This is a genomic window from Cytobacillus sp. EB106-05-05-XG126 (genome assembly GCF_058791715.1).
Window position 1 is genome coordinate 173,015 of record NZ_JBYTDU010000002.1, and the last position, 56,804, is coordinate 229,818.

The 56,804-nt window shown below is 42.3% G+C and carries 48 protein-coding genes, 1 tRNA gene, 1 riboswitch and 1 other annotated feature (1 of these 51 cut by a window edge); of the genes, 46 read left to right on the plus strand and 3 right to left on the minus strand.

Features of this window, described 5'->3' with window-relative positions:
- Positions 1-496, plus strand: the final stretch of a protein-coding gene (gene pheS, locus AC3WTL_RS11305; protein ID WP_222497621.1) for a phenylalanine--tRNA ligase subunit alpha. Its footprint begins 542 nt before the window's first position; the window shows 496 of its 1,038 coding nt (coding positions 543-1,038); its start codon lies off the left edge, out of view; it ends in the stop codon at positions 494-496.
- 42 nt (positions 497-538) lie between these two features.
- On the plus strand, positions 539-2,953 hold the full coding sequence (gene pheT / locus AC3WTL_RS11310; RefSeq protein ID WP_252219553.1) for a phenylalanine--tRNA ligase subunit beta: 2,415 nt from the start codon (positions 539-541) through the stop codon (positions 2,951-2,953).
- 140 nt (positions 2,954-3,093) lie between these two features.
- Here pheT and rnhC read toward each other — a convergent pair whose 3' ends face one another.
- Positions 3,094-4,032, minus strand: a complete 939-nt coding sequence (rnhC, locus tag AC3WTL_RS11315) for a ribonuclease HIII (RefSeq protein ID WP_492369433.1) — start codon at positions 4,030-4,032, stop codon at positions 3,094-3,096.
- A 156-nt stretch (positions 4,033-4,188) separates the two neighbouring features.
- Here rnhC and zapA point away from each other — a divergent pair, with 156 nt between their 5' ends.
- The 13 genes from zapA to AC3WTL_RS11380 all read left to right on the plus strand — a co-directional run bounded on the left by zapA (position 4,189) and on the right by AC3WTL_RS11380 (position 20,371).
- Complete coding sequence (gene zapA, locus AC3WTL_RS11320; RefSeq protein WP_009333202.1) at positions 4,189-4,455, plus strand: cell division protein ZapA; 267 nt, start codon at positions 4,189-4,191, stop codon at positions 4,453-4,455.
- 2 nt (positions 4,456-4,457) lie between these two features.
- Complete coding sequence (locus AC3WTL_RS11325; RefSeq protein ID WP_048011925.1) at positions 4,458-5,000, plus strand: CvpA family protein; 543 nt, start codon at positions 4,458-4,460, stop codon at positions 4,998-5,000.
- Positions 5,001-5,341: 341 nt separating this feature from the next.
- The gene (gene polX / locus AC3WTL_RS11330) at positions 5,342-7,060 is read left to right on the plus strand and encodes a DNA polymerase/3'-5' exonuclease PolX (protein WP_048011926.1); all 1,719 of its coding nucleotides are present in this window, start codon (positions 5,342-5,344) and stop codon (positions 7,058-7,060) included.
- 30 nt (positions 7,061-7,090) lie between these two features.
- Positions 7,091-9,448, plus strand: a complete 2,358-nt coding sequence (locus AC3WTL_RS11335; RefSeq protein WP_197248326.1) for an endonuclease MutS2 — start codon at positions 7,091-7,093, stop codon at positions 9,446-9,448.
- A gap of 65 nt (positions 9,449-9,513) precedes the next feature.
- Positions 9,514-9,921 carry a DUF350 domain-containing protein gene (locus AC3WTL_RS11340; protein ID WP_048011928.1) on the plus strand — a complete coding sequence of 136 codons (408 nt, stop codon included), beginning with the start codon at positions 9,514-9,516 and terminating at the stop codon, positions 9,919-9,921.
- A 349-nt stretch (positions 9,922-10,270) separates the two neighbouring features.
- Positions 10,271-11,974, plus strand: coding sequence for a long-chain-fatty-acid--CoA ligase (locus AC3WTL_RS11345; RefSeq protein ID WP_492369434.1), 1,704 nt, complete (start codon positions 10,271-10,273; stop codon positions 11,972-11,974).
- Between the two features lie 432 nt (positions 11,975-12,406).
- Complete coding sequence (gene fadR, locus AC3WTL_RS11350) at positions 12,407-12,991, plus strand: fatty acid metabolism transcriptional regulator FadR (RefSeq protein WP_048011930.1); 585 nt, start codon at positions 12,407-12,409, stop codon at positions 12,989-12,991.
- Positions 12,992-13,030: 39 nt separating this feature from the next.
- Positions 13,031-13,804, plus strand: a complete 774-nt coding sequence (locus AC3WTL_RS11355; protein ID WP_048011931.1) for an enoyl-CoA hydratase — start codon at positions 13,031-13,033, stop codon at positions 13,802-13,804.
- 265 nt (positions 13,805-14,069) lie between these two features.
- Entirely contained in the window at positions 14,070-14,843 is a 774-nt protein-coding gene (locus tag AC3WTL_RS11360) for an electron transfer flavoprotein subunit beta/FixA family protein (RefSeq protein WP_252219542.1), read from the plus strand.
- A gap of 40 nt (positions 14,844-14,883) precedes the next feature.
- Positions 14,884-15,861, plus strand: a complete 978-nt coding sequence (locus AC3WTL_RS11365; RefSeq protein WP_095244937.1) for an electron transfer flavoprotein subunit alpha/FixB family protein — start codon at positions 14,884-14,886, stop codon at positions 15,859-15,861.
- Positions 15,862-16,032: 171 nt separating this feature from the next.
- Positions 16,033-16,347, plus strand: coding sequence for a thioredoxin (gene trxA / locus AC3WTL_RS11370; protein ID WP_035330252.1), 315 nt, complete (start codon positions 16,033-16,035; stop codon positions 16,345-16,347).
- A 508-nt stretch (positions 16,348-16,855) separates the two neighbouring features.
- On the plus strand, positions 16,856-18,649 hold the full coding sequence (gene uvrC / locus AC3WTL_RS11375; RefSeq protein WP_227888143.1) for an excinuclease ABC subunit UvrC: 1,794 nt from the start codon (positions 16,856-16,858) through the stop codon (positions 18,647-18,649).
- A 120-nt stretch (positions 18,650-18,769) separates the two neighbouring features.
- Positions 18,770-18,949, plus strand: a riboswitch (Lysine riboswitch).
- A 192-nt stretch (positions 18,950-19,141) separates the two neighbouring features.
- Complete coding sequence (locus tag AC3WTL_RS11380; RefSeq protein ID WP_197213190.1) at positions 19,142-20,371, plus strand: aspartate kinase; 1,230 nt, start codon at positions 19,142-19,144, stop codon at positions 20,369-20,371.
- Between the two features lie 63 nt (positions 20,372-20,434).
- Here AC3WTL_RS11380 and AC3WTL_RS11385 read toward each other — a convergent pair whose 3' ends face one another.
- On the minus strand, positions 20,435-20,884 hold the full coding sequence (locus AC3WTL_RS11385) for a YslB family protein (RefSeq protein ID WP_048011041.1): 450 nt from the start codon (positions 20,882-20,884) through the stop codon (positions 20,435-20,437).
- Positions 20,885-21,233: 349 nt separating this feature from the next.
- Between AC3WTL_RS11385 and AC3WTL_RS11390 the strand changes: the two genes are divergently transcribed.
- From AC3WTL_RS11390 to AC3WTL_RS11530, 29 genes are all read left to right on the plus strand, one after another.
- Positions 21,234-21,842, plus strand: coding sequence for a succinate dehydrogenase cytochrome b558 subunit (locus AC3WTL_RS11390; RefSeq protein ID WP_035330248.1), 609 nt, complete (start codon positions 21,234-21,236; stop codon positions 21,840-21,842).
- 187 nt (positions 21,843-22,029) lie between these two features.
- A complete protein-coding gene (sdhA, locus tag AC3WTL_RS11395) occupies positions 22,030-23,790 on the plus strand; it encodes a succinate dehydrogenase flavoprotein subunit (protein WP_226618260.1) in 1,761 nt (586 codons plus the stop codon).
- Between the two features lie 3 nt (positions 23,791-23,793).
- Positions 23,794-24,561, plus strand: coding sequence for a succinate dehydrogenase iron-sulfur subunit (gene sdhB, locus AC3WTL_RS11400; RefSeq protein ID WP_035330246.1), 768 nt, complete (start codon positions 23,794-23,796; stop codon positions 24,559-24,561).
- 158 nt (positions 24,562-24,719) lie between these two features.
- A complete protein-coding gene (locus AC3WTL_RS11405; RefSeq protein WP_048011039.1) occupies positions 24,720-25,184 on the plus strand; it encodes an acyl-CoA thioesterase in 465 nt (154 codons plus the stop codon).
- A 147-nt stretch (positions 25,185-25,331) separates the two neighbouring features.
- Complete coding sequence (locus AC3WTL_RS11410; RefSeq protein ID WP_009333184.1) at positions 25,332-25,556, plus strand: helix-turn-helix domain-containing protein; 225 nt, start codon at positions 25,332-25,334, stop codon at positions 25,554-25,556.
- Between the two features lie 159 nt (positions 25,557-25,715).
- Complete coding sequence (locus tag AC3WTL_RS11415) at positions 25,716-26,174, plus strand: MarR family winged helix-turn-helix transcriptional regulator (RefSeq protein ID WP_061791493.1); 459 nt, start codon at positions 25,716-25,718, stop codon at positions 26,172-26,174.
- A gap of 10 nt (positions 26,175-26,184) precedes the next feature.
- Entirely contained in the window at positions 26,185-26,979 is a 795-nt protein-coding gene (gene racE, locus AC3WTL_RS11420; protein WP_163143715.1) for a glutamate racemase, read from the plus strand.
- A 137-nt stretch (positions 26,980-27,116) separates the two neighbouring features.
- On the plus strand, positions 27,117-29,258 hold the full coding sequence (gene recQ, locus AC3WTL_RS11425) for a DNA helicase RecQ (RefSeq protein ID WP_252222487.1): 2,142 nt from the start codon (positions 27,117-27,119) through the stop codon (positions 29,256-29,258).
- A 161-nt stretch (positions 29,259-29,419) separates the two neighbouring features.
- Complete coding sequence (locus AC3WTL_RS11430; protein ID WP_222497630.1) at positions 29,420-30,487, plus strand: GerMN domain-containing protein; 1,068 nt, start codon at positions 29,420-29,422, stop codon at positions 30,485-30,487.
- A gap of 146 nt (positions 30,488-30,633) precedes the next feature.
- A complete protein-coding gene (gene rph, locus AC3WTL_RS11435) occupies positions 30,634-31,404 on the plus strand; it encodes a ribonuclease PH (protein WP_048011034.1) in 771 nt (256 codons plus the stop codon).
- Position 31,405: 1 nt separating this feature from the next.
- Positions 31,406-32,017 carry an XTP/dITP diphosphatase gene (locus tag AC3WTL_RS11440; RefSeq protein WP_226618262.1) on the plus strand — a complete coding sequence of 204 codons (612 nt, stop codon included), beginning with the start codon at positions 31,406-31,408 and terminating at the stop codon, positions 32,015-32,017.
- Positions 32,014-32,532, plus strand: a complete 519-nt coding sequence (locus tag AC3WTL_RS11445; protein ID WP_197213198.1) for a metallophosphoesterase — start codon at positions 32,014-32,016, stop codon at positions 32,530-32,532. The genes AC3WTL_RS11440 and AC3WTL_RS11445 overlap by 4 nt, the downstream gene beginning before the upstream one ends.
- A gap of 145 nt (positions 32,533-32,677) precedes the next feature.
- A tRNA-Arg gene (locus tag AC3WTL_RS11450) sits at positions 32,678-32,754 on the plus strand.
- A gap of 432 nt (positions 32,755-33,186) precedes the next feature.
- Positions 33,187-33,442 (plus strand) — a binding site (T-box leader).
- A 79-nt stretch (positions 33,443-33,521) separates the two neighbouring features.
- Entirely contained in the window at positions 33,522-35,243 is a 1,722-nt protein-coding gene (ilvB, locus tag AC3WTL_RS11455; protein WP_248348291.1) for an acetolactate synthase large subunit, read from the plus strand.
- Positions 35,240-35,758: an acetolactate synthase small subunit gene (gene ilvN / locus AC3WTL_RS11460; RefSeq protein ID WP_035330237.1), complete on the plus strand. Its 519-nt coding sequence runs from the start codon at positions 35,240-35,242 to the stop codon at positions 35,756-35,758. Before ilvB ends, ilvN begins: the two co-directional genes overlap by 4 nt.
- Positions 35,759-35,806: 48 nt before the next feature.
- Positions 35,807-36,829, plus strand: a complete 1,023-nt coding sequence (ilvC, locus tag AC3WTL_RS11465; protein WP_163143703.1) for a ketol-acid reductoisomerase — start codon at positions 35,807-35,809, stop codon at positions 36,827-36,829.
- Complete coding sequence (locus AC3WTL_RS11470; RefSeq protein WP_248348292.1) at positions 36,816-38,354, plus strand: 2-isopropylmalate synthase; 1,539 nt, start codon at positions 36,816-36,818, stop codon at positions 38,352-38,354. Before ilvC ends, AC3WTL_RS11470 begins: the two co-directional genes overlap by 14 nt.
- A 128-nt stretch (positions 38,355-38,482) precedes the next feature.
- Complete coding sequence (gene leuB, locus AC3WTL_RS11475) at positions 38,483-39,595, plus strand: 3-isopropylmalate dehydrogenase (protein ID WP_163143700.1); 1,113 nt, start codon at positions 38,483-38,485, stop codon at positions 39,593-39,595.
- Between the two features lie 97 nt (positions 39,596-39,692).
- Positions 39,693-41,108: a 3-isopropylmalate dehydratase large subunit gene (leuC, locus tag AC3WTL_RS11480; RefSeq protein WP_222497635.1), complete on the plus strand. Its 1,416-nt coding sequence runs from the start codon at positions 39,693-39,695 to the stop codon at positions 41,106-41,108.
- Positions 41,109-41,124: 16 nt separating this feature from the next.
- Entirely contained in the window at positions 41,125-41,718 is a 594-nt protein-coding gene (gene leuD / locus AC3WTL_RS11485) for a 3-isopropylmalate dehydratase small subunit (protein ID WP_248348293.1), read from the plus strand.
- Between the two features lie 101 nt (positions 41,719-41,819).
- The gene (locus AC3WTL_RS11490; RefSeq protein ID WP_248348294.1) at positions 41,820-42,848 is read left to right on the plus strand and encodes a tetratricopeptide repeat protein; all 1,029 of its coding nucleotides are present in this window, start codon (positions 41,820-41,822) and stop codon (positions 42,846-42,848) included.
- A 162-nt stretch (positions 42,849-43,010) separates the two neighbouring features.
- Positions 43,011-44,297, plus strand: coding sequence for a trigger factor (tig, locus tag AC3WTL_RS11495; protein WP_222497637.1), 1,287 nt, complete (start codon positions 43,011-43,013; stop codon positions 44,295-44,297).
- A 518-nt stretch (positions 44,298-44,815) separates the two neighbouring features.
- On the plus strand, positions 44,816-46,081 hold the full coding sequence (clpX, locus tag AC3WTL_RS11500) for an ATP-dependent protease ATP-binding subunit ClpX (protein ID WP_076257323.1): 1,266 nt from the start codon (positions 44,816-44,818) through the stop codon (positions 46,079-46,081).
- Between the two features lie 157 nt (positions 46,082-46,238).
- Entirely contained in the window at positions 46,239-47,906 is a 1,668-nt protein-coding gene (gene lonB, locus AC3WTL_RS11505; protein WP_492369435.1) for an ATP-dependent protease LonB, read from the plus strand.
- A 267-nt stretch (positions 47,907-48,173) separates the two neighbouring features.
- Positions 48,174-50,501: an endopeptidase La gene (gene lon / locus AC3WTL_RS11510; RefSeq protein WP_222497638.1), complete on the plus strand. Its 2,328-nt coding sequence runs from the start codon at positions 48,174-48,176 to the stop codon at positions 50,499-50,501.
- Positions 50,498-51,079, plus strand: coding sequence for a ribosome biogenesis GTP-binding protein YihA/YsxC (gene yihA, locus AC3WTL_RS11515; protein WP_222497639.1), 582 nt, complete (start codon positions 50,498-50,500; stop codon positions 51,077-51,079). The genes lon and yihA overlap by 4 nt, the downstream gene beginning before the upstream one ends.
- Before the next feature lie 326 nt (positions 51,080-51,405).
- Positions 51,406-52,188, plus strand: a complete 783-nt coding sequence (locus tag AC3WTL_RS11520) for a transporter substrate-binding domain-containing protein (RefSeq protein ID WP_048011019.1) — start codon at positions 51,406-51,408, stop codon at positions 52,186-52,188.
- An 82-nt stretch (positions 52,189-52,270) separates the two neighbouring features.
- The gene (locus AC3WTL_RS11525) at positions 52,271-52,918 is read left to right on the plus strand and encodes an amino acid ABC transporter permease (protein ID WP_035332627.1); all 648 of its coding nucleotides are present in this window, start codon (positions 52,271-52,273) and stop codon (positions 52,916-52,918) included.
- A 13-nt stretch (positions 52,919-52,931) separates the two neighbouring features.
- Entirely contained in the window at positions 52,932-53,669 is a 738-nt protein-coding gene (locus AC3WTL_RS11530) for an amino acid ABC transporter ATP-binding protein (RefSeq protein WP_048011017.1), read from the plus strand.
- A 47-nt stretch (positions 53,670-53,716) separates the two neighbouring features.
- Here AC3WTL_RS11530 and AC3WTL_RS11535 read toward each other — a convergent pair whose 3' ends face one another.
- Entirely contained in the window at positions 53,717-54,202 is a 486-nt protein-coding gene (locus AC3WTL_RS11535) for a LiaI-LiaF-like domain-containing protein (RefSeq protein ID WP_222497640.1), read from the minus strand.
- A gap of 228 nt (positions 54,203-54,430) precedes the next feature.
- Here AC3WTL_RS11535 and hemA point away from each other — a divergent pair, with 228 nt between their 5' ends.
- Together hemA and AC3WTL_RS11545 are read left to right on the plus strand one after the other, a co-directional pair.
- Positions 54,431-55,780, plus strand: coding sequence for a glutamyl-tRNA reductase (hemA, locus tag AC3WTL_RS11540; RefSeq protein ID WP_163143688.1), 1,350 nt, complete (start codon positions 54,431-54,433; stop codon positions 55,778-55,780).
- A gap of 14 nt (positions 55,781-55,794) precedes the next feature.
- Entirely contained in the window at positions 55,795-56,628 is an 834-nt protein-coding gene (locus tag AC3WTL_RS11545) for a cytochrome c biogenesis protein (protein ID WP_035332624.1), read from the plus strand.
- Positions 56,629-56,804: the final 176 nt, after the last annotated feature.

Below are 56,804 nucleotides of genomic sequence, written 5' to 3' on the forward strand. Positions count from 1 at the left end.
GCATGAAGGCAAGGGACCAGTTAAAATCATTTGCCCGGGTAAAGTATATCGCCGTGATAATGACGACGCTACTCACTCCCACCAGTTCATGCAAATAGAGGGCCTTGTTGTAGATGAAAACATCCGAATGACTGATTTAAAAGGAACATTGCAGGTCTTTGCAAAGAAAATGTTCGGTGATGACAGGGAAATCCGTCTTCGTCCAAGTTTCTTCCCGTTTACAGAGCCATCTGTGGAAATGGATATTTCCTGTAAGATCTGCGGCGGAAAAGGCTGCAGCGTATGTAAAGGCACTGGCTGGATTGAAATTCTTGGTGCCGGAATGGTTCATCCAAATGTCCTGGAGATGGCAGGCTTCGACTCTAAGAAATACACAGGCTTTGCATTCGGAATGGGTCCTGAGCGAATTGCCATGCTGAAGTATGGAGTAGATGATATTCGTCACTTCTACACAAATGATGTGCGTTTCTTGAAGCAATTTTCAATTCATGAATAATTAGAAAGCCCGGAGCTGGACAATAACTAAGGAGGATCACAAATGTTCGTTTCATATAAATGGCTGCAGGAATATGTTGATTTATCAGGCGTTACACCTGCAGAGCTTGCAGAAAAGATTACTAAAAGCGGTATTGAAGTTGAAGGCGTAGAGGTTTTGAATGAAGGCATCAAAGGTGTGGTTGTAGGGCATGTCCTTGAAAGGGAACAACACCCAAATGCTGATAAACTGAATAAATGTTTAGTCGATACAGGGGCTGGTGAGCCTGTACAGATCATATGCGGTGCCCCGAATGTGGATAAGGGACAGAAAGTGGCTGTGGCTACAGTAGGAGCTGTGCTTCCAGGCAATTTTAAAATAAAGCGTGCCAAGCTTCGCGGTGAAGAATCGAATGGTATGATCTGTTCGCTTCAAGAGCTTGGCATTGAAAGCAAGCTGATTGCAAAGGAATACTCTGAAGGCATTTATGTTTTCCCTAATGATACAGAGGTTGGCCAGGATGCTCTTGAACAGCTTAATCGTGACGACCAGATTCTAGAGCTTGGATTGACTCCGAACCGCTCTGACTGCTTAAGCATGCTGGGTGTTGCATATGAAGTGGCAGCTATTTTAGGAAGGGACGTAAAGCTTCCTGCACCTCAAGCTGAGACTTCTTCCGAGAAGGCATCTGATTACATTGATGTTCAGGTGGACACAAAAGAAGATAATCCTCTTTACGTTGCGAAAGTAGTAAAAAATGTAAAGATTGGCCCGTCTCCTGTATGGATGCAGGCGCGTTTAATGGCAGCAGGCATTCGTCCTCACAATAACGTGGTGGATATCACAAACTACATTTTGCTTGAATACGGGCAGCCGCTTCATGCATTCGATTATGACCGGCTGGGATCTAAGCAAATCCTTGTCCGCAGAGCAAATGATAGCGAAGTGATTGTTACTCTTGATGATGCAGAGCGTGAGTTAACATCAGATCATCTTTTAATAACAAATGGGACAGAGCCAATTGCACTTGCGGGTGTCATGGGCGGCGCAAATTCTGAAGTGCAGCCTGACACTAAAAATGTGATTATCGAATCAGCTTATTTTAAAGGTGCAACAGTAAGAAAAGCATCAAAAGACCATGGCTTAAGAAGTGAAGCAAGTGCCCGCTTTGAAAAAGGTGTGGATCCAAACAGGGTTAGAGCTGCTGCAGAAAGAGCTGTTCAACTGCTTGCACAATATGCGGGCGGAGAAGTACTTGAAGGTTCTGTAGAAGCTGATGCACTGCAAGTGAAACCTGCCGTGGTGTCTGTAACGCTTGAAAAAATCAATCGTGTCCTTGGCACGGAATTATCCATGAAAGAAGTAGAGGATATTTTTGCCCGTCTTCAATTTGCGACGAATACTGATAACGATACAATTACGGTTACAGTTCCCACTCGCAGAGGCGACATCACGATTGAAGAAGACCTAATTGAAGAAGTTGGCCGTTTATTTGGCTACGATAATCTGGTATCGACTTTGCCGATTGGATCGTCTACACCAGGGCATCTTACCCAATACCAGAATAAACGCAGATTGGTCCGCCGCTTTCTTGAAGGTGCGGGGCTTTATCAGGCAGTAACTTATTCATTAACAAATGAAGCAAAAGCGGCTCAATATGCACTGGAAGAACGCAAGCCTGTGCAGCTGGCAATGCCTATGAGTGAGGACCGCAGCCTGCTTCGGTTAAGTATTGTTCCTCAGCTTCTGGAGGTATTAAAATATAATTCTGCACGCCAGAACGACAGCCTGGCTGTTTATGAAACTGGAGCAGTGTTCCTCTCCAATGGAGAAGAGGAATTGCCTGAAGAGCGTGAGCATCTTGCCGGTGCGGTTACTGGCCTATGGCACAGCCATCCATGGCAGGGAGAAAAGAAGCCGGTTGATTTTTACGTTGTAAAAGGTATCCTTGAAGGGTTATTTGAAAAGCTGGGACTTTCTGATAAAATTGAATTCCGTCAAGCGCAAAAGGATGGAATGCATCCTGGCAGAACAGCAGAAATATTGCTTTCCGGGGAATCAGTGGGATTTGTCGGCCAAATCCATCCAACTGTCGAAAAAGAACTTGATTTGAAAGAAACCTATGCATTTGAGCTTTCATTAAAAGCGATTTTGGAAGAAGAGGTTTCACCTTTACAGTATGAAGCTATTCCGCGTTTCCCTTCAATCACAAGGGATATTGCACTTGTGGCAGATCAGGGAACAGCAGCAGGCGAGCTTAAAGGGATCATTAAAGAAGCTGGCGGCAAATTATTAAAAGACGTCCATGTTTTTGACTTGTACGAAGGCGAACGGATGGAGCCAGGCAAAAAATCGCTTGCTTTCTCCCTTAAGTACTTCGACCCTGAACGTACTCTGACGGATGATGATGTAACAAAAGCGCATGACAAAGTATTAGAAGCTGTGAAGGAAAAAGCCGGAGCAGTATTGAGAGGATAAATTGAGGAAGGCAGCCTAGGGGCTGCCTTTTCTTTGTTTGGCCGATAAACTCTGATTATTAGCCGAAAAGTACTCAATGGGATGAAGGTCTCTTAAACTGTAAAAAAGCATCCAATCTCCTTAGATTGGATGCTTCATTATCAGTTATATTTCCTGTTATACAGCTTCATTGCCTTTTCAGTATTCGCAAAGTGCAGTTTTACAAAAGAAGGCAATACCTCTCGTCCTTTTTCCTTGATAAGCCGGGCAGCCGCCTCATCAACCTTCGGACCTGCACCTTTAGTGAGCCGAAAACCGGCCTTTGTGCTCAGGTTTTCAAAGTGGAGCACAAACGCATACCGTGCCAGGATGGATGCTGCTGCAACTGCCAGATGAATTCCTTCAGCTTTTGTACTGAAAAAGACCCGCTCCCTCTGTATGGTCTGCTGGTTTTTCAAATAGTTGAAGTAAATCTCTTCCTTGGCAAATTGGTCAATCAGAATGGCTTCAGGCTTTTCAGGAGAGATTTTCCCTAATACATGCCCGATTGCCTGATTGTGAAGCAATGCTTTGATTTTCCCCTGCGACATCCCTGATTGCTGAAGTTTATTATATTTTTCATTATGCAGTGTTAACAGGCTGTGGGGAACGATATCTTTGATCTGCTTTGCGATTTCAATGATTTTTTCATCTCCCAGATTTTTTGAATCCTTAACTCCAAGCTCCTTCAGCAAAGGAATTTGATCTTTCTTTACGTAAGCTGCAACCACCGTAATGGGGCCAAAATAATCCCCGGTACCCACTTCATCTGAACCAATAACAGAAAGGGAACTGATATTTTCAGGCAGGCTGGCTGCGGCAGGGCTGGTTTTTTTGCTGGGCTGTGCACTGCGGGCGGTATCTCCCCACTTTTTAGCCTCTGCTTCACATCCGCTCCCTTGGAAGAGAACCTTTCCTGATTTATAGGCAGTGATCGAACATCCTGGCACTTTTGCAGCAAATACGCTTCCTGGTGGCTGCTTGTCATTTAGGCTGCCTGAATAATGGGCCTTCATTTTTGAGATTTCACTTGTTTTTTTTAAAAGTACTACCTGGCTCATATTAATTCTCCTCATCTTAGTGTACTGTTGAATTTATTCCCTTTATTTGGAAAAATATTGCATTAACTGAGCTCATCTGACATGCTTTGACTTCCCACCAATATGCGTTCGTGTTATGATATTGATTAGGATTCTTTAAAGAAGGGGGCATGGACGTTGTCAGAGATACAAAGAAACCGAACAAGTGTAGATATTTATGGACAGCAATATGTAATAGTTGGCTCAGAAAGCTCCAGCCATGTTCGCCTTGTCGCTTCGCTGGTTGACGATAAAATGCGTGAGATCAGTTCGAAGAATCCTTCACTCGACATTAGTAAGCTGGCCGTGCTGACCGCAGTCAATGCAGTTAATGATTATATAAAGCTAACAGACCGTCTGGAACGGCTGGAAAACGAATTAAATAGAGTAAAGGACGGAAAGTAGTCATGCTGGATCTTGCAATTATCATTATTTTGGTTTTTGGTTTTTTAATAGGCTTGAAAAGAGGGTTTATCCTCCAATTAATTCATTTGACCGGATTCATTATTGCTTTCATTGTTGCCCGTATGTATTACGGTGAGCTTGCGCCTAAGCTGACCTTATGGGTGCCATATCCAAGCTTTAGCAGTGACTCGGCGATTAAGACGTTATTTGAGAATGGGGATCTTGAAGATGCTTACTATCGCGCCATTGCATTTGTCGTGATTTTTTTTGCGGTAAAAATATTACTGCAGATTATTGGAAGCATGCTCGATTTTGTTGCCCATCTTCCGGTCCTGAAACAGCTGAATGTTTGGGCTGGCGGAATTCTCGGATTTATCGAAGTCTATCTTATCATGTTTATTCTATTATACATAGCAGCACTCGTTCCAATCGAAGTCCTGCAGGGGCCGATCAATAATTCATTTATGGCAGAATTAATGGTTAAGAATACGCCTGTTCTCTCTAACCAGCTCAAAGAAATGTGGGTTGAATATATGGCTGCGTAACTTCTCTATTTCTAGAGAAGTTTTCTTTTTGAAAGACTGTTTATAAGTTTTGTGGATTTAAATCTACAAACCAGCTAATTCAACTGAGTTGGTTGGAGCGGAGGATGCTTGATCCTCGAAAATGCATGCGGTGTTGCTCAGGGAAGGTTATTCAATGTCCTGCGGGAGGCTCCCGTTCCTCCCCGCGGAAAGCAAGTATCCGCAACGGAAAACAACGGGCAATGTTAAAAGGGAAAATAACTTATTTAAGTAAGAGGCTTTAGAGATAGCCATGATTTGAAGTTGCACTGCAAAATAAGAGATAATACGGATACGAATACAGTTACGGGCAGGTGGTTTTCATGAGTATAAATAAAAAAGATGTTGTCAGACTTTTAGAAACAATCGCTGTTTATATGGAGTTAAAAGGAGAAAATCCGTTCAAAACTGCCGCCTTCCGAAAAGCGGCACTCGCACTTGAATCAAATGATGAAAGCTTGACTGAAATTGATGATTTTACAAAGCTATCCGGCATCGGAAAAGGAACCGCTGCTGTTATAGAGGAGTACATCAAAGAAGGTAAGTCTTCAGTTCTGGATGAACTGAAAGAAGAAGTCCCTGCCGGATTAATTCCTCTGCTTCAGCTCCCGGGACTTGGCGGCAAGAAAATAGCCAAGCTATATAAAGAGCTGGGTGTCGAAAATGCTGCAGACCTTGAGGAAGCGTGCCGCAATAAGAAGGTCCGGGGACTGGCAGGCTTCGGGGAAAAATCTGAAGATAAGATACTCGCTGCCCTTGAAAATGCAGGAACCAGACCGGAACGGCTCCCGCTTGCATTCATGCTGCCGATAGCAGAAGGCATAGAAGCAGCCCTGGCTGAAATGAAGGATATAGAAAAGTATTCAAGGGCAGGAAGCTTAAGGAGAATGAGGGAAACAATCAAAGACCTCGACTTTATCATAGCTACTGACAATCCTGCTTCTGTCAAAGAACAGCTATTAAGTCTAGCCGGCATCAAAGAAGTAATTGCTGCAGGAGATACAAAGGTTTCCGTTGTCTTTCAGCACTCCTATGATATATCGGCCGATTTCCGATTAGTTGAGCCGCATGAATTTGCCACAACACTCCATCATTTTACTGGATCAAAAGACCATAATGTCAGAATGCGCCAGCTCGCAAAAGAGCGCGGGGAAAAAATCAGTGAATATGGAGTCGAAAATACAGAAACAGGTGAAATTCTTACGTTTAATAATGAAGAGGAATTTTACGCGCATTTTGGGCTTCCGTTCTTCCCTCCTGAAATTAGGGAAGATGGGAAAGAAGTAGATGAATATACGCAAGACATGGAGCTCATTTCTCTTGAAGATATTAAGGGTGATCTTCATATGCACTCAACCTGGAGTGATGGCGCTTATTCCATAGAGGAAATGATCGAAGCGTGCCGTGCCCGCGGCTATAAATACATGGCTATAACAGACCATTCCCAGTACCTGAGAGTGGCGAACGGTTTGACAGCCGAAAGGCTTCGCAGTCAGAAAGAAGAAATAAAGCAGCTTAATGAGCAATTCGATGATTTCACCATATTATCAGGGGTAGAAATGGATATTCTGCCTGACGGATCGCTCGATTATGACGATGAACTTCTGGAGGAGCTGGACATTGTCATTGCTTCCATCCATTCTTCTTTTTCACAGCCGAAGGAAAAAATCATGGCCCGCTTGAAAACGGCGCTGCAGAATGCCCATGTTGACATTATTGCCCACCCTACGGGAAGATTGATCGGCCGCAGGGAAGGCTATGAAGTAGACATGGAAATGCTCATCGAGCTCGCCAGGGAAACAAATACAGCCCTTGAGCTGAATGCAAATCCGAACCGGCTTGATCTTGCTGCCGAACATATCAGACAAGCTCAGGAAGCCGGTGTGAAAATAGTTATTAATACAGATGCACATAAAATAGACACTTTAAATCATATGGAAATCGGTGTTTCTGCGGCAAAGAAAGGATGGATCAAGAAAGAATCCGTTCTAAATGCCTTAGAAACGGAAGATTTGCTCAAATTTCTGAGAGAACGCCAGTAAGAAAATTGAGCATGAAAGGGGACAGTCCTCATGCAAGAAAGAGTATTGAAGATACTTGAGTTCAATAAAGTGAAGGAACAGCTGCTGGAACATGTTTCTTCATCCTTGGGAAGAAAAAAGGCCTTAAATATTCTTCCTTCAACTGACTATGAAGAAGTAATCCGCAGGCAGGAAGAAACAGATGAAGCCGTAACAGTGCTTAGAATTAAAGGGAATGTACCGCTTGGCGGCATTTTTGATATCCGCCCTCATGTGAAGCGGGCGGTTATTGGCGGAATGCTTAGTCCCCAGGAACTTAACCAGATATCCAGCACGATTCATGCAAGCAGGCAGATGAAACGATTTATCGAGGAATTTGCCGAGGAAGAAAGCAGTCTGCCGATCCTGTTGGGATATACAGATAAAATTATTGTTCTGGCCGATTTGGAAACATCTATCCGCAATGCGGTCGATGACAATGGGGAAGTTCTTGACAGTGCGAGCGAGACTCTCCGTTCCCTTCGAAATCAGCTTCGTACAAAAGAATCGCGTGTAAGGGAGCGGCTGGAGAGCATGATTCGGTCTTCAAGCGCACAAAAAATGCTTTCCGATGCGATTATAACGATCCGAAATGACCGGTTTGTCATACCGGTTAAGCAGGAATACCGGGGCCATTATGGAGGCATAATCCATGACCAAAGTTCATCCGGCCAGACATTATTCATTGAGCCCGCGTCCATTGTTCAGCTGAACAATGAATTACAGGGCATCAGGGTAAAAGAACAGCAGGAGATTGAACGGATACTTATAGCGCTATCAGGACAGACAGCTGAGAATAGCAGTGAACTGGAAACCATTGTAGATGTGCTCGGAGAAGTCGATTTTACGTTTGCGAAAGCCAGATACAGTAAACGCATAAAAGCTTCCAAGCCAAAAATTAATAATCAAGGGAAAATTTCATTATTCAAAGCCCGGCATCCGCTAATTCCAATTGATGAAGTGGTGGCAAATGATATAAAGCTGGGAGATGATTATTCAACCATAGTCATAACGGGACCTAATACCGGCGGTAAGACAGTTACCTTAAAAACAGTAGGGCTTTGCACATTGATGGCTCAGGCCGGTCTGCAAATTCCGGCACTTGATGGTTCTGAAACGGCTGTCTTCGGAAATGTTTATGCTGATATCGGAGATGAGCAGTCAATTGAACAAAGCTTAAGTACCTTTTCTTCTCATATGGTTAATATCGTGGATATACTTAACCAGGTTGATTTCAATAGTCTGGTTTTATTCGATGAGCTTGGTGCAGGCACAGATCCGCAGGAAGGTGCAGCTCTCGCGATTTCCATTCTTGATGAAGTATACAAGCGGGGTGCAAGAGTTATTGCCACAACTCATTACCCTGAACTGAAAGCCTATGGCTACAACAGAGAAGGAGTTATCAATGCCAGTGTAGAATTTGATATTGAAACGCTAAGCCCAACCTATAAGCTGCTGATTGGGGTTCCGGGCCGAAGCAATGCTTTTGAAATATCCAAACGGCTTGGGCTCAATGATCAAGTGATTGAGACAGCACGATCCTATATCGGAACAGATACAAATCAGGTTGAGAATATGATTGCTTCACTGGAGGAAAGCCGCAGACAGGCAGAGGCTGATATGGAAGAAGCCAATGACTTTTTAAAAAGCGCTGAAAAACTCCATAAAGATCTGCAAAAGCAAATGGCTGAATTTTATGAGCAAAAAGATGCTATGCATGAGAAGGCTGCAGAGAAAGCTGGAGATATCGTTGAGAAAGCCAAGGCTGAAGCAGAAGAGATTATCCGTGACTTAAGAAAGATGCGGATGGAGAAACATGCTGAAGTGAAGGAACACGAGCTAATTGAAGCAAAGAAACGCCTCTCAGATGCTGCACCCCAGATGAGCACAGCCAAAAATAAATTAAAGCCCAAGAATACTAAGCACGTTTTTGAAGCAGGAGATGAAGTTAAAGTTCTGAGTTTTGGGCAAAAAGGACATTTGCTTGAAAAGGTGTCTGAGAACGAATGGCAGGTTCAGATTGGTATCCTGAAAATGAAAGTGGCCGAAAAGGATCTGGAGTACATTAAAAGCCCAAAACCTGTGGAAACAAAACCAGTGGCAACGGTGAAAGGAAGAGATTTTCACGTCAGCCTTGAGCTTGATTTACGGGGCGAGCGCTATGAAAACGCGCTCTTAAGAGTCGAGAAATATTTAGATGATGCCCTGCTGGCTGGATATCCCCGTGTCTCAATCATTCATGGTAAAGGGACCGGTGCATTGAGGCAGGGTGTTCAGGAATATCTGAGAAATCACAAATCTGTAAAGAAAATCCGGTTTGGCGAAGCTGGAGAGGGCGGTACAGGGGTTACAATCGTTGAATTCAAATAAGCTTCCCTTCCCCTTATGATTATTCAAAGGGGAAGGGGGATTTAATACCGGCGGGGAGAATATAAATGAAAGAATTTTGGGAAAATGAGTTTATCCAGACAGCTGCTTATTACAGTGTTGTCATTTTGTGTATGATTGTTTTTTTAGCCGTTTTTGAATTAGTCACCAAGTATCGCAATTGGGACGAAATAAAAAACGGGAATCTTGCTGTAGCGATGGCGACCGGCGGAAAAATTTTTGGGATCGCCAATATCTTCAGGCACTCCATTATGCATAATGATACCTTGCTGACAATGATTACCTGGGGAGTTTTTGGCTTTTTTCTTTTGTTAATAGGCTATTTCATATTTGAATTTTTAACACCAAAGTTTAGAATAGACGAAGAAATTGAGAATAATAACAAAGCTGTCGGCTTTATTTCCATGGTGCTGTCAATCGGTTTGTCTTATGTCATTGGTGCAGGTTTAGTATAAGGAGAGAATTAACATTGGAAAAGTTAGCAAAGGTTCTGCTGGTTCTTAGCGGATTATTTCTTCTTATTGGGGCCATTTATATATTTTTCATTGCATAATATTTTTGTGAAATAGGGAAATGAAGAAATCGCCAATTCATATGGCGATTTTTTTATTTTAATCATTAGAAGAATATTACAGATAGAGTGGACAGCCTATGCAAAAATTTCTTCCTAAGTGGAAGGTCTTATTCTAATTGTCATAGATCCAGCATTATATTATAATAAGAACGAACAGTTAGAATGTTCAAAAAGTTCAGAAGGAGTACATCGCTTTTCTGAAGTTTTAGCAAGAATGAAGGAGGGACAAAATGGCAGAAGCAAAACCATGGCTTAAGCAATATCCGGAAGAAATCCCCTCAACTTTGTCATATCCAAAACAGCCGGTACAGGATTATTTGAAAAATGCTGCAGAAGAATTTCCGGAAAAAATAGCAATCCACTTTATGGGGAAGGAATTCACATATAAATATATATACGAATCTTCCCTTAAGCTAGCTGCATATTTACAGAGTCTTGGAATTCAAAAGGGAGACCGGGTAGCGATCATGCTTCCGAATACTCCTCAGTCCGTTATCAGCTATTACGGAATTCTGATGGCTGGCGGGATTGTTGTCCAGACAAATCCGCTGTACATGGAACGGGAATTGGAATACCAAATGAAAGACTCAGAAGCAAAAGCGATCATTACAATGGATATCTTATTTCCCAGAGTGACCAAAGTGATGCCGCATACAGAAGTGAAGCATATAATTGTAACGGCAATCAAAGATGCACTTCCATTCCCTAAAAATTTAATATATCCTTTTATCCAGAAAAAACAATATGGAATCGTTGTTAATGTAAAGCATGAAGGTCATAATCATTTGCTGTCAGAAATATTAAAAAGGCCGGCTGAGCCTCTTAGAATCCATGACTTTGATTTTGAAGAAGACTTGGCATTATTGCAGTACACAGGCGGCACGACCGGGTTCCCTAAGGGTGTCATGCTATCTCACAGCAACCTGGTATCCAATACAGCGATGTGCAAGGCCTGGCTTTATAAGTGCATGCGCGGCGAGGAGACGGTGCTTGGCATACTTCCATTCTTTCACGTGTATGGAATGACAACAGTCATGATTTTATCTGTAATGGATGCGCATAAAATGGTCCTCCTCCCGAAGTTTGATCCCGAAACTACCCTGAAAACCATTCATAAACAAAGGCCGACCTTATTTCCTGGAGCGCCTACTATTTACATTGGGTTATTGAACCATCCGGATATAAAAAAATATGACCTATCTTCTATAGACTCCTGCATTAGCGGATCTGCTGCCCTGCCAGTTGAAGTCCAGCAGAAATTTGAAGAAATAACAGGAGGCAAGCTTGTAGAGGGCTACGGTCTGACTGAATCATCACCTGTTACACATGCAAACTTCTTATGGGACCGCCCCCGCGTCAAAGGCAGTATAGGTGTCCCATGGCCTGATACAGATGCAGCAATTTTCTCACTGGAGACAGGAGAAGCACTTCCGGCAGGAGAAGTTGGCGAAATTGCGGTTAAAGGGCCTCAGGTAATGAAAGGCTATTGGAAACGCCCCGAAGAAACGGACCAGACCTTAAGAGATGGCTGGCTGCTCACAGGTGACCTGGGCTATATGGATGAGAAGGGATATTTCTATGTAGTGGACAGGAAAAAGGATATGATTATTGCAGGAGGATTCAATATTTACCCGCGTGAAATAGAAGAAGTGCTATATGAGCATCCAGCAGTACAGGAAGTGGTTGCTGCCGGAATACCGGATCCTTATCGCGGAGAAACAGTAAAAGCTTATATTGTGCTGAAGGAGGGAAAAGAGGCAACGGAAGCTGAACTGGATCAGTTTGCAAGAAAGCATCTGGCAGCTTATAAGGTTCCACGGCTATATGAATTCCGCAGAGAGCTTCCTAAGACAGCAGTTGGAAAAATACTGAGAAGGGCGTTAGTGGATGAAGAAAAGAAGAAATTTAAAGAAGAAGAGGAAAAGCGGGCTTAGCTTCAGAGACCGATTTTCAATCGGCTCTTTATTTTTGAATCAATAAGCTTGTCCAGATATAAAGGAAATGTAATAATAAAATATATTTAAAGGGAAATTCTTGACACAAATGAATTGTCCTACTATTATAAAAATATGAATGATGATTCATTCATTTTAATTTAAAAATAATAAACCAAGTGGATTGGCTGATCCCGGCAGCAGGAAAGGAATTTACCCGCACTGCTGCCCGTTAGAAATCAATGCCCCGTTTATCGCAGTCTAACGGGCAGTAAGACCCCCACTTCAAGACTAGACTCAGAAGAATCAAAGGAGGATAAGTGGGGGGCAAACTGCCCGTAAAGGCCCGATTGGTTCAACTAACAATCAGTGGGGGATAAGGAAAACCCACACTGATTGAAGTTTCACTTTATTCTGAAAGGAGGGAGCCACATGAAAAAAACAAAGCCTAAGTACCGGCAAATTATTGATGCTGCTGTAGTTGTGATCGCTGAAAACGGCTATCACCAGGCTCAGGTATCAAAAATTGCCAAACAGGCTGGTGTCGCTGATGGCACGATCTATTTATATTTTAAAAACAAAGAAGATATATTAATATCCCTCTTTCAGGATAAAATGGGCTACTTTGTTGAGAAAATTGAGGAAAAAATTGCAGGAAAAGAGAAAGCTGCAGAGAAACTATTAATGATGGTAGAATCGCACTTTAAAATGCTCTCGGAAGACAAGCACCTGGCAATTGTAACCCAGCTCGAGTTGAGGCAGTCAAATAAGGACCTGCGCCATAAAATTAATGAGGTGCTCAAAGGTTATCTCACTTTAGTGGAAAGGATTCTTGATGACGGCAGGGAGAGCGGCGAATTCTCAGCTGATCTTGATATCAGGCTGGCGCGTCAGATGATTTTTGGCACTATGGACGAAACAGTGACCACATGGGTAATGAATGAGCAGAAATATGACCTTACAGCATTGGCAGGACCTGTTCATAAACTTTTAATCAGCGGGTGCGGAAAACCTTGAAAATGTTAAAGTGCTCAATAATATAGTAGGAGGGATACGATGGAATACCTTAAATGGTCCCATAACGACTTCGTAGCAACGATTACAATTGAACGTCCGCCTGCGAATGCTCTTTCATCAGGTGTATTAAAAGAGCTTTCAGCTGTTCTGGATGAAGTTGAAGATAATAGTGAAGTTAGAGTTATTCTAATTCACGGAGAAGGCAGGTTCTTTTCAGCAGGAGCTGATATAAAAGAATTTACAACTATTGAAAGCGGAGAGGATTTTTCAAGCTTAGCGACCTATGGACAGAATCTCTTTGAGCGAATGGAAAAGTTCCCTAAGCCAATTATTGCAGCCATTCATGGTGCAGCACTTGGCGGAGGCCTGGAGCTTGCGATGGGCTGTCACTTCCGTCTTGTAGCTGAAAACGCAAAGCTCGGTCTTCCGGAGCTTCAGCTTGGATTGATTCCCGGTTTTGCCGGAACTCAGCGGCTTCCCCGCTATGTAGGCACTGCTCGTGCAGCTGAAATGCTGTTCACAAGCGACCCGATCACCGGGCTTGAAGCAGTTCAATATGGTTTGGCTAACCATGCCTTTCCTGAGGAGCAGCTTTTGGAAAATGCCTATAAGATGGCAAAGAAAATAGCGAAGAAGAGCCCAGGCTCAATTAAGGCAGCTATTGAGCTATTAAACTTCGGAAAAACAGGACAATTCTACGAAGGTGTAAAGAAAGAAGCGGAATTGTTTGGAGAAGTATTTGTATCTGAAGATGGGAAGGAAGGCATATCTGCATTTATTAATAAGCGGGAGCCAAACTTCACCGGAAAATAGCAGTTAAAAGAATTGAGCTGAAAGATTACATTCAGTCTAATAATCTATTATAATAGACATGTAAGCGTTTGATTTAATCTTCAGAAGATTCATTGGTTAAATTATGGTCTGTGAGCGAGCGCCCGCTCAATTTTAAAATAAGCGGGCAGTTCCAAGCAGATGAACCTTTCTGTACGCATTAAATATTTTCAATCTTTCGAAGTGAAGAAATGTTTTAATTAATGGCTTTGTTATATGACAATGCTTAATTACTAGGAGGGAAATCATGAACATCTACGTATTAATGAAGAGAACATTTGATACTGAAGAAAAAATTACAATCTCCGGCGGCAAAATCAATGAAGATGGCGCTGAATTTATCATTAATCCCTATGATGAATATGCAATTGAAGAAGCAATCCAGGTTCGTGATGCGAATGGCGGAGAAGTAACAGTTGTTTCTGTGGAAACAGAAGAAGCTGAAAAGCAGCTCCGTACCGCTCTTGCGATGGGTGCCGATAAAGCTGTTTTAATAAATACAGAAGATGACGTTGAGAATGGGGATCAGTTCACGACGGCAAAAATCTTATCTGAATTCCTGAAAGACAAAGAGGCTGACTTAATCATTGCTGGGAATGTAGCAATTGATGGGGGCTCCGGACAGGTTGGACCGCGTGTAGCAGAGATTTTGGGAATTTCATATGTAACAACGATCACTAAGCTTGATATTAATGGCAGATCTGCCACAGTAGTGCGTGATGTTGAGGGGGATTCAGAAGTAATTGAGACATCTCTTCCATTATTGGTCACTGCCCAGCAGGGTCTGAATGAGCCTCGCTATCCATCCTTGCCAGGAATTATGAAGGCGAAAAAGAAGCCTCTTGATGAGCTTGAGCTTGACGATCTTGATCTTGATGAGGACGATGTTGAAGCTAAGACAAAAACAATTGAAATCTATATGCCGCCTAAAAAAGAAGCAGGAAAAGTTCTTGAAGGCGAATTGGAAGATCAAGTTAAGGAACTGGTGAAGCTTCTTCATACTGAAGCTAAAGTTGTCTGATCATCATAACTGATTAATAATAACGCAGGGGGTAAAACATATGGCTAGAAAAGTATTAGTGTTAGGTGAAGTCCGTGACGGTTCATTGCGTAATGTATCCTTCGAAGCTGTTGCAGCCGGTAAGACTGCATCAGAAGGCGGAGAAGTTGTAGGAGTTTTAATTGGTGATTCTGTAAGCGCTTTAGCGAGTGGAATGATTCACTATGGTGCTGACCGTGTTGTAACTGTTGAAGATGAGAAGCTGAAGCAGTATACGCCTGATGGTTTTTCACAGGCTCTAATGGCTGTGATTGATTCTGAAAGTCCGGATGGCCTTATTTTTGGGCATACAGCAATGGGGAAAGATCTTGCTCCTAAAATTGCTGCCAAGCTTGAGTCTGGTTTAATCTCTGACGTAACAAGCCTTGAAGAAGCAGGCGGAAATCTGGTCTTCACACGCCCGATTTATTCAGGAAAAGCTTTTGAAAAGAAGATTGTGACAGATGGCCTCCTTTTTGCCACAATCCGTCCAAATAACATAGCTCCTTTGGAAAAGGATGAATCAAGATCAGGAGATGTTGCTTCTGTTGCAGCAGAAATCAAGGATCTTCGCACAATCATTAAGGAAGTTGTCCGCAAAGCGAGTGAAGGCGTTGACTTATCCGAAGCTAAGGTTATTATTGCCGGCGGCCGCGGTGTTAAGAGCGAGGAAGGCTTTGAGCCATTAAAAGAACTTGCTTCTGTTTTAAACGGAGCTGTAGGTGCATCACGAGGAGCTTGTGATGCCGATTATTGCGACTATTCACTGCAAATTGGACAAACGGGTAAAGTGGTAACACCAGACCTGTATATTGCATGCGGTATCTCCGGAGCTATTCAGCACTTAGCGGGGATGTCCAACTCCAAAGTAATCGTAGCGATTAACAAAGATCCGGAAGCCAATATCTTTAAGGTAGCTGATTACGGTATTGTCGGAGACCTGTTTGAGGTTGTTCCACTGTTAACAGAAGAGTTCAAAAAGCTTAAAGTAAACGCATAAAGTACAAATGGGCGGCAGATGGCCGCCCATTATACATAAAGTCCATAATAAAGAAAGCGAATAATCTGCTTTACATAGGGTAAATTACGATCGAGCAGATTATTCGCAACATAGTATAAACGATGATATACTGTCGTTAGTATTTGAGTTAAATTTTAGGAGGCATATCAAATGGCTATTACACACGCAACTGACCAAAATTTCACTGCTGAAACTGGTTCGGGATTAGTATTGGCAGATTTCTGGGCTCCATGGTGCGGCCCTTGTAAAATGATCGCTCCTGTATTGGAAGAACTTGATTCTGAAATGGGCGATAAAGTCAAAATTGTAAAAATCGATGTTGACGAAAACCAGGAAACAGCCGGCAAGTTTGGCGTAATGAGCATCCCAACTTTGATCGTACTAAAAGACGGTGAAGTGGTGGATAAAGCGGTTGGCTTCCAGCCGAAAGAAGCTCTTGCTGAATTACTTTCAAAGCATGCTTAATCTATAAGAAATTTCCCGGTGTCCCATGCGGACATCGGGATTTTTTTATCGCAGTCTAACGGGCAGTAAGACCCCCGCTTTAAGAGTCAGAGGAAACAAAGGAGGATAAGCGGGGATCAAACTGCCCGTAAAGGCCCGATTGGTGAGATACAGTGAAACTTGCCGACGCGCAGGCAGAGGCTTAGTTGAACCAATCGGGTTCGTAGTGTCGATTGATCGAAGCGCTAGCGGAGATCTTAGCGACACTAGAACGCGACTAACAATCAGTGGGGGATAAGGAAAACCCCCACTGATTGAAGTTTCACTTTATCATGTGTGTTTAGCAGTTATGCTGCAGGATTACCAGCTGATATAATAAGATGGGGATGCAGTGCTTTTATTATGCGGACTAAGCTTCATGACCAGCTTGTATGCCAAGTGATTATGAAAATTTTAAATTAATGTTATATAAAATTTTTCCTAAGGAAGCCTTTCAATTAGAAAAATATAACCGGGGAGGTGGAGTGCCATGAATGAAACGATAAAAAATAAACTGATGCTGCTGCCTGCGCAGCCAGGCTGCTATTTAATGAAAGACAGGCAGGGGACCATCATCTATGTGGGGAAAGCCAAAATTCTCAGAAACCGGGTCAGGTCCTACTTTACAGGCTCACATGACGGGAAAACATTAAGACTTGTTCATGAGATCGTGGACTTTGAGTACATTGTCACATCTTCAGATATGGAAGCATTGATTCTTGAGATGAATCTGATCAAGAAATATGATCCCAAATATAATGTAATGCTGAAGGACGATAAAAGCTACCCTTTTATCAAATTGACGGCCGAACGCCATCCCCGTCTGATAACAACCAGAAAAGTAAAAAAAGACAGGGGAAAATACTTTGGACCTTATCCCAATGTGCAGGCTGCCAATGAAACAAAAAAGCTGCTCGACCGTATTTATCCTCTCCGCAAATGTTCAACTCTTCCGGACAGAGTTTGCCTTTATTATCACTTGGGCCAATGTCTTGCACCTTGCGTAAAGGAAGTAAGTGCAGATCAATATAAGCAAATGACAGATGAAATTGCGAAATTCTTAAATGGCGGATACAAAGAGATTAAAAAAGACCTTACTGCAAAAATGACAGCCGCTGCAGAAGAATTGGACTTTGAACGAGCAACAGAGCTCAGAGATAAAATTGCCCATATAGATGCAACGATGGAAAAGCAAAAAATGACGATGACAGATTTTACAGATCGGGATGTATTTGGCTATGCGGTTGATAAAGGGTGGATGTGTGTCCAGGTCTTCTTCATCAGGCAGGGCAAGCTGATCGAACGGGATGTATCAATGTTCCCGATTTATAATGAGCCGGAAGAAGAAATTTTAACGTTCCTCGGCCAGTTTTATACTAAAGCAAATCATTTTAAACCACGTGAAATATTGGCACCCGATTCCGTTGATGCAGTCATGGCAGAACAGCTTCTTGATGTGAAAGTGCTAAAACCGCAGCGCGGGCAAAAAAAGGACCTGGTGAAGCTTGCTTATAAAAATGCAAAAATTGCTCTCCAGGAGAAGTTCTCTTTAATAGAGCGTGATGAAGAACGGACTATTAAAGCTGTTGAAAATCTGGGTGATCAGCTTGGAATTTATACTCCTCACCGGATTGAAGCCTTTGATAATTCAAATATCCAGGGGTCGGATCCCGTTTCTGCCATGATCGTCTTCATTGATGGCAAACCTGAGAAAAGAGAGTACCGAAAATATAAAATAAAGTCCGTTAAAGGTCCTGATGATTATGAATCCATGAGAGAAGTCACGCGACGCAGATATACAAGAGTACTGAAAGAAGAACTGCCGCTTCCGGACTTAATCTTGATTGATGGAGGAAAAGGGCATGTTGAAGCTGTAAGGGATGTGCTGGAAAATGAACTCGGTCTGGATATTCCGATTTCAGGCCTGGTGAAGGATGAGAAGCACAGAACTTCACAGCTTTTATATGGTAATCCGCTTCAAATTATTCCACTTGCAAGGAACAGCCAGGAATTCTACCTGCTGCAGAGAATTCAGGATGAAGTTCATCGCTTTGCGATTACTTTTCACCGCCAGCTTCGCGGAAAAAGTGCCTTTCAGTCTATTCTGGATGAAATTCCAGGCATAGGCGAAAAGCGAAAAAAACAGCTGTTGAAGGCCTTTGGGTCTGTAAAGAAAATGAAAGAGGCATCAATTGAGGAGTTTAGAAAAATAGGCATTCCTGCGATTGTTGCAGAGGAGTTAAAGCAGAGGCTTGAGGAACAAAATGGAAACTCTGAGTCTTAAATGGATATAGACATAAAAAGTCAGACATGTTATACTAATTGAAACTTTATATCAATATCACTTTATAGCGATAAAGCGCATGTCCATATGTTTAAACTGAACTATTGGACATAATCGTTAAGTGAAGGTAGAGGTGCGAACTTCATCAGTAAAAGCTTGGAGAAGAATGAGCTTCCATGAAAAGCTTTGAAAGGGTATGTTCGCCGAAGTGGAGAAAATCTCATCATTTTTTCTGCTGGTTTTGCATTGAATAAATGCAGGATTGTCAGGACATTGCCGTCCTGGAGAGCTATCTCACTGTGTTTGCTCACATATACATTTTGGCTGCACAGCAATGGGATAGTTAAACTATTCCATTGCTTTTTTTATTGCCCAAAAGGGGTATTTTAGATTTAAGGCCATTGTCAAATACAGCCGAGTGGACTGTCTTGCTTCACTTACATAGGACGGCAATTCATAATATTACGAGATCTTTAGAAAGAAGGGAAAGCTGTGGGAATCATAGTGCAGAAATTCGGAGGCACCTCCGTGGGGACTGTAGACAGAATACAAAATGTCGCTAATCGGGTAATTGAGGAAAAAAACCGTGGAAACGATGTTGTTGTAGTTGTTTCGGCAATGGGCAAAACGACTGATCAGCTGGTTGGCATGGCAAGGGAGATTTCCCCATCACCAGATAAAAGGGAAATGGACATGCTGCTTACAACCGGCGAACAGGTGACCATCTCTTTATTAGCAATGGCATTAAATGCGAAAGGGCATCACGCTGTTTCTTTTACAGGGTGGCAGGCAGGTATTAAAACAGAAGCAGTCCATGGTAATGCGAGGATAGTAAATATTGATCCAGCCACCATTCAGGGGGAATTAAATCAGGGGAAAATTGTAATTGTAGCAGGCTTTCAGGGGATGACAGAAGATGGCTCAATTACCACGCTTGGCCGCGGAGGATCTGATACAACTGCTGTTGCACTGGCTGCAGCACTTAAAGCTGATAAATGTGATATTTATACGGATGTTACAGGTGTGTTTACAACCGACCCCCGCTTTATAAAGAATGCCAGAAAGTTACATTCTGTGTCCTATGATGAAATGCTTGAGCTGGCCAATTTGGGGGCTGGAGTGCTCCATCCAAGAGCGGTTGAATTCGCTAAAAACTATGGACTTCCGATTGAAGTGCGTTCAAGCCTTGAAAAGGAAGCAGGAACAATCATTGAGGAGGAAGTAAAAATGGAACAAAATTTAGTGGTGCGCGGTGTGGCTTTTGAAGATGACATAACAAGAGTAACAATCATTGGTCTTCCTAATTCACTGACTGGGCTGTCTACTATTTTCTCGGCGCTCGCCAAAAACCACATTAATGTCGATATCATTATTCAGAGCATGACAGAAGCCCAGACAACTAACCTGTCCTTCTCAATTAAGAATGAAGATCTGACGGATACAGTGAAAGTTTTAGAAAAGCATAGAGATCAATTAAATTATGACCGCATTGAGTGGGAATCAGGGCTTGCAAAGGTTTCAATTGTCGGCTCAGGCATGATTTCAAATCCGGGTGTGGCTGCAGAAATGTTCGAAGTGCTTTCAGCGAATGAAATTCAGGTGAAAATGGTAAGCACGTCAGAAATTAAAGTATCAGCGGTTGTGGAAAACAGTAAAATGATCGATGCTGTTGATGCTTTACACGAGGCATTCAAGCTGTCTGTTTCTGCTGTTAAGGCTTAATTCCGAAGCTATAAACAATAAGCTATCAGAAATTGATAGCTTATTGTTTGTACGTATTAGATGTTACTCAGCAGGATCCTTTTTATCCCACTTCACAGTAATAAGGATTTTGCCGGTTTTCTTGCGGGGATGTTCAAATGCCTCACAAATAACTTCTTTTTGAAATTCTATCTGCTGGGCTATAAAACCAGCTTCGAGCTGAAATGTGCAGTTATTGTTTTTTTGCAAGCGGCCAGCAATCAGCGGGCTTGATAATATCATTTCAAGTTCATGTTTAGATTCGTTTGCGATGGAAAGGTTGCCCCAGCCGGCATTTGTGAAAAATTCGGCAATCTGTCCGGCTGTTTCCAGAGGATACATGCGTGCAAGCCTTTTGCCGGCCCAATATAAAATTTCGGGTGCTTCATTTCCTAAAAGGTCATGCAAAAGAACTTCCCGGATTAGTTCATACCCAAATACCGGTACAGACTGTATGTGATCTTCATTAGATTTCGCAGATGCTAATTCGCTCAATAGTCTCCCCTCTTTCTATGATTCTATTATATACAATATGCTTGGGGAGTTAATATCAATTCAGTAAAAAATAGAACGATTTGCATAGAAATAATTACTATTTCAGTATATTGGAGACCGGCAATTAGGTCATATTGAACCGCAGGATAATATATGTTTTTAACCCGTTAATATTTTTTAAAAATTTTATTAATATGGAACATTTTATGTATCCGTTTTCTTGACGCTCTATTATCTTGGGAGTAAAATGGACATGTCACATAATTGTAAGAAAATGAATAACATTTTCGAGATGATGTCCTGAGCGGGGGCTCAGCATCGTTTTTTTAAAATCAGGGGGGGAAAGTTTATGGCAGGTAATCGTGAGTTTTTTAATCGCAGATTGCATTCATTGCTTGGCGTAATACCAGTTGGATTGTTTTTGGTGCAGCACCTTGTAGTGAACCATTTTGCAACAGGGGGAGAGGAATCTTTTAATAATGCAGCGCATTTTATGGAAAGTCTTCCATTTAGAATATTCCTTGAAACGTTTGTAATCTATTTACCTTTGCTGTTCCACGCAATCTATGGCCTTTATATTGCTTTTACTGCGAAAAATAACACAAGCAGATACGGATATTTCCGCAACTGGATGTTTATGCTTCAGCGTGTTTCAGGTGTCATTACGCTGGTTTTTGTTGCATGGCATGTTTGGGAAACACGTGTACAGGCTGCCTTTGGAGCAGAAGTTAACTTTCAGATGATGGAGAACATCCTGTCGAATCCATTTATGTTCTGGTTCTATATTATTGGAGTCATTTCTGCAATTTTCCACTTTGCTAATGGGCTTTGGTCATTCCTTGTCAGCTGGGGACTTACAGTATCTCCTCGTTCACAAGTTATTTCCACTTACGTAACGATCGGAATTTTCATTGCACTATCTATTGTTGGCGTACGTGCTCTTACAGCATTTATTTAATAGACATGAGAGATTATTAGACTTGATCGGATAAAAAGGGAATTGGGCAGCTGCCCGGCTCCGCATTATTGAAAGCGCAAAGGCAAAATCAGCACTTTTGGCAGAATAAACGCCATCGGAAGGCCTCAAGGGGACCGGTAAGCGGGTGCTGGCGCTTTTCTTACAAGTATTAAGGGAGTGAGTCACGATGGGTAAAGGAAAAGTTATAGTTGTCGGCGGCGGACTAGCCGGTTTGATGGCGACAATTAAAGTAGCAGAATCTGGGACTCCGGTTGAATTATTTTCTCTGGTACCGGTTAAACGTTCTCACTCTGTTTGTGCCCAGGGCGGCATCAACGGAGCGGTAAATACAAAAGGGGAAGGCGATTCTCCTTGGATTCATTTCGACGATACAATATATGGCGGGGACTTCCTGGCAAACCAGCCGCCTGTAAAAGCAATGGCAGAGGCTGCACCTGGCATCATTCATTTATTTGACCGTATGGGTGTTATGTTTAACCGTACACCTGAAGGTCTGCTGGACTTCCGCCGCTTCGGTGGAACACAGCATCACCGTACTGCGTTTGCCGGTGCTACAACTGGGCAGCAGCTGCTTTATGCAATGGACGAGCAGGTCCGCCGCCATGAAGTGGCAGGATTAGTGACAAAGTATGAGGGATGGGAATTTCTAGGGGTTATAATCGATGATGACGGAGCTTGTAAGGGTGTCGTTGCCCAGAACCTGACTTCTATGGAAATTAAGTCTTTTGCTGCAGATGCAGTTATTATGGCATCCGGCGGACCGGGAATTATTTTCGGAAAATCCACTAACTCTGTCATAAACACAGGCTCAGCGGCTTCAATCGTTTATCAGCAGGGCGCTTATTACGCAAATGGGGAATTTATTCAGATCCATCCAACCGCCATCCCTGGAGATGATAAGCTTCGCCTAATGAGTGAATCTGCACGCGGTGAAGGCGGACGAGTATGGACATATAAAGATGGCAAACCATGGTACTTCCTTGAGGAAAAATATCCGGCTTACGGAAACCTGGTGCCCCGTGATATTGCAACGCGTGAAATTTTTGACGTTTGTGTTAACCAGAAGCTTGGCATTAACGGGGAGAACATGGTATATCTGGATCTTTCCCATAAAGATCCTAAAGAGCTTGATATTAAGCTTGGCGGAATCATTGAAATCTATGAGAAATTCCAGGGTGAAGACCCTCGTAAAGTGCCAATGAAGATCTTCCCTGCTGTCCACTATTCAATGGGCGGATTATGGGTTGACTATGATCAGATGACAAATATTCCTGGCTTGTTTGCAGCTGGTGAATGTGATTATTCACAGCATGGTGCCAACCGTCTTGGCGCCAACTCACTGCTATCAGCCATTTATGGCGGTATGGTAGCAGGCCCGAATGCAGTCAAGTATATCAGCGGATTAGATAAGAGTGCTGAAGATCTGCCATCATCACTATTTGAACGCCATGTAAAACAGGAAGAAGAAAAATGGAATAATATCATGTCTCTTGATGGCACAGAGAATGCATATGTCCTTCATAAAGAGCTTGGTGAGTGGATGACAGACAATGTAACGGTTGTCCGCCATAATGACAGGCTGTTGAAAACAGATGAAAAAATTGTTGAACTTATGGAGCGCTATAAAAACATTAATATTAATGACACTGCGAAGTGGAGCAATCAGGGTGCAAGCTTTACGCGCCAGCTGCAGAATATGCTTCAATTGGCACGTGTTATTACAATTGGTGCTTATAACCGTAATGAAAGCCGCGGAGCACATTATAAGCCTGATTTCCCTGAACGTAATGATGAGGAATTCATGAAAACAACAATGGCGAAGTTTGTTGATGCAAATTCCGCTCCGGCATTCCATTACGAGGAAATTGATGTAAGCTTAATTCCACCGCGTAAGCGTGACTATTCCAAAAAGAAAGGGGAGAACTAAACCATGCAAGAAACAAAAACGAAAACAGTCCGTTTTGTAATCAGCCGCCAGGATACTCCTGATTCAGCCCCTTATCAGGAAGAGTTTGAAATTGATTACCGTCCGAACATGAACGTTATTTCAGCCCTTATGGAGATTCGCCGTAATCCGGTTAACGTGAAGGGTGAAGATACTACTCCAATCGCATGGGATATGAACTGCCTTGAAGAAGTCTGCGGTGCTTGTTCAATGATTATTAATGGAAAGCCCCGCCAATCATGTACGGCACTTGTAGATCAGCTGGAACAGCCAATCCGTCTTGAGCCGATGCGCACGTTCCCGGTAGTCCGTGACCTGCAGGTCGACAGAAGCCGTATGTTTGATTCCCTGAAAAAGGTTAAAGCATGGATTCCAATCGATGGCACGTATGATTTGGGACCTGGACCGCGTATGCCTGAGAGAAAGCGCCAATGGGCTTATGAGCTTTCAAAGTGCATGACATGCGGTGTTTGTCTGGAAGCATGTCCGAATGTTAACAGCAAATCTGACTTTATCGGACCGGCTCCTTTATCACAGGTTCGCTTGTTCAATGCTCACCCAACTGGTGAAATGAATAAAGCTGAACGTCTGGAGCAAATCATGGGTGACGGCGGACTTGCCAATTGCGGAAACTCTCAAAACTGCGTACAGTCCTGCCCGAAAGGCATTCCTTTAACAACATCCATTGCGGCACTAAACCGCGATACAACATTCCAGTCTTTCAAAAACTTCTTTGGAAGCGACCAGATCTAAACTTGAAAAACCCCTTTCCTTTTGGAGAGGGGTTTTTAGTCTATATTCGCATAATCTTTTATTTAACACAGATGAAAGGTTTTCAAATAATTCAAAAAACACTATAATGAAATACAACAGAGTGAATGCTCATTCATAAAAAATTGGGAGGGACCAGCATGAAAAAATTGAGCTATATAGACGATTTTAAAAAATGGGAAGAAGAATTCATTTTCTTTCATCCAGTAAAAGTCAGATTTTCTGAAACTGATATGTTTGGACATTTGAACAATACCATTCCATTTACATACTATGAAGAAGCAAGGATAGAATTTTTCAAAAGCAAGGGCTTTATGCAGGACTGGGTAAAGCATGATAGTGAAACCATACCAGTCGTAGCAGACCTCCAATGCGATTTTATCAGCCAGGTTTTCTTTGATGAAGAGATACAAATATACGTAAAAGCTGCTTCAATAGGGAATTCTTCTGTTGATCTTCATTATATGGGTAGGAAATCAGACGGTTCAGTTTGCTTCACCGGCAGGGGGACGATGGTGCAGATATCAAAGGTGACAGGCAAGGGTGTGCCTTGGACCGAAAATATGAAAGAAATGCTGAAAAGCGGGGTTAAAGTCCGAGCCTAGCGGCACAATGGCACATTTCCTGAAAATAACTTTCTCCTTTCACTAAATATAGTCACTTCGGCTGTTTTGCTGACATATGATATGGTGACTAAATATATACCCATCCCGCGGTTCATAGCTGGCGAAAGGCAAGGAGGGTTACAATACTTGAAGGAGAATGAATATACTCACAAGCCGTTACTCACCAAACGAGAAAGAGAAGTATTCGAATTGTTAGTACAAGATAAAACAACAAGGGAAATCGCTGGTGAATTGTTTATAAGTGAAAAAACGGTTCGGAACCACATTTCTAATGCCATGCAAAAGCTTGGTGTAAAGGGGCGATCACAAGCTGTTGTAGAGCTCCTTCGAATGGGAGAGCTAGAACTTTAATTTAGACCGGCTATCCTTCTGGGAGGCCGGTTATCACATTTATATAGGGAATATTTCATTATTGGATTTATTTCTGTCTTGAAATTTATACGGAAAAAGGTGAAAATAAATGCACAAGGGCAGAAAACATCGTAAAAGCTTAAATGGGAGTGTTTATGAATGAAGCTGGAAGATCCTAAAACAAATGAAATAAATGATGTTGTAGCTGATATTGAAAAAGACTTAAGATACATATCCGGCATTATCAAGCAAAAGGGAAGGGAAATTCTAAGTGATTTTACCATTACCCCTCCTCAGTTTGTGGCATTGCAATGGCTGTTTGAAGAAGGTGATATGACTATCGGCGAGCTGTCAAATAAAATGTATCTTGCATGCAGCACGACAACAGATCTTGTTGATCGAATGGAGAAAAACAGCCTTGTGAAAAGAGTGAAAGACCCAAATGACCGAAGAGTAGTCCGGATTCATCTGCTTGAAGAAGGAGAGCGGATTATTGAAGAAGTTATTAAAAAACGCCAGGATTACCTAAAAGAGGTTCTTAAAAATTCTTCACATAATGAGGTCTTGTTCTTAAAAGATAACTTAATGAAATTACACCATGATATGCGCGGAGAATGAGGCGGTACTTTTGAAACAACCTATAGGAATAATTGACTCCGGAGTGGGGGGCTTAACGGTCGCGAAAGAAATCATGCGGCAGCTGCCAAATGAAGATATTGTATACCTCGGAGATACAGCACGATGCCCGTACGGCCCGCGGCCTGGTAAAGAGGTGAAATCCTTTACCTGGCAAATGACGGAGTACCTGCTGAAAAAAAACATTAAAATGCTTGTTATAGCCTGTAATACAGCTACTGCTGTCGCTCTGGAGGAAATACGCAGGGAATTGCCGATACCGGTTATCGGTGTCATTTTCCCAGGCGCAAGAACAGCTATTAAAGTGACGAAAAACCATATAATTGGTGTCATTGGCACAGAGGGCACAGTCAAAAGCAAGGCATATGAAAATGCGCTGATTCAGATAAACAGCAGGTCTGCCGTGCATAGTCTGGCATGCCCCAAATTCGTTCCTCTTGTAGAGAGCGGGGAGTACGAAGGTTCAGTTGCCAAAAAAATAGTGGCTGAGACGCTTCAGCCCTTAAAAGGAAAAGGAATGGATACACTCATTCTTGGATGTACTCATTATCCTTTATTAGAACCGATTATTAAAAATGTAATGGGTAAAGATGTAAAGGTCATCAGCTCAGGTGAGGAAACAGCAAGGGAAGCTAGTACCATTCTGCATCACCATGGCCTGCTTAAAGCTGTGGATGAAAATCCGGAATATAAATTCTGTACAACTGGCTCCACGGCCATTTTTTCTAAAATTGCTTCGAAGTGGCTTGGGGTTACTGTCGATGCTGTAGAAAAAATTTCCCTTTAATAAATGCAGACACCTTCTGAATTTTTTCAGAAGGTGTTTTTTAAGATATCTGCACGTTACTTTTAGATTACTTTTTAAAAAAGCTCTGGTATCATGAAATTGAAGAAAAACTATACTTAATTGAGTTGGTGATCAATTTGCTGGCACAAGCCGAAAACTATTTAAAAAAATATTTTGGATATACTTCTTTCCGCCCCGGCCAACAGGAGATTATTCTGAATATCCTCTCACAAACCAATACTCTTGGAATTCTTCCAACTGGAGGCGGAAAGTCAATCTGCTTTCAAATACCCGCTCTTGTACTCCCCGGAACGGCCATTGTGATTTCTCCCTTAATTTCCCTGATGAAAGATCAAGTAGATGCCCTTAGCACTGCAGGCATCCCGGCTGCTTATATAAACAGCACGTTGTCTTCTGCCGAGTATCAGCACATTGTGGCTGGAATACGCAATGAAGAATATAAGCTCGTGTATGTGGCGCCGGAACGATTTGGGTCCATGGCCTTTTTGCAATTATTAAACGATATTTCAATCAATGCGATTGTCTTTGATGAAGCACATTGTATTTCACAGTGGGGGCATGACTTCCGTCCAAGTTACCGTTCCGTAGTCTCAGAGCTTAGCAATCTGCACCAGAAACCTGTAATTGCTGCTTTGACTGCAACAGCAACACGGGATGTCGCAGAGGATATCCGCAGGCTTCTAAACATCGGCGAGGAAAATACGTTTATAACTGGTTTTGCTAGGGATAACCTCTCCTTTCACGTATTGAAAGGTGTTAACAAAAGAGACTTTATATTACAGACCCTAAATAAACATAAAAACGAAGCAGGAATCATTTATACGTCAAGCCGCAGGGAGACAGACCAGCTGTACCAGTTCCTAAAAGGCAAGAACTGCTCAGTTGCTAAATATCATGCAGGCTTAAAGGAAGAAGAACGGAAAAAAGCACAGGATGCCTTCGTATACGATGAATCAAATATTATGGTCGCAACAAATGCTTTTGGAATGGGGATTGATAAATCCAATGTCAGATATGTCATCCACTATAATCTTCCGCGGAACATTGAAGCTTATTATCAGGAAGCGGGAAGGGCAGGAAGAGATGGAGAGGATAGCATATGTTATTTGCTGTTTGCTCCTCAGGATATCCAGCTGCAGAAATTTTTGATTGAGGAGAGCAGTCTGGATCCCCGGAAAATGGAGCAGGAATACAGCAAGCTAAAGGATATGGTTAATTACTGCCACACAGAAAAATGCCTTCAATCCTATATCATCGATTATTTTGATGAGAATGCCGAACCGATCCTCTGCGGCAAATGCAGCAGCTGCCTGGATGAACGGACAAGCATCGATATTACTCAGGAAGCTTTAATGATTTTTTCGTGCATTAAGCGGATGGAAGAAAGATTTGGCGTTACTTTGACTGCACAGGTTTTGAAAGGCTCAAGTAATAAAAGAATCCGAGAGCTTAATTTTAATAAACTTTCCACATTTGGGCTGATGAAAAACCGCAAAGAAAAAGAGATTGCAGAGATGATCAACTATCTGCTGGCTGAGGATTATCTAATTTTAACAGATGGTAAATATCCGACCGTTAGGCTGTCAGCAAATGCAATTCCTGTCTTGAAAGGACAGAAAAAACTATCCATGAAAATTAGTGTGCCTGTATCTGTTCAGGAAGCAGATGAAAATATTGAACTTTTTGAGATCCTGAGGAAGCTCAGGAAAAAGATTGCAGATGAAGAAAATGTTCCTCCTTTTGTGGTGTTTGCTGATACCGCATTGAAAGAAATGTGCCGTTATTTTCCCGTGAGCAAAGACATGATGTTAAATATTAAAGGTGTAGGGCAAATGAAGTTTGACAAGTATGGGGAATATTTTATTGAGGCAATCAAAGAATTTGCCGAAGAACATAATATTCCCCCTATGCCTGCAGCAGATACGCCTTCAGTGTCAGAGGAAGTACAAGATGACCGTTCAAGCTACCAGATTACCTTTGATTATTATAAGAATGGAAATACCATAACGGAAATAGCCAAAAAGCGAAACTTTTCCCCAATAACGATTCAGGAGCATATCTTCCGCTCGATCAAAGAAGGCAATGCAATTGACTGGTCAGATATTTTCAATGAGACGGAAGAAAAGCTTGTTTTACAGGCAGCGGAAAAAGCAGGAAGAGAAAAACTGAAGCCAATTAAAGAAGAACTTCCGGATGAGATAGATTATTTTAAAATCAAAGCCGTCCTGGTAAAAGACGAACTGCAGAAGCAAAATTGAAGCTCCTTATTGGGGCTTCTTTTAATATGTCTCTATGGCAGCCATACTTCAGATTGTCCGAATTTGTCAAAAATCTATTCACACTTTTATCCCAAAAGACGGTCTAAATTACAGATAGGCTCGTATACATGTAGTACAAACTGTCTCAGGGGGGATTATGTATGTCTATAAATAAAAAAACGTCGATAGTGTCAGCTGTGCTGGTTTCATCTGTATTATTATCAGGCTGCGGATTGTTCGGAAGCCAGGGGAAAGAAAAGGTCGATCCGCCAAAAGCAGTATCTTACACCGATGAAGGCGAAAGTGTTGCTGAGGAAACAACAGGAAAAGAAACAGCTGAAAATGAAGAGGGTGTTACGGCAAATCTTAAAACAGAGCTTTACTTGATTGATAAAAATGGGTATGTTGTTCCCCAGACGATCGATCTTCCAAAAACGAATTCAGTTGCTACACAGGCGTTAGAGTACCTGGTGGAAAACGGTCCTGTTACAGAGCTTCTTCCTAATGACTTCCGAGCAGTCCTTCCGGCTGATACAAAAGTTTCTGTAAATATTAAAGATAAAGTGGCAACCGTCGATTTTTCAAAAGAATTTCAGGAATATGCTAAGGAAGATGAAAAGAAAATTCTCCAATCCGTTACCTGGACACTTACACAATTTGATTCCATTGATAAAGTTAAGCTGACATTAAACGGACATGAATTAAAAGAGATGCCTGTGAATGGCACTCCGGTCAGTTCGGCGTTAACGAGAGCCAATGGAATAAACATGGATACAACGGAAGTAGTGGATATCACGAATACGAAGCCGGTGACCGTTTATTATCTGGGCGGGGATGAAGAAAACTATTATTATGTGCCTGTTACCAAGCGTGTAAGCAATGATATGGACAATAAAGTTGAAGCGGTTGTATCCGAACTGATAAAGGGGCCGAACTATGCATCCAATCTGGTGACAGACTTCCTTCCGGATGTAGAGCTGCTTGAAGCTCCAAAAATTGAAGAAGGAAAAGTCACATTAAACTTTAATGAGAATGTTTTCAGCAGCTTCGAAGAGAGAATGATTTCCAAGCACTTGCTGAATGCACTCGTTCTTTCACTGACAGAACAAAAGGGTATAGAAAGCGTGGCGGTCACTGTCGATGGCAAAGCAGAGATTGTCAATGAGGATGGCCAAAAACTATCCGAGCCTGTAACCCGCCCTGAAAATGTGAATACAGGAAGTTTTTAATATAGCAGATTTTGTTATACTATATAGTAACAGGAAAAAGAGGTTGGCATATAATGCCGCCTCTTCTTTGTTGGTAAAATAGGCATGCCAATATTACTGGGCAAATGCCCAGGTTCAATATAAGCAAATGAAGGGGGAAATCGCTTATGCGCGCAGATGGACGTGAACCAAAGCAGCTTAGGCCAATACATATTGAAACTGATTATTTAAAGCATCCTGAGGGCTCTGTACTCATTACAGTGGGAGACACGAAGGTGATTTGTACAGCAAGCATTGATGAAAGGGTCCCGCCTTTTATGAGAGGACAGGGGAAGGGCTGGATAACAGCTGAATATTCCATGCTGCCGAGGGCTACAGAACAGAGAAATATCAGGGAATCAGCAAAAGGAAAAATTTCAGGGAGAACAATGGAAATTCAGCGCCTGATCGGCCGTGCACTCCGGGCAGTAGTAGATCTTGATGCGCTTGGCGAAAGAACGCTATGGCTTGATTGCGACGTAATACAGGCTGATGGGGGGACACGGACAGCTTCCATTACAGGAGCTTTTATTGCAATGGCACAGGCGATGGATAAGCTTTACAGCAGCAAGAAGCTTCCAAGCTATCCAATCAATGATTTCCTTGCGGCCACAAGCGTGGGGATTCTTACTGACAAGCAGGCTGTTGTGGATTTGAATTATATTGAAGACTCCTCTGCTGAAGTGGATATGAATGTCGTCATGACCGGGAGCGGGGAGTTTGTAGAGCTTCAGGGAACCGGAGAAGAAGCGACTTTCTCTTATGGACAGCTGCAGGAAATGCTTGGTGCTGCACAGGAAGGGATATCAGAGCTGCTTGAACTTCAGAAATCGGCACTTGGAGAGAATATCTCAGGAAGCATTCAAAGCAAAAGAGAAAAGCTTGCGGGGAGGGCATAATATGCAGGAAGTCATAATAGCTACTAAAAACGCAGGCAAAGCGAGAGAGTTTGAGAGAATGTTCAAGCCTCTTGGCTATCAAGTAAAAACCCTTCTGGACTACCCAGATTTTCAGGATGTTGAGGAGACAGGCAGCACGTTTGAAGAGAATGCCATTCTTAAAGCGGAAGCCGTGTCTAAAGCTTTTGGAAGAATGGTCATTGCCGATGATTCAGGGTTGATCATTGATGCGCTTGGAGGGAAGCCGGGCATCTATTCCGCCCGCTATGCAGGCGAGGGAAAAAACGATCAGAAAAATATGGAAAAAGTTCTCGATGAGCTCGAAAGCATTCCGGATGATAAGCGCCAGGCGCGGTTTTATTGCGCGCTCGCAATCGCTGCTCCCGGAAAAAGGACTGAAACAGTTGCAGGAACTTGTGAAGGCCGTATCTTAAGAGAAAAAAGAGGGACTTATGGATTTGGCTATGATCCTATTTTCTATTCAGAAGAAAAAGGCAAGGCAATGGCAGAATTAATGCCGGAGGAAAAAAGCGAAATCAGCCATAGGGCGAATGCTCTCCAAAAGCTGGAGGAGCTGCTTCCTTCTTTCCTGGCCGGAGCAGAAAACTCATGAAAGTTCTGATTGTCAGTGATAGTCATGGGTTAACCTCAGAACTCAGCCAAATTCGTGAAATACATCCTGATATGGATATAATGATTCACTGCGGAGATTCGGAACTTCAGGCAGATGATGAATCACTAAAGGGCTACGCTGCAGTAAGAGGAAATTGTGATTTTGACGCAGATTTTCCGGAGGACAGAATAGAAGAGGCTGGAGGATTCCGCTTTTTCGTCACACACGGTCATAAATATTCCGTTAAGTCCACTTTAATGAATCTGTCATACAGGGCACGTGAATTGAAGGCAGATATCGTATGTTTTGGCCATTCACATAGTCTGGGAGCAGAAATGTCTGAGGGGATATTGTTTATCAATCCTGGAAGCATTAGGCTCCCCAGAGGCAGGAATGAACGGACATATGTCATACTGGAAAACAGGGGAAAAGATGTTACACTGGATGTGTATGACTTTTCTAATGGAAAGATTCCTGATCTGACACAAAAATTTTCACTGGTAAAAAGATATTAATTTGAATATAATAATTGAGGGAAGCCCGGTCTTCCCTCAATAATAAAAAAATATTTTACAAAGTGTTGACTTCTTAACATTTGTTTAATATAATAAATCTTGTCGTTAAGTTAATACATCTCAATCACGAAAATAATATCAAAATGTCCCAGTAGCTCAGCCGGATAGAGCAACGGCCTTCTAAGCCGTCGGTCGGGAGTTCGAATCTCTCCTGGGACGCCATTTACACATCTGGAAACACTACATATCTTACCGAATTTTTACTCACCTTTTTTGGTGGGTTTTTTTGTTTTAATTTTTAATGGCAGCAACCTGCCAGTTGTTTTTAAATTGCCTCTATAAACCTCATCAGATGTTTTTATCTCCCTTATCAAAAAAATATAAAAAAAATTTTGTCATATGAAATGTGAATATATCAACAATGTAAGCGGATACACGATAACAGATTAATCTAAATTATCAAATAATTCATTAAAAGGGTGTTGACGGCTGATAAAAATGGGCGTAAGATAGTCCTCAATATAAGAAATTTACACCAACAACTATAAACTTCATCCAAGTGAAATTTATCTCGCAATATGAAAATTTGGTTTTTTTTAATCTATTAATTCAATGGTTTAAAGCGTTATTGTGTTGAGGTTAAATCTCTGAATAGGAAAAGCGTAGAAGAGGATAAGTAGTTTTATGACAGGCATTCACAGAGAGCCGGATCTGCTGAAACCCGGTAATGCCCTCTTAAAATGAACTCACCTCTGAGCGCAGTCCTGAAAGTGTATCGACTAGGGGCTGCCGGGTGTTCTTCACCCGTTATCAAAACGAACAGCACATCGCTGTTCATGAGTGCACGCATCATAAGCGTGAATCAGGGTGGTACCGTGGAACAGGTGATCAAAGCCTTTTCATCCCTTATACCTACAATCGTTAGGTTTCTTTAGGGGTGGAAGGGCTTTTTATATTGGAGTTTAAAAACATGAGGAGGTTATCAACAAATGCTGCAGGAAGCTGCCTTAACAGAAACAAAAACGGAGACATATCCTGTCACCGGCGCTGATCTGTTATTAAAAGCCTTGGAGAAAGAAAATGTTGAAGTGATTTTTGGTTATCCTGGAGGAGCTGTTCTTCCACTTTACGACAAGCTGTATCATTCAAAGATTCTTCATGTGCTGCCGCGCCATGAACAGGGAGGAATTCATGCTGCTGAAGGGTATGCCCGGATATCTGGAAAGCCTGGTGTTGTAATTGCCACTTCAGGACCAGGAGCCACTAATATTGTTACCGGTCTTGCAGACGCAATGATGGATTCACTTCCGCTGATTGTATTTACAGGCCAGGTAGCAACGGGAGTCATTGGGTCAGATGCCTTTCAGGAGGCAGATATCCTGGGGATAACCACTCCAATTACAAAATACAATTATCAGGTCCGCAGCATTGAAGATATTCCGAGAATCGTTAAAGAAGCTTTTTATATAGCTTCAACCGGCAGGCCAGGACCAGTGCTGATTGATATCCCTAAAGACATCGCTGCAGGAGTTTCGAATCAGCCAGAGAAAGAAACGGAAGTGAATCTGCCGGGGTATCAGCCGACATTAAAACCAAATTACCTTCAAATAAGAAAATTAACAGAAGCAGTCAGCAGATCGAAAAAGCCTGTCATCCTGGCTGGTGCCGGCGTGCTTCATGGAAGAGCATCCCAAGAGTTAAAAGATTACGCAGAGCAGCAGCAAATACCTGTTATCCACACACTTCTGGGCCTCGGCGGATTTCCTGCCAGTCATCCATTGTTCATCGGTATGGCAGGTATGCACGGCTGTTATGCAGCCAATATGGGACTTACAGAATGTGATTTGCTGATAAATATTGGAGCCCGTTTTGATGACAGATTAACAGGGAATTTACAGCATTTTGCACCACATGCAACAGTCGCCCATATTGATATTGACCCCGCTGAAATCGGCAAAAATGTTCCAACGTCCATCCCGATTGTGGCAGATGCAAAAGAAGCTCTTGAGCAGCTGATTCTGCAGGATGGAAAGCCGCCGGCCCATAAAGAATGGCTGGAAACCATTTTGAGGTGGCAGGAGGAATATCCATATTACTATGATAAAGAATCCGGACGTCTGAAACCCCAGCAAGTAATGGAAATGCTTCATTCAAAAACGGAAGGCAATGCCATCGTTGTAACAGATGTGGGACAGCATCAAATGTGGGCAGCCCAATACTATCGCTTTAATAAAGCAGACAGATGGGTGACATCAGGAGGACTTGGAACAATGGGATTTGGTTTCCCTGCTAGCATTGGAGCTCAGCTGGCTGATCCGGAAGCATGCGTACTCGCCATTTGCGGAGATGGAGGATTCCAAATGTCAACACAGGAGCTTGCTATCATTCAGGAAATGAATCTCCCGGTGAAAATTATTATTTTTAATAATATGGCCCTTGGCATGGTCCGGCAGTGGCAGGAGATTTTTTATGAATCCCGGTTCTCTCATAGTAAAATCCCGGTACAGCCATCTTTCGTTAAATTGGCAGAAGCCTACGGGATAAAAGGATATGTCATCCAATCTAAAGCAGAGGCTGAAGAAGTATTGGATGAGGTGCTTCATAACCGTGAACCAGTGCTTATTGATTTCAGGGTTGATCCGGATGAAAACGTGTATCCGATGATTGCACCAGGAAAAGGACTTCATGAAATGGCAGGTGTAAAACCATGAAACGAATCATATGCCTGACTGTTATGAATCGGCCGGGTGTTCTAAACAGAATTACTAATCTATTTTCAAAAAGAAACTTTAATATTGAAAGCATTTCAGTCGGCCTGTCTGAACATGAAGGGATGTCGCGAATCACATGTGTGGTCCATGTTGAGGACTCCGGTGCCAGCGAACAAATTACAAAGCAGCTGAACAAGCAAATCGACGTGATAAAAGTAACGGATATCACGGATCAGTCGATTGTCGCAAGAGAGCTTGCCCTTATTAAAGTTCAGGCAGTCCCATATACAAGAAATGAGATTTACTCTTTAATTGAACCTTTCAGAGCTTCTGTGATAGATGTCAGCAAGGATAGCATGACCGTTCAGATTACAGGTGAATCTGATAAGGTTGAAGCCTTCATTGAACTCATTAAACCATATGGAATCAAAGAGCTTGCCAGGACGGGAACAACGGCCTTTCCAAGAGGAACACAGCGTACTTCCCAGCAGTCCAAGTCATACTCTATTGTTTAAAAAAACCATTATTAATATAAAAAACTTATTCGGAGAGGGAGATAAAACATGGCGAAAATGTATTATAACGGAGATGCAAATGCAGCGTATTTAAACGGAAAGAAGGTAGCGGTCATCGGATATGGATCCCAAGGACATGCACATGCGTTAAATATGAGGGACAGCGGGGTTGAGGTTGTCATCGGCCTGCGGAAAGGGAAGTCATGGGAAAAAGCAGAAGAAGACGGTTTCCAGGTATATCCGGTCGGTGAGGCAGCTGCTCAATCTGATGTAGTGATGATCTTATTGCCGGATGAACTCCAGCCAAAGGTATACAAGGAAGAAATCGAACCCAATCTATCAAGCCAGGCATTAATGTTTGCCCATGGATTTAATATTCATTTTAATCAGATCGTGCCTCCAAAAGAATGTGATGTACTGCTTGTAGCACCGAAAGGACCAGGCCATTTAGTCAGAAGAACATATGAACAGGATGCAGGTGTTCCAGCCTTGTTTGCAGTCCATCAGGACGTTACAGGGGAAGCAAAGGAACTGGCCCTTGCTTACGCTAAAGCCATTGGATCTCTACGTGCAGGTGCGCTGGAAACAACTTTTAAAGAAGAAACCGAGACAGATTTGTTTGGCGAACAGGCAGTGTTGTGCGGAGGGCTGACTTCATTGGTGAAAGCAGGATTTGAGACTCTGACAGAAGCAGGCTATCAGCCGGAACTGGCATACTTTGAATGTTTACATGAACTAAAACTCATTGTTGACCTTATGTATGAAGGCGGCCTTGAAGGAATGCGCTATTCCATCTCAGATACAGCTCAATGGGGAGATTTTGTCAGCGGCCCACGGGTAGTTGACGCAAGAGTGAAAGAAGAAATGAAGGCAGTGCTGAAAGATATCCAGGAAGGGAATTTTGCAAAAGGGTGGATTTTGGAGAACCAGGCAAATAGACCGGTATTCAATGCCGTAAATCAGAGAGAAAATGAGCACCCGATCGAGCAGGTGGGAAGAGAACTCCGTAAAATGATGCCGTTTGTTAATAGCAGCAAGAAGAAAGAAGTGGTCGTAAGTGGCAATAATTAAAATATTTGATACTACATTAAGAGATGGCGAGCAATCTGCCGGTGTAAATCTTAATTTCTCGGAAAAATTAGAAATTGCCAGGCAGCTGGAGCGTTTGAACGTTGATATTATTGAGGCAGGTTTCCCGGCAGCGTCGAAAGGGGATTTTGCATCCGTACAGAATATTGCCCAGACGATTAAGAATTGCTCGGTCACAGGATTGGCAAGAGCAGTTATCTCTGATATAGATGCTGCATGGGGAGCTTTAAAGGATGGAGCTGAGCCAAGGATACATACATTCCTGGCAACCTCTCCAATCCACAGGCAGTATAAGTTAAGGAAGACGAAAGAAGAAGTGGTTGAAACAGCAGTTGAAACTGTTAAGTATGCTGCTTCCAAATTCCCGATCGTCCAATGGTCTGCAGAGGATGCTACCAGGACAGAACTGCCTTTTCTTGCAGAAATCATTGAAAAAGTCATCCAGGCCGGTGCAGGAATCATTAACATACCGGACACAGTTGGATACACAACACCACAGGAGTACGGTGAAATTTTCCAATATTTAAGAAATCATGTTCCTTCTATTGATAAAGTATCCTTGTCAGCACATTGCCATGATGACTTGGGAATGGCCATAGCAAATTCCCTGTCAGCTATAAAAAATGGAGCAACACAGATTGAGGGCACAATTAATGGAATTGGTGAAAGAGCCGGGAATGCGGCACTTGAGGAGCTGGCAGTAGCCCTTTATATCCGAAATGATCATTATCAGGCTTCAACCCGTCTGAATCTTCAGGAAATCAGCAGAACGAGCAGTTTGGTCAGCAAGCTGACAGGTATGGTGGTACCAGCCAACAAAGCAATTGTTGGCAGGAATGCTTTTGCACATGAATCAGGAATACACCAGGATGGGGTATTGAAGGAAAAAACAACGTATGAAATTATTTCCCCTGACCTAGTCGGTTTCCAATCCAATTCCATGGTGCTTGGAAAACATTCCGGACGCCATGCATTTAAAAACCGCCTGAGTGAACTGGGGCTTGAAGTAGCAGATGAAGAAGCAAACCGGCTTTTCACAGTTTTTAAAGATTTGGCCGACCGCAAAAAAGAGATGACAGACGACGACCTTGCAGCAATCGTTCTTGAAGAGAAGCTCTCCAAGGAGCAGAGGTTCTATGATTTGATCGGAATCCAAATCCAGTATGGAACGAACTCTGTTCCAACAGCAACTGTTACCCTGTCAGGATCAAACAACGAAGTAATCCAGGAAGCCGGTACTGGAGCAGGAAGCATTGAGGCGCTGTATAACACATTGGAAAAATGCCTGAATGGTACAGCTAACCTTCTGGATTACCGTATCCAATCCGTAGGGGCCGGAAGAGACGCTTTAGCACAGGTTTATGTAAAGCTGAACTATGAAGGAATGGAAACAAGCGGCCGCGGTTTGGCCCAGGATGTGCTTGAGGCTTCCTCAAAAGCTTACTTGAATGCTGTTAATAGAGTCATATATATGAGAGAAAAAGTGCAGGCGGTAGAGGCAAATTGATCGGGGAAGCGGGAGATTCCGCAGACGGAGGCGGAAAGTCTCCTATCCTTCCCTTGAAAAGCAAATGCGCCGCAGAAATAAAATATGAAAAAAATTTATAAAACAATAAATCAGACGGAGGGATTAAAATGAAAAAACGTATCGCAGTACTTCCAGGAGATGGGATCGGCAAAGAAGTGGTGAAGGGTGCAATTGAAGTCCTGCAGGCTGTTGGTGAACGGTTCGGACATCAATTCCAATTTTCATATGGCAGCATCGGCGGTTCTGCTATTGATGCAGCCGGAACACCGCTGCCTAATGAAACGCTTGAGCTTTGCAAAGAAAGCGATGCGGTCATGCTGGGAGCAGTTGGCGGGCCTAAATGGGACCGGCAGCCTCCCCACCTTCGTCCGGAAAAGGGTCTCTTAAGGATTCGCAAGGAATTAGATTTATATGCCAATTTGCGGCCAACTCAATATTATTCAAGCCTTTCCGATACTTCACCATTAAAAAATGAAGTAATTGAAGGCGTGGATATGCTGATGGTCAGAGAATTAACCGGCGGACTTTATTTTGGAAAGCCAAGCGAACGGACACAGCAAAACGGAAAAGATGCTGTTGTGGACACCTTGTTTTATCAAAAAGAAGAAATGCGCCGTGTCATTAAGCTGGCATTTGAACTTGCAGGAAAGCGGCGTGGCAAGGTGACTTCTGTTGACAAGGCCAATGTCCTGGAATCCAGCCGAATGTGGAGAGAAGTTGCAGAGGACATTGCAAAGCAATATCCTAATGTGGTTCTTGAACATATGCTTGTTGATAATGCCGCTATGCAAATGATTAAAAACCCGAAAAGATTTGATGTTGTCGTAACAGAGAATATGTTCGGTGATATTCTGAGCGATGAAGCCTCTGTATTGACCGGTTCTCTAGGTATGCTTCCTTCTGCCAGCATTTCGGAAAACGGGCCTTACTTATACGAACCAATTCATGGTTCAGCACCGGATATTCAAGGGAAGAATGCAGCTAATCCAATTGCCATGATTTTATCAGCAGCCATGATGCTTCGTTTATCCTTCGGGATGGAAGAGGAGGCTGAAGCGGTTGAAAATGCTGTTAATCAAGTGCTTGAAGCTGGCTATCGTACGAGAGATATTGTTTCATTTGGTAAAAAGGTTGTCACTACTTCTGAAATGATTGAAGAGGTGAAGGCTACCCTTTTGGATAATGAGGCTATTCTTAATATCATGGGGGCTTATGCATAAGAGCTGAGAGATGGATGCTGGACACTGGTTCAGCTGATTTTAAACTTGAGACACGGCCATCATCGGCCGTGTTTCTTTTAAAAAGGAGTGGAGCAGAATGGGAAAATCAATAATAGATAAGATTTGGGAAAAGCATGTAGTCCACAGGGAAGAAGAAAAGCCGGATTTGATGTACATAGACCTTCACTTAGTGCATGAGGTTACTTCCCCTCAAGCATTTTCCGGTTTAAGAATGAAAAACAGGAAAGTGAGAAGGCCTGATAAAACGTTTGCCACAGTTGATCACAATATTCCTACTGATAACCGCAAAGTCATCAATGATCCTGTTGCATTAAACCAAATGACGACTTTGGAAAAAAACTGTCTGGAATTCGGCATCCCTCTTGCCGGGCTGGATAGTCCTGAACAAGGGATTGTCCATGTCATCGGGCCGGAGCTGGGGCTAACACAGCCAGGCATGACGATTGTTTGCGGGGACAGCCATACATCTACACATGGAGCATTTGGATCAATAGCCTTTGGCATCGGCACAAGTGAAGTTGAGCATGTCCTGGCTACCCAGACTTTATGGCAGAGCAAGCCTAAAACATTAAAACTGGAGATAAACGGCGAGCTGAAAAAAGGTGTAACTGCAAAAGATGTCATCCTTTATATTATTGCCAAAAATGGAATTGGTTTTGGTACGGGCCATATTATTGAATATTGCGGGGAGACGATTGCAAAAATGTCAATGGAAGAAAGAATGACGATTTGCAATATGTCCATTGAAGGAGGCGCAAAAGCGGGGCTTGTTAGTCCTGATGAAACAACGTTTGCGTATCTTCAAGGACGAAAGTATGCACCAAAAGGAGCAGGATTTGCGGATGCAGTCGAGAATTGGAAAGGGCTGGTATCTGATTCTGATGCACAATACGATAAAACTATTCTAATTGATGCCGCCGATATTGCGCCAATGGTCAGCTGGGGCACGAATCCATCAATGACTTCCAAGGTGAATGAACAAATTCCAAAACTTGAGGAATGTAAAAACGAGCTTGAACAAAAGTCACTATCAAGAGCTTTAGAATATATGGGACTGCAGGAAGGCCAAAAAATAGAAGACATTCAAATTCAGCACGTTTTTATCGGATCCTGCACGAATTCCCGGCTGGAAGACCTAAGACAGGCAGCTGAAATCATTAGAGGGAAGAAGGTTCATCCCCATGTCCGTGCACTTGTTGTACCAGGTTCACAGCAGGTCAAGAAGCAGGCAGAGGCAGAAGGACTGGACCTTATCTTTAAGCAGGCTGGGTTTGAATGGAGGGAATCAGGCTGCAGCATGTGTTTAAGCATGAATAATGATATTGTGCCAAACGGCGAGCATTGTGCGTCGACATCAAACCGTAATTTTGAAGGACGCCAGGGATCAGGGGCCAGAACACACCTTGTCAGCCCTTTAATGGCGGCAGCAGCCGCTATATACGGACACTTTGTTGACGTAGGTGCCTTGCTAAGTGCAGAGACTGTCCATTAAGAAGGAGGAGAACTAAATGAGCGGATTTAAAACACTTCAGGGAAAAGCAGCTGCAATGGATAGGGCCAATGTGGATACAGATCAGATTATCCCCAAGCAATTTCTAAAAAGAATTGAGAAAACGGGATTTGGACAATATCTTTTTTATGACTGGAGATTTACGAAAGAAGGGCTGCCTAACCTGGAGTTTGAGCTGAATAAGACTGAAAATCAGGGTGCTTCCATCCTCATTGCAAATGAAAATTTCGGCTGCGGATCTTCCCGGGAGCATGCGCCATGGGCTTTAGGGGATTATGGCTTCAAAGTAATTATTGCACCTTCGTTTGCGGATATCTTCCATCAAAATTGCTTAAAGAATGGGCTTTTGCCAATCACTCTGCCGGCTGAAACAGTGGAATATTTGCTCGAACGAGCCAAAAACCAGCCGTATGATTTGAAGGTTGATTTGCAGAATGGAATAGTTGAAGATGAATATAATTTTTCCGCATCATTCACAATTAATGAATACTGGAAAAAAATGCTGATAAACGGCTGGGATGAAATAGAGATTACTCTTCAATTGGAAAGCAGCATTTCAAGTTTCGAAGAAAAACGGTTTGCCGTAAAGTAGATACCTATGAAAGATTCATGGCATGAAACCATGAATCTTTTTGTTTTTGTTCTATTTCATGCTACACTAACTTCAAAAATAATAGTTGAGGCGGTTTTAGCATGGGAAAGCGGGAACAGAAAAAACAAAAAAATAAAATCATTCTATTTCCCGGCCTTGAGAAACGACTGCTGGAAAAGGGGCTTGAGTCCTTTCAGCAGAAAAGGTATAAAGAATCAATCCGGTTCTTTGAAGAAGCGCTGGATATGGAGCCTGAGAATACGGATGTTCATATTGGGCTCGTTTTGGCATATTATGAAGCCGGAGCTTTGGAAAAGGCAAAAGAACTGGCTAATAAAATGCTCCAGACAGGCATAGGGGATTACATACAAGTAATGGATCTTTATTTAATGATCCTTGTGCAGCTGCATCAATACAGTGAGATTTCAGCAACAATCGAGGTTTTACTTGAAGAAAGGGAGATCCCGAAGGATAAATTTGAGCATTTTAACAGAATGCTTGAGTTCAGCAGAAAGATGGCTGCTTCACCTTCTGAAACTGAGATTGAAGCACCCGATCTGGAGGAATTTAACGGCAGGAAGCTCGATCTGTTTTCCTGCCAGGATCAGCATGAACAAATGCAGATTGCTGCACAGCTGGCAGTACATAACATCAGGCCTTATCTCGAAGATATTAAAGCCTATTTGGAAGCGAAGGATGGAAATCCTTTTTTTAAAACGATGCTGTTAAATGTACTTTCTGAGCATGGGTATGAAAAATATGTAACGATTCGGAAGTTTGATAAAAGCCTTCGGGTAAATCCTGCTGAACTAGCACCTGTTCATCAGCAGCCGATGCTGTTAAAAATAGTCAATAAACTGGAGAATCAGCTCGAGCAGGAAGACCCGGTACTATTTGAAAATACAAAGAGCATTGCAGAAAGGCACTTTTTCCTGCTTTATCCGCATGAAGCCCCGCCGGAGAATGCTGCGTCCTGGGCAGCTGCATACCATATGCTCTCAAATGAGTATCATGGCTTAAACAGCTCGATAAGCAAGCTAGGTAATATTTATGATGCTCCTGAAGAGGAAATAGAAGAGGCTCTTGCCTTTATAAGAAAGATAGAAGAAATTTCTTATCCCAATATTTAGCCTTCAATGTTGAAAGACAGGGAGTGTGTGTTATAATATAATGGTTGTATTATGTGTATATATACATTTTAATTAAATGGATATGGCTTGAAAAAACAAGAGATATTCATAACATTCTGTCATGAATGAAATGATAATAGATTTTTGGAGGGAAATGATTGTATGTCTGCTAAATTTGAAAAGTTAGAAGGGAACCGCGGGGTTCTTACAATTGAAGTAGATGCAGAGAAAGTAACCGAAGGTTTAGACGCTGCATTCAAAAAAGTAGTTAAGCAGGTAAATGTACCTGGATTCCGTAAAGGTAAAATGCCTCGCGGAATGTTTGAAAAGCGTTTCGGAGTTGAATCTTTATACCAGGATGCAGTGGATTATCTTCTACCAGAAGCATATGCTAATGCAATTGATGAAACTGGCATTGAGCCTGTTGATCGTCCTGAAATCGATGTTGAGCAAATCGAAAAAGGAAAAAGCCTTATCTTCAAAGCTACAGTAACTGTTAAGCCTGAAGTAAAGCTTGGCGAATACAAAGGTGTTGAAGTTAAGCCGCTTGAAACAAACGTTACTGATGAAGATGTTAACAATGAGTTAACTTCCCTTCAGGAAAGACAAGCTGAACTGGCTGTTAAAGAAGAAGGTAAAGCAGAGAACGGCGATACAGTTGTTATGGACTTTGAAGGATTCGTTGATGGTGAAGCTTTCGAAGGCGGAAAAGCTGAGAACTACTCTTTAGAACTTGGTTCAGGACAATTCATCCCTGGATTTGAAGAGCAGCTGATTGGTACTGCTGCTGGAGAATCTAAGGATGTTGAAGTTTCTTTCCCAGAGGAATACCATGCGGCTGAGCTAGCTGGTAAGCCTGCAACTTTTAAAGTAACTGTACATGAAATTAAAACAAAACAGCTTCCTGAGCTTGATGATGAGTTTGCTAAAGATGCAGACGAAGAAGTTGAAACTTTGGATGCATTAAAAGAAAAAATTAAAACTCGCTTAGAAGAAAGCAAAAAGCATGAAGCTGAGCACCATGTCCGCGACACTGTTGTTGAAGCAGCTGCTGCTAATGCAGAAATGGAAATCCCGGCTGCAATGGTTGATACTGAAGTTAACCGCATGATGCAAGAGTTCGAACAGCGTCTTCAAATGCAAGGCATGAACCTTGAACTATACTTCCAGTTCTCCGGACAGGATGAAGCTGCACTGCGCGAGCAAATGAAAGAGGAAGCTGAAAAGCGCGTCCGCGTTAACCTGACTCTTGAAGCAATCGCAAAAGCTGAAAACATCGAAGTAAGCGATGAAGAAGTTTCAGAAGAACTTAACAAAATGGCAGAAATGTACAACATGTCTGCTGACCAGATCACACAAGCTCTTGGAAGCCTTGAAGGCTTAAAAGCAGATCTTCAAATTAAAAAAGCAGTAGATTTCCTTGTGGAAAATAGCAAGACTGTTGCATAATAGAAATAGTAGTAAACAAGGCGCGAGTTTATCGTGCCTTGTTTTATACCATCAAGACCTTACATAATAAAAATCTCCCTTGTACCTTTTGCCTCGTGAAAAGTTTTACGGCATATTGCACATGGACAGGAATACAAATACATATAAATAGATAATTTAATTATCGGTCCAGAGGGCCGACTTAATTTAGCCATTTTTGGTTAAGCTTATGAAAGTACATATAAAATTCAGCCTGGTTTATCTTTGCGAAGTCCCATCACATGCATGCATACATAATTGAAATGTTTTAAGAGTTATCATTTCCTGTCCACTGTAAAAATGTGTTACAATGCAATACATAACTGCTGAAGGTTTTGATTTTTACGAAAGTGTGAATGATTAAAGAGGCCTGTTTGCAAGTGCAATGACACAGTGTCCGCTTTCATTCCCAACCTTTCTATGGCTGAACAAAGAACTAAATGCATGTGACTTCGCAAGCTTTATATATCGTTTTGAAGTTTTTTCAAGGGGTGAAGGATTTGTTTAAATTTAATGACGAAAAAGGGCAATTGAAGTGTTCTTTCTGTGGCAAGACACAGGATCAGGTCCGCAAACTTGTTGCTGGGCCTGGAGTATATATATGTGATGAATGCATTGAGCTTTGCACTGAAATTGTGGAAGAAGAACTGGGAACAGAAGAAGAAGTGGAGTTCAAAGATGTGCCAAAGCCGGCTGAAATCCGCGATATTCTGGATGAATATGTAATTGGCCAGGAGCAGGCGAAGAAATCGCTGTCTGTTGCCGTATATAATCACTATAAACGCATCAATTCCAACAGCAAAATTGATGAAGTTGAACTATCTAAAAGTAATATTGCCATGATCGGGCCGACTGGAAGCGGTAAAACCTTGCTGGCTCAGACATTGGCTCGTATTCTTAATGTTCCATTTGCTATTGCAGATGCGACATCATTAACTGAAGCCGGATATGTCGGGGAAGATGTTGAAAATATCCTCCTAAAACTTATTCAGGCAGCAGATTATGATGTGGAAAAGGCAGAAAAAGGAATCATTTATATTGATGAGATTGATAAAGTTGCACGTAAGTCGGAAAATCCGTCTATAACTCGTGATGTATCTGGTGAAGGTGTGCAGCAGGCGCTGTTGAAAATTCTTGAAGGAACAGTTGCAAGCGTACCGCCACAAGGCGGCCGCAAGCATCCTCATCAGGAATTTATCCAGATTGACACGACCAATATCCTGTTTATTTGCGGCGGAGCCTTCGATGGCATTGAGCAAATTATTAAACGCCGTTTAGGCCAAAAGGTAATTGGCTTTGGTTCCGACCAGAATCAAAAAGAAATCGAGCCAAAGGATCTTCTTGCAAAAGTGCTTCCTGAAGACTTGCTGAAATTCGGATTAATTCCTGAATTTATTGGACGTCTTCCAGTTATTGCAAGCCTTTCCCAGCTTGATGAAGCGGCTTTAATTGAGATTTTAACTAAACCTAAAAATGCACTTGTCAAACAATACCAAAAAATGCTTGAATTAGATGATGTTGAGCTTGAGTTCGAAGAAGGCGCACTTGAGGAAATTGCTAAAAAAGCAATTGAAAGAAAAACAGGTGCCCGCGGACTGCGCTCCATTATTGAAGGCATTATGCTGGATGTAATGTTTGATCTTCCTTCGCGCGAAGATATTAAAAAATGCATTATTACGAAAGAAACGGTTATCGATAATGGTTCTCCTAAGCTTGTTTTGGAGGACGGTACAGTCGTAGAAGAAGAGCGCAAGACTTCAGCGTAATTGAAAAAATGGCCAGTCCCTGCGGGGTATGGCCATTTTTTTTCGCCTTTCTGACCCTTTTTCTTACCTTACTTTTAAATGAATTCCTTGTTTATTCCAACTCAGTCAGGGAGATACTAGCATTATTAACGAGAACAATAATGCAGGAGGGAACACAATGAGTTGGACGGGGATCGCTTTATTTATCCAATTGTTTTTTGGAATTGTCATTGGGCTTTATTTTTGGAATTTGCTTAGGAGCCAGCGGACACAGAAAGTTTCTATCGACCGTGAATCAAGGAAAGAAATGGATGTATTAAAAAAGATGCGTTCCATTTCATTAACTGAACCTTTATCAGAAAAAGTTCGTCCATCCAGTTTTGCTGACATTGTGGGGCAGGAAGATGGAATTAAATCTCTGAAAGCAGCATTGTGCGGACCCAATCCTCAGCATGTTATTATTTATGGTCCACCGGGCGTGGGAAAAACGGCTGCGGCCAGATTGGTTCTGGAAGAAGCCAAGAAAAATGCAAAATCACCCTTTAAGGCAGCTTCTGTTTTTATCGAACTGGATGCCACTACTGCGAGATTTGATGAGAGGGGTATTGCGGATCCCCTGATAGGTTCTGTTCATGATCCTATCTATCAGGGGGCAGGGGCGATGGGACAGGCGGGAATTCCGCAGCCTAAACAGGGTGCTGTTACAAATGCACATGGCGGCGTGCTTTTTATTGATGAAATCGGTGAGCTTCACCCCATTCAGATGAACAAGCTCCTGAAAGTGCTTGAAGACCGGAAAGTATTTCTGGAAAGCGCTTATTATAATGAAGAAAACACTCAAATACCAACCCATATTCATGATATTTTTAAAAATGGCCTGCCTGCGGACTTCCGCCTGATCGGTGCAACTACCAGAACACCTAATGAAATTCCGCCTGCCATTCGTTCCAGATGCATGGAGGTATTTTTCAGGGAGTTAGCTGAAGAAGAGATAGTAGCTGTAGCTGGAAAAGCTGCGGCAAAGGTCAATCTCGCTGTTAGTGAAAAGGGGCTTGGCATTCTTGCTAATTATGCAAGAAATGGACGCGAAGCGGTAAATATGATTCAAATCTCTGCGGGTTTGGCAATTACTGAGGACCGTGATTACATAAAAGATGAAGATATTGAGTGGGTTGTCCAATCGAGTCAGCTTTCACCGAGAATGGAGAGAAAAATCAATTCCCATTCTGCTGTTGGCCTTGTCAACGGACTGGCGGTATATGGGCCGAACACAGGTGCTCTGCTGGATATTGAAGTTACTGTGATTCCTGCAAAGGAGAAGGGCAGCATTAATATTACAGGCATAGTGGAAGAAGAAAGCATTGGCGGCCAAGGAAAGTCAATCCGGAGAAAAAGTATGGCCAGGGGTTCAATTGAAAATGTTATTACCGTTCTGAGATCGATGGGCGTCCCGGCTGACGAATATGATATTCATGTCAACTTCCCTGGCGGAGTTCCAATTGACGGTCCTTCAGCCGGCATTGCCATGGCGACAGGGATTTATTCTGCCGTTTATAAACGGCCAGTTGACAATACTGTTGCTATGACCGGGGAAATCAGCATTCATGGGTATGTAAAGCCAATCGGAGGCGTATATCCAAAGGTGAAGGCTGCCAAAAAAGCGGGAGCACAGACAGTAATCATTCCAAAAGAAAATATGCAATCCATCTTAAAGGAGATAACAGGAATTAAGATCATCCCGGTATCTCATTTGAATGAGGTATTTGAGGCAGCGCTTCAAAAAGAGTATCTCAAAGAGCAGGCTGTAACTGCTTCAATCGAATTAAAGAAAAAAGAAAGCATATGATGTGTGGCCCGGTTTGCAGTTGCTGAAAGCCCGCTGTATAAACGCCTCCGCTAATCGCGGTCAGAAACTTCGGTTTGCAGTTTAGGCTACAAACCGAAGTTTTATTTGCGTAAAGAAGGATAAAGTGTAATTATAAATGAATATCATTGAAATACGGCTTTCCGCTATTTCTCTTTAATAGACACTGCTATTTAAATACGATAGAATTGTACAAAGAAATTATTAGCAATATGGGGTTAAAAAGATGCATTTTGGAGGTGCAATGGAATGGCGAAAAAGAAAGAAATCATCGTCCCCCTCCTGCCGCTTCGGGGCTTGCTCGTTTATCCGACCATGGTTCTGCATTTGGATGTAGGCCGTGAGAAATCGGTTCAGGCTCTGGAAAAAGCAATGGTAGATGACCATTTAATTTTCTTAACAACACAAAAGGATATATCTATAGATGAACCATCAGAAGATGATCTTTATGGAATGGGCACGCTCACACGTGTCAAGCAGATGCTCAAGCTTCCAAACGGTACAATCCGTGTTCTTGTTGAAGGGCTTAAGAGAGCGCAAATCATTGATTTTCAGGACGAAACTGAACATTATTCCGTTAGTGTTAAGGTTTTTGAGGATCCTGAGACAAAGGACGTAGAAGATCAGGCATTGATGAGGACTATGCTTGAATATTTTGAGCAATACATAAAGGTATCGAAGAAAATATCAGCTGAAACTTACTCTTCTGTAGCAGATATAGAAGAGCCGGGGCGTATGGCAGATATCATCTCTTCCCACTTGCCTTTAAAGCTAAAGGAAAAACAGGAAATACTTGAAACCATTGATGTTAAAGAGCGCATGAATCAGGTTATTGAAATCATCCATAATGAAAAAGAAGTTCTGAACCTTGAAAAAAAGATTGGCCAGCGTGTAAAAAAATCAATGGAACGTACGCAGAAGGAATATTATCTGCGTGAACAGATGAAGGCAATCCAAAAAGAACTTGGGGATAAGGAAGGCAAGACAGGAGAAATCGCTGAGCTGACGGAAAAGATTGAAAACGCCGGTATGCCTGAGCATGTCCAGCTTACCGCTTTAAAAGAACTGGATCGCTACGAAAAGGTTCCATCCAGTTCAGCCGAAAGCGCGGTTATCCGTAATTATATTGAGTGGCTTGTCACATTGCCATGGTCGAAGTCAACTGATGATGACCTGGATATTCAGAGGGCTGAGAGAATCCTGAATGAAGACCATTACGGCCTCGAAAAAGTAAAGGAACGGGTTTTGGAATACCTCGCAGTGCAAAAGCTGACGAACTCCCTTAAGGGACCAATCCTATGCCTTTCAGGGCCTCCGGGTGTCGGTAAAACAAGTCTTGCACGTTCTATTGCAACATCGCTAAACCGTAATTTCGTCCGAGTATCACTCGGCGGAGTCCGGGATGAGTCTGAGATTCGCGGACATAGACGAACTTATGTTGGTGCCATGCCTGGCCGAATCATACAGGGCATGAAAAAGGCAGGGACGATTAACCCTGTATTCCTGCTTGATGAAATCGACAAAATGTCCTCTGATTTCCGCGGGGATCCTTCATCTGCTATGCTGGAGGTTTTAGACCCTGAGCAGAACCATAATTTTAGTGATCATTACATTGAAGAAACCTATGATCTTTCAAAGGTCATGTTCATAGCTACAGCCAATAATCTTGGCACAATCCCTGGCCCGCTGCTGGACAGAATGGAAGTTATCACAATTGCAGGCTATACAGAGCAGGAGAAGATTCACATAGCTAAAGACCACCTGCTGCCTAAGCAAATTAAAGAGCATGGTCTTTCGAAATCCCAGCTTCAGATTCGTGAGGATGGACTTCAGAAGGTAGTGCGCTATTATACCCGTGAGGCAGGAGTCCGCGGTTTGGAGCGCCAGCTGGCTACTATCTGCAGAAAAACGGCTAAAATTATTGTATCCGGGGAAAAGAAGAAAGTGATTGTGAATGCAAAAAATGCTGAAGAGTTTCTTGGGAAGCCAAAATACCGCTATGGTCAGGCTGAGCTTGAAGACCAGGTTGGCGTTGCGACAGGGCTTGCCTATACAACAGTTGGCGGCGATACCCTACAAATAGAAGTATCCCTTTCACCCGGAAAAGGAAAGCTCGTTCTTACAGGCAAACTGGGGGATGTGATGAAAGAGTCTGCTCAAGCGGCATTCAGTTATGTTCGTTCAAAAGCTAAAGAACTGGGCATTGATGAGAATTTCCATGAAAAGCATGACATTCATATCCATGTTCCCGAAGGTGCTGTCCCGAAAGACGGCCCATCTGCAGGAATAACAATTACTACCGCCCTGGTTTCTGCTCTTTCAGGAAAACCAATCCGTAAAGAAGTGGGAATGACAGGGGAAATTACTTTAAGAGGCCGGGTGCTTCCTATTGGCGGCTTGAAAGAAAAATCATTGAGCGCCCATCGTGCAGGATTGACGAAGATCATCCTCCCTAAAGATAATGAAAAAGACATTGAAGATATCCCTGAAAGCATCAGGGAAGAACTTGATTTCGTTTTGGTATCACATGTGGACGAAGTCTTGAAACATGCCCTGAATGGCGGTGCACAAGCATGAAAGTAACCAGCTCAGAAATAGTCATCAGTGCTGTTAAGCCTGATCAATATCCTGAAAGTGATTTGCCGGAATTTGCCCTAGCCGGCCGTTCAAACGTCGGCAAATCTTCTTTCATTAATAAAATGCTTAATCGAAGGGGACTTGCCAGAATATCCTCTAAGCCGGGGAAGACACAAACCCTGAATTTTTACCTTATTAACGAAATTCTTCACTTTGTTGATGTTCCGGGCTATGGGTATGCAAAGGTATCCAAAAAGGAACGTGAAGCTTGGGGAAAGATGATAGAAACATACTTAACAAACAGAGAGCAGTTAAAAGCAGTTGTGCTGATTGTTGATTTGCGCCATCCCCCTACAAGTGACGATATCATGATGTACAACTTTTTAAAGCATTATGAAATTCCCTGTGTTGTAATTGCCACAAAAGCGGATAAAATACCGAAATCCAAGTGGCAAAAACATATGAAAATCACGAAAGAAACATTGGATATCGATCCGAATGATCAGATCATTATGTTTTCCTCTGAAACAGGTTATGGGAAAGACCAGGCCTGGTCCGCATTAAAAAGCTATATGTAAATAAAAATCCCGCAGCATTTGCAGCGGGATTTTTTGTTTTCTCCATTCAGGTCTTTCGTCCTGGAAATGGGTATTAGAGATAACCTGTATTTCACTGCGCATTTGGTATTAACTGTATATTAATTTTGTCGAAAGGTAAGGAATCTCAAGGATACGGGAGAATATGGAGTTATGTTGGAGTCTGCAGATGATCAGTTAATGAGAACAGCTTATATACTTTTATTTCATAAATTATCATAAAATATGAATTTTGAGAATATTCATAAATGATGATAGAGTTAAAGGGCACATTAAAAAGAGAGATACTGAAGGGGGAATTTAGACTAGTGAGACATTGGTTAAAAGGAATCATAGCAGCTGCTTTTGTATTGGTCCTGGCTGCATGCGGATCAGAGGAAGCTTCTAAAAGCGGAATGGATCTAGTAGACGAAGACAAATTTACATATGCGGCTTCGGGAGAGTTCAAACCTTTTAGTTATACAAATGATGATGGAAGCATGAGCGGCTTTGATATTGATGTAGCAGAGGCTGTAGCAAAAGAACTCGGGCTTGAGCCGGTTCAGAATAAATTTAAGTTCGGCGGTATAGTGGAGGGAGTTAAGTCAGGCCGTTTTGATGCAGCGGTAGCCAGCCACACTATTACTGAAGAACGTTTGAAAGCAGTCAATTTTTCAACTCCATATTACTATTCAGGCCCGCAAATATATGTGCGTCCGGATAGCACGATTGAGACACTGTCTGATCTTGAAGGCAAGGAGATTGCAGTATCAAAAGGATCAACATACACATCAAATGCAGAGGAAGTGACAGATAACATTCAGTTTTATGACAGTGATGTTGTCGCCCTGGAAGCATTGAGCAAGGGAAAACATGATGCTGTTATCACTGATTTTGTTACAGGCAAAGAAGCAATTGGCGCCGGAATGAAAATTGAAGGCAAAGAGCTGCTTGGCCGCAGTGAGCAGGCAATTGCAGTTGCAAAGGATAATAAAGAGCTGCTCGAAAAAGTGAATGAAGCTCTTGAAACACTTCGCGAGAATGGAACACTCACAGAAATCAGCAAAAAATATATCGGTGAAGATATAACAGTTGATCCTGAGAAGGAATAACATTGCGGGCGGATGTGTATTAGACATTCGCCTGTTTTGTTTTTTTACACAGAATGAAATTGCCATCTGAAGGGGGATTTTTGTGGATTTATTTACAAAGTTTATTGATACATATCCCGTATTTTTAAAGGGGATGCTCTTAACCTTTCAATTAACCATTGTATCGGTGTTTATTGCTATTTTTATCGGGTTGTTTTTTGCTTTTTTAAAGATATCAAGAGTGAAAGTTCTGGAATGGATTGCAGACATCTATATTTTTCTTGTGAGGGGAACTCCTCTTGTTGTCCAGATATTCATTTTCTATTTCGGATTGACAGCGCTGGATATTTCACAGTTTTGGTCGGTTGTGCTTGGACTTGCCTTTCACAACGGTGCCTATATAGCCGAAATTTTCAGGGGCTCCATTCAATCCATCGACAAAGGACAAATGGAAGCAGGACGTTCACTGGGTATGACTGCCGGCCTTGCGATGAGAAGAATCATTCTTCCTCAGGCATTCCGACGGGCTATGCCGCCTCTTGGGAATCAGTTTATCATTGCATTGAAGGATTCCTCACTGGCTTCCTTCATCGGCATGTACGAGCTCTTTAACGTGGCAACAACATATGGTTCCAATGAATATGACTACATGAGCTATTTGCTGATCGTAGCTGTTTACTATTTAGTACTTGTACTTATTTTCTCCATCCTTGTAAATATGATTGAGAAAAGAATGGCAAGCAGTGATTGAGGAGGAATGAGGAATGAGTGAATCGTACATGATCAAGGTAGAAAAATTGAACAAATCATTCGGGGATCTCCATGTCCTGAAAGACATTGACATAACAGTGAAGGAAAGCGATGTTGTTTGCCTGATTGGTGCCAGCGGGTCCGGAAAAAGCACACTGCTCCGCTGCTTGAACTTTCTTGAATTAAAGGACAGCGGCAATATCATTTTTGAGGGTGAAAAGGTTGAGAAAGAAACACATGACCTAAATAAAGTAAGAGAAAAAGTAGGAATGGTCTTTCAGCATTTTCATTTATTTCCTCATATGACTGTTCTCGAAAATGTGATGGAAGCACCTTTGCATGTGAAAAAGCTTCCTAAGGATCAAGTGAAAAACGATGCCCAGGAGCTATTAAAAAAAGTTGGGCTTTCTGACAAGGAGAATGTATACCCATCAAAACTTTCAGGCGGACAAAAGCAGCGTGTAGCCATTGCAAGGGCACTGGCAATGAAGCCCGATATCATGCTTTTTGATGAGCCGACATCGGCACTGGATCCGGAGCTGGTGGGGGAAGTGCTTTCCACAATGAAGGAACTGGCCCTGGAAGGCATGACAATGGTCGTCGTCACGCATGAAATGGGCTTTGCAAGAGAAGTGGCAGACTGGGCTGTCTATATGCATGACGGAAGAATTGTAGAAGTGGGACACCCGGAGGACTTGTTTAACAATCCAAGAGAGCAGAGAACCAAAAATTTCTTGGATTCGGTTCTTTAGACAGTTTGAATGGTAAAAGACAGGGAAAAGCTAAATATCCCTGTCTTTTATTTTTTCTTTGATAATAAAAAATATAATCCAATTAACATTAATAGGATTGGCCAAAACTGCCAAACATCAGAGACGCCATTTTCAAGAAGTCCCATCCACTCAGCTACTCTGTCATAAAACAGGAGCAATGCGGCAAGAATTAAGAATAAGATGCCCTGGAATAATCCTGCACCTGTTTTCTGATGCCGAAGGAGGAAGCCGAGAGCAATTATAAGAATGAATGTACCAATATGATCCGGCCAAATTTCGAGGCGGTTCACCACATGAAAATGCAGGCCAAATCCGGTTAAAATAACCCCTGGCAATATGGAGTCATAATCCCTGGCGCCATATCCCTGAGTTAAAAAAGCTGCTCCGACGATAATGAGAAGAGTCGGCCAGGAATAATAAGACTGTAAGGCAGTAAATTCGCTCTGCTGGAGAAAAAAGTAGGCTCCAAATCCGAGTAAAATAATTCCGGGGAAAATACGCTGATTTTTCATGAAAAACACCACTTCCAATAAGGTTCACTTGAATCCGGCAAGTTTTTTTGTTACTGTACATAAGGGAGTATTTGTCTATTTTAAGATTACCTTAATACAAGGCTCCTGTTTAAAATATAGTATCATATGTGTTCATTATCTGTTCACATTTAAGCATTAATTGAAAAAATAGAAATGATATAATTAATATTAATGAACTAGGCAATAATTCTGGGGGTGTCAATTTCAATGCATATCTTAGTCGTCGGTCTTAACTATAAAACTGCCCCTGTTGAAATCCGTGAACGTCTAACCTTTAATCCTTCACAATTGGGCGAGGCAATGAAGACTTTAAATGACAAAAAAAGCATTTTAGAGAATGTCATTCTGTCTACTTGCAATCGGACCGAAATTTATGCAGTTGTGGACCAGCTTCATACTGGCCGCTATTATATAAAGGAATTTTTGGCAGAACATTTCAATATGGATCAGAATGAATTTTCTCCATTCCTATTTATTTATGAAGGGGATGGGGCAATAGAGCATCTATTCAAAGTAGCATGCGGCCTAAACTCCATGATCCTTGGCGAGACACAGATTTTAGGACAGGTAAGGTCTAGTTTCCTGGGAGCTCAATCGGAAAATTCAACCGGTACCGTCTTTAACCACTTGTTTAAGCAGGCAGTAACGCTTGCTAAGCGTGCACACTCCGAAACGGAAATAGGAGCAAATGCAGTATCTGTCAGCTATGCAGCAGTGGAACTGGCTAAGAAGATTTTTGGATCACTCGAAAATAAACATGTTCTAATATTAGGAGCCGGTAAAATGGGTGAGCTGGCAATACAAAATCTTCATGCCAACGGAGCCAGCAAAGTAACAGTAATTAACCGTACATTTGAAAAAGCACAGAATCTTGCAAGCCGCTATGCGGGCCAGGCAAAAACACTGCATGAGCTTCAGTGTGCTCTTGTTGAAGCTGATATTTTAATCAGTTCTACAGGGGCCAAAGAATTTGTTGTCACAAAGGATATGATGGCTTACGCAGAAAGAATGCGTAAAGGCAAGCCTCTATTTATGGTTGATATTGCTGTTCCAAGAGACCTGGATCCGAAACTGGCAGACCTGGACAGTGTTTTCCTATATGATATTGATGATCTTGAAGGCATTGTTGAAGCGAACCTTCAGGAGCGTAAAAAGGCAGCCGAAAAGATTCAGCTTATGATTGAAGGAGAGATTGTTGAATTCAAGCAATGGCTGAACCTGCTTGGTGTTGTTCCGGTCATTTCTGCCTTGCGTGAGAAAGCACTGGCTATACAGAGTGAAACCATGACAAGCATTGAAAGAAAGCTGCCGCATTTGAGTGATCGTGATAAAAAAGTGCTGAACAAGCATACAAAGAGCATTATCAATCAGCTATTAAAGGATCCTATTTTACAAGCTAAAGAAATGGCTGGACAGAAAGATTCCGAACAGGCATTAGATTTGTTTGTAAAAATCTTTAATATAGAAGAACTTGTTTCAGATCAGCAGAACGTGCACGCAGCAGCTAAACCAAAGCACGCATTCGCTCAATCACAGCAGACTTCCTTTCAATCATAAAAGGGGTTCTGTCCATGTTTGACATCTATATGACACGGCTGCATGAATTCACGGTGGTTCTGTATGCCTTATGTGTCTTATTATATTTTATTGATTTTCTTCATCATAACCGGAAGGCGAATAGAATTGCCTTCTGGTTACTTGCATTTGTATGGGTGCTTCAAACGGTGTTCCTAATTCTTTATATGATTAATACAGGAAGATTTCCCGTATTGACCATTTTTGAGGGCCTGTACTTTTATGCCTGGGTGCTTATCACTCTTTCTTTGGGAATTAACAGGCTGCTTAGAGTTGATTTTATCGTCTTTTTTACAAATGTTCTCGGCTTTATCATAATGGCGATCCATACATTCGCACCTGTGCAGATTGATTCGGCTGTCAAAGCGCAGCAGCTCATATCAGAACTGCTGCTGATTCATATAACAGTTGCGATACTTTCATATGGAGCCTTCTCGCTCTCCTTCGTTTTCTCATTGCTGTATCTTATTCAATATGATTTGCTGAAAAGGAAAAAGTGGGGAACGAGGCTGCTCCGGATAACGGATTTGTCAAAGCTTGAACATATGTCCTATGTATTAAATGTAATCGGTGTACCTATGCTGATGATAAGTTTAATTTTAGGCATCCAGTGGGCATACATTAAACTGCCGCATATGGTCTGGTATGACTCCAAGGTAATCGGTTCATTCATTGTCCTGGCTTTATATAGTATTTATCTCTATATGAAAGTAGGAAAGGGCTTATATGGAAAATCTTTAGCACTCTGGAATTTAGCATCATTTTTAATTGTACTAATTAACTTCTTTTTATTCGGCAAACTTTCATCTTTCCATTTTTGGTATTCATAGAAAAGCGGAGGCGACTGCCCGGCCCCGACAAGCATAAGATGGTCTGCGGCCGCGGCGCAGTTTGCCGCAGAGCAGAACAGCTTATGACCTCGAGGGGCCAGGAGCCGGAGCTGGACAAAGAAAAGCGGAGGCGACTGTTCAGCCCCGACAAGCATAAGATGGTCTGCGGCCGCGGC

Excerpts from the sequence above, each read along its gene's own strand:
- pheT (WP_252219553.1), top strand. The coding sequence starts at position 539 with ATGTTCGTTTCATATAAATGGCTGCAGGAATATGTTGATTTATCAGGC.
- rnhC (WP_492369433.1), bottom strand. The coding sequence starts at position 4,032 with ATGAGCCAGGTAGTACTTTTAAAAAAAACAAGTGAAATCTCAAAAATG.
- AC3WTL_RS11325 (WP_048011925.1), top strand. The coding sequence starts at position 4,458 with ATGCTGGATCTTGCAATTATCATTATTTTGGTTTTTGGTTTTTTAATA.
- polX (WP_048011926.1), top strand. The coding sequence starts at position 5,342 with ATGAGTATAAATAAAAAAGATGTTGTCAGACTTTTAGAAACAATCGCT.
- AC3WTL_RS11335 (WP_197248326.1), top strand. The coding sequence starts at position 7,091 with ATGCAAGAAAGAGTATTGAAGATACTTGAGTTCAATAAAGTGAAGGAA.
- AC3WTL_RS11340 (WP_048011928.1), top strand. The coding sequence starts at position 9,514 with ATGAAAGAATTTTGGGAAAATGAGTTTATCCAGACAGCTGCTTATTAC.
- AC3WTL_RS11345 (WP_492369434.1), top strand. The coding sequence starts at position 10,271 with ATGGCAGAAGCAAAACCATGGCTTAAGCAATATCCGGAAGAAATCCCC.
- fadR (WP_048011930.1), top strand. The coding sequence starts at position 12,407 with ATGAAAAAAACAAAGCCTAAGTACCGGCAAATTATTGATGCTGCTGTA.
- AC3WTL_RS11355 (WP_048011931.1), top strand. The coding sequence starts at position 13,031 with ATGGAATACCTTAAATGGTCCCATAACGACTTCGTAGCAACGATTACA.
- AC3WTL_RS11360 (WP_252219542.1), top strand. The coding sequence starts at position 14,070 with ATGAACATCTACGTATTAATGAAGAGAACATTTGATACTGAAGAAAAA.
- AC3WTL_RS11365 (WP_095244937.1), top strand. The coding sequence starts at position 14,884 with ATGGCTAGAAAAGTATTAGTGTTAGGTGAAGTCCGTGACGGTTCATTG.
- trxA (WP_035330252.1), top strand. The coding sequence starts at position 16,033 with ATGGCTATTACACACGCAACTGACCAAAATTTCACTGCTGAAACTGGT.
- uvrC (WP_227888143.1), top strand. The coding sequence starts at position 16,856 with ATGAATGAAACGATAAAAAATAAACTGATGCTGCTGCCTGCGCAGCCA.
- AC3WTL_RS11390 (WP_035330248.1), top strand. The coding sequence starts at position 21,234 with ATGGCAGGTAATCGTGAGTTTTTTAATCGCAGATTGCATTCATTGCTT.
- sdhA (WP_226618260.1), top strand. The coding sequence starts at position 22,030 with ATGGGTAAAGGAAAAGTTATAGTTGTCGGCGGCGGACTAGCCGGTTTG.
- sdhB (WP_035330246.1), top strand. The coding sequence starts at position 23,794 with ATGCAAGAAACAAAAACGAAAACAGTCCGTTTTGTAATCAGCCGCCAG.
- AC3WTL_RS11405 (WP_048011039.1), top strand. The coding sequence starts at position 24,720 with ATGAAAAAATTGAGCTATATAGACGATTTTAAAAAATGGGAAGAAGAA.
- AC3WTL_RS11415 (WP_061791493.1), top strand. The coding sequence starts at position 25,716 with ATGAAGCTGGAAGATCCTAAAACAAATGAAATAAATGATGTTGTAGCT.
- AC3WTL_RS11430 (WP_222497630.1), top strand. The coding sequence starts at position 29,420 with ATGTCTATAAATAAAAAAACGTCGATAGTGTCAGCTGTGCTGGTTTCA.
- rph (WP_048011034.1), top strand. The coding sequence starts at position 30,634 with ATGCGCGCAGATGGACGTGAACCAAAGCAGCTTAGGCCAATACATATT.
- AC3WTL_RS11440 (WP_226618262.1), top strand. The coding sequence starts at position 31,406 with ATGCAGGAAGTCATAATAGCTACTAAAAACGCAGGCAAAGCGAGAGAG.
- AC3WTL_RS11445 (WP_197213198.1), top strand. The coding sequence starts at position 32,014 with ATGAAAGTTCTGATTGTCAGTGATAGTCATGGGTTAACCTCAGAACTC.
- ilvB (WP_248348291.1), top strand. The coding sequence starts at position 33,522 with ATGCTGCAGGAAGCTGCCTTAACAGAAACAAAAACGGAGACATATCCT.
- ilvN (WP_035330237.1), top strand. The coding sequence starts at position 35,240 with ATGAAACGAATCATATGCCTGACTGTTATGAATCGGCCGGGTGTTCTA.
- ilvC (WP_163143703.1), top strand. The coding sequence starts at position 35,807 with ATGGCGAAAATGTATTATAACGGAGATGCAAATGCAGCGTATTTAAAC.
- leuB (WP_163143700.1), top strand. The coding sequence starts at position 38,483 with ATGAAAAAACGTATCGCAGTACTTCCAGGAGATGGGATCGGCAAAGAA.
- leuC (WP_222497635.1), top strand. The coding sequence starts at position 39,693 with ATGGGAAAATCAATAATAGATAAGATTTGGGAAAAGCATGTAGTCCAC.
- leuD (WP_248348293.1), top strand. The coding sequence starts at position 41,125 with ATGAGCGGATTTAAAACACTTCAGGGAAAAGCAGCTGCAATGGATAGG.
- AC3WTL_RS11490 (WP_248348294.1), top strand. The coding sequence starts at position 41,820 with ATGGGAAAGCGGGAACAGAAAAAACAAAAAAATAAAATCATTCTATTT.
- tig (WP_222497637.1), top strand. The coding sequence starts at position 43,011 with ATGTCTGCTAAATTTGAAAAGTTAGAAGGGAACCGCGGGGTTCTTACA.
- lonB (WP_492369435.1), top strand. The coding sequence starts at position 46,239 with ATGAGTTGGACGGGGATCGCTTTATTTATCCAATTGTTTTTTGGAATT.
- lon (WP_222497638.1), top strand. The coding sequence starts at position 48,174 with ATGGCGAAAAAGAAAGAAATCATCGTCCCCCTCCTGCCGCTTCGGGGC.
- yihA (WP_222497639.1), top strand. The coding sequence starts at position 50,498 with ATGAAAGTAACCAGCTCAGAAATAGTCATCAGTGCTGTTAAGCCTGAT.
- AC3WTL_RS11530 (WP_048011017.1), top strand. The coding sequence starts at position 52,932 with ATGAGTGAATCGTACATGATCAAGGTAGAAAAATTGAACAAATCATTC.
- AC3WTL_RS11535 (WP_222497640.1), bottom strand. The coding sequence starts at position 54,202 with ATGAAAAATCAGCGTATTTTCCCCGGAATTATTTTACTCGGATTTGGA.
- hemA (WP_163143688.1), top strand. The coding sequence starts at position 54,431 with ATGCATATCTTAGTCGTCGGTCTTAACTATAAAACTGCCCCTGTTGAA.
- AC3WTL_RS11545 (WP_035332624.1), top strand. The coding sequence starts at position 55,795 with ATGTTTGACATCTATATGACACGGCTGCATGAATTCACGGTGGTTCTG.